Below are 56,663 nucleotides of genomic sequence, written 5' to 3'. Positions count from 1 at the left end.
GGCCACGAACACCACCTGCGGATGCAGGCCGAGCAGGCTTTCGATATTCACCGAAGTCAGGTCGCCCGGCATCGGCAAGGTTGCCAACGTCGGCGCCAGCCGCAGGTAGTTTGGCCCCAGCTGCTTTTTCCAACTGCTGAGCACGCCGACCACCTGCGGCATCGCATCAAGCTGCACCAGCAGGTTCAGCGTCTGATGTTGCAGCACCACGGCACGGGTGATGTGATCGGGCAGCGTGACCTGGCGGTTGAGCTGATCGGTAACCTGGCGATCCGCCAGGGCGGCGGTGGAAAACAACGCAAGCGCCAACAGCAGGCGCGGGAGAGAGTTAAACATGGCAGTGACCGGTTGACTATCGTTATATAGCTAATGATATAGCGATGAGCATGGCGAAACAATCAGCGAGATCAAGCCTCACGCCATGAGTACAGGAAGAAAAGTGAGGGGGAACGTTGACTAAAGCAGCGCTCCGCCGTAACGCCGGCGGAGCCTGAGAGCGCAAAGAATGCGTGAAAAACGCTTATTGGCCGATAGAGGTCAGCCCCTGACGAATGCCTTCGTCAGCCTGTTGGCACCACGCCTGCAGACCCTGTGGCGCTTCCTTTTCCAACGCAACCACTTTGCCGTCGTCGTTCAGCACATTGCCTTCACGGCCCATCGCTTCACGCTTGTCGCCATCGCGGGTGTCGACACCGCCGGGAATGGCGGCCACGTAGGCCACCATTTTCTTGGCGTTGTCGATGCTGTCCGCTTTCAGGAAACCTTTATCGACGCAGTAAGACATCAGCCCGCTGGTATTACGCGTAATGTCATAGACGTTTTTCAATGCGGCAGGGTCCATCCCTTCGGCGTTAGCGGTGTTGAACAGGCCCAGGGTCGCGGCAATCACGCCGGTCAGAATAGTTTTTTTCATTGTTAACTCGTTTTAATAATGAAGTATTTAAGTTTGAATTATTCACAAAAAGAATGTGAATACCGGTACGGTATAACGACGGCCTAGATTAACACAACCCTAACGCGTTAATAACTGTGATTAAGTTAACCTCTGATAAAATAAAAACGCATGATTGGGTAATAATCCCCGGCTCTGCGCTATTTCTCTCTCGTCAGGCATTATCGTTAAAAATACGAATAATAAATAATTTCATGAAGAGATTATTTTCAACGAAAGCGTTCGTCTCCGCGCCGCGCTTTGCGAAAACCACTGGCATGGCATAGCCTGTTAGAACGCCCCATGGCACAGTGAGAGAGGGCTCACATGCAACAGGCCATCCTGCCGCCGCAATGCGACAACCAGAGCATTCTCGATATCACGATGAATTTATATCTTTATCCGGCGGTGCTTATCGCGCATCGCCTGGGTATATTTGAGTTTATCGCTGAATATCCCCGCACGTTAACAGACATTTGTTTCACAGCGCATCTGGAGAGACGACCGGCTGAAGCCTTGATGACGGCATTGCAATCTTTAAAATTAATTATCCCCATCGGCGGAAAATTGACTCTCGCACCCGAAACCGAAAGCTTTCTGCTAAAAAAGAGCCCTCATTACTTTGGTTACTATTGGGATTTACTGTATGAAAACAGTGAAACCTTCTCGTTAAAAAATATGGAGTGCGCCATTCGGAAAAACACCTCACAGGCCTATGGCGAACCAGAAGTCTTCGCCACGCACGAGTTCGATGCGGAAAAAGCGCGCCAATTCACGCGCGCCATGCACAGCCTGAGCATCGGTTCCGCTTGCGTTTGGCCGACGCGGCTTCCTTTGGCAGCGCATCGCGTGGCGTTGGATATCGGCGGCGCTTCCGGCGCACACGCCATCGGCCTGGTAACTCATTGGCCCGAGCTGATGGGTATCGTGTTCGACCTGCAGGAAATAGGCCCACTGGCGGACGACTACGCCCGGCAATACGGTTTAAGCTCGCGTATCACCAGCTGCTGCGGCGACATGTGGCAAGATCCTTATCCCGCCGCCGATCTGCATGTGTATTCCAATGTTTTCCACGACTGGAGGCCGGATAAAAACCGTTTTCTGGCGCAGAAAAGCTACGACGCGCTGCCCGTCGGCGGGAGAATAGTGATACACGAGGCGCTATTCGACGACGACGGCGGCCCGCCAACTCTCGCCGGTTACAATCTTCTGATGCTCAGTTGGACGACGCAGGGCCGCCAATACTCCGGCAGGGAAATCAGCGACCTGCTGCGCGACGTCGGCTTCACTACGCCGCAGGTGATACCGTCGCTCGGCTACTACAGCATCGTAACGGCGCAAAAACCCCAGGCTTAGCGGTTCACCGAGCGCGCCATGCGGCTGTAGGTGTGGCGCACGCCGCGGATCGCCACGCTGTAGGCGAAGATGTTTTCCGGCAGCGCCAGCCCCAGATAGCCGGTATCGCCGATATGGTGCAGATCCGCCCCGGCCATTTTGCTCATCAGCGCGATCTGCCGCACGGTCTGCACGTCGGCGCCCTCTTGTGAGGTGCCGATCGCCGTCATCGCCAGCGCGCCCTGCCGCTGGGCAAAAGCGATCAACGCCGCGACTTTCTCCTGCGACATGCCGGGAATGGTGCCCGGCGCCGGCAACAACACGATGTCCGCGCCGTTCTCCACGAACAGCGCGATATCCTGCTCGCCGATCAGCTGGCTGCCGCTTTCGCGCACAATGCCGGCGCCGTGCATCTTGCCGGTCACCAGCACCATCTCGTCGCCCACTTCGTCGCGGATCGCTTTCAGCGCGGCGGCGATCGCCTGATTGCTGACGCCGTTGTTCGGGTTGCCGGTCAGCACCACCATGCGCGCGCCGAGCTGATACAGCTTGCGCGCATTCTCGGCGGTGGCGGCGCGGCCCGCCGTCATCTGCCAGAAATCGTTATGTTCGGTGGCGAAGGCCGGATCGACGGCCTCCAGATTCACCCCGATAACCCGCCCGGTCAGCCGCTGCAGCGTGCGCAGCGCCTCCTGCGGCGGCACGTCGGCGGGCAGGCCCGCGATGTGTGGCTGATCGACGTCGAACAGGTTCAACAGCAGCAGGTCGGCGCCCTGGCTGGCCGCCAGTTCGGCGTTGGTGACGTTATTGAGCAGCGGCTGAGTGACCGCAATGGTTTCGCTGACCAGAATGCGTCCTTCACTGGCGCGGATGGCATAGAGCAGATCGGCTTTGCCGATATCGGCCAGATCGCTGGCGCTGCAGTCCAGATAACGTTTCATGAGACAGGCTCCGATGACGTTGGCGGGAATGGATGGTGCCCCTCTCCCACCGCAGTGAAAGAGGGGGAAGACTTACTTCAGCGTAAAGCTTTGCGCCTGCACGTTGTCGGAATCCAGGCCAACGAACACGTTGAATTTACCTGGCTCCGCCTCCCACTTCAGGCTGGCGTTGTAGAACTTCAGGTCTTCTTCGCTAATCGGCAGCTCAACCTGTTGCGACTGACCGGCCTTCAGCGTCACTTTCTTGAAGTTGCGCAGCTCTTTCACCGGCCGGCTGACCGAGGCGGTCACGTCCTGCAGGTACAGCTGCACCACCGTGGCGCCGTCGTACTTGCCGGTATTCTTCAGCGTGACGCTGGCAGTTAGTTTGCCGTTGCGCGCCATCGTCGGGCTGGACAATTTCAGATCCGACAGGCTGAAGGTGGTGTAGCTCAGGCCGTAACCGAACGGATACAGCGGGCCGTTAGGCGAATCGAAGTAGCGCGAGGTGTACTTACCGGGGTTCTCCTTGCCGAACGGCCGGCCGGTGTTCAGGTGGTTGTAGTACATCGGGATCTGGCCGACCGAGCGCGGGAAGGTCATCGGCAGCTTGCCCGACGGGTTGTAGTCGCCGAACAGCACATCAGCCACCGCGTTGCCGCCTTCGGTACCGCTGTACCAGGTTTCCAGCATGGCGTCCGCCTGCTCGCTCTCCCAACTCAGCGCCAGCGGCCGGCCGTTCATCAGCACCAGCACCAGCGGCTTGCCGGTGGCTTTCAACGCGGCGATCAGATCGCGCTGGCTCTGCGGAATCGTAATGTCGGCGCGGCTGGAGGCCTCATGCGCCATGCCCTGCGATTCGCCCACCACCGCCACCACCACGTCGGCCTTGTTCGCCGCCTGCACCGCTTCGTCGATCATCTGCTGCGGCGAACGGGTGTCGAACGCCACCGCCGGTTCATACTCGTTGAGATAGTCGATGATGCCTTTATCCTGCGTGACGTTGGCGCCCTTGGCGTAAAGAATGCGCGCCTTGTCGCCCACCGCCCGCTCCAGCCCTTCGCGCAGGGTGACCGACTGCTTGACCACCCCGGCAGCCGACCAGCTGCCCATCACGTCGCGCTGGCTGTCGGCCATCGGCCCGACCAGCGCAATGGTCGCCTGCTTGCTCAACGGCAGCGTCTGCTTATCGTTCTTCAGCAGCACCATCGTCTTGCGCGCCACCACCCGCGCTTCGGCGCGGTGCAGGCGGCTTTCGGCGTTGGTGTCCTGCGGATCGGAACCCACCGGCCCCAGATGCACATACGGATCCTTGAACAGCCCCATGTCATACTTGGTGTTCAGCACGTCGCGGCAGGCGCGATCGATGTCGCTTTCAGGCACCAGCCCGTCTTTCACCAGACCCGGCAGGTATTTGTCGTAAAACTCGTCGCTCATGCTCATATCGACGCCGGAGGTGATCGCCAGGCGCACCGCGTCACGCGCGTCGGCGGCCACGCCGTGTTTAATCAGCTCTTTAATTGCGCCATGGTCGCTGATGGTGATGCCTTTAAAGCCCCACTGGTCGCGCAACAGATCTTTCAGCAGCCACGGGTTAGCGGTGGCCGGCACGCCGTTCACCGAGTTGAGCGACACCATCACCCCGCCGCTGCCGGCATCCACCGCCGCTTTGTAAGGCGGCAGATAGTCCTGATGCATGCGCAGCGGGCTCATGTCGACGGTGTTGTAATCGCGGCCGCCTTCGACGGCGCCGTACAACGCAAAGTGCTTGACGCTGGCCATCACCGAACCGGGCTTGGCCGGATCGCCGTTCTGGAAACCGTCGACCATCACTTTGGCGATTTTCGATACCAGCCAGGTGTCTTCGCCGAAGCCTTCGGAGACCCTGCCCCAGCGCGGATCGCGGGTGATATCGACCATCGGCGCGAAGGTCATGTTGAGGCCGTCGTCGCTGGCCTCCTGCGCCGCCACCCGGGCACTGAGCGCAATGGCCTCCAGATCGAAGCTGGCCGCCAGCCCCAGGCTGATCGGGAACACCGTGCGCTGGCCGTGCACTACGTCATAGGCGAAGAACAGCGGAATTTTCAGGCGGCTGAGCTGCATCGCCTGATCCTGCATCACCCGGATATCCGGCCGGGTGACGGTATTGAAGATGGCGCCGATCTGCCCGTTGCGGATGCCCTCGCGGATCGCTTCTTTCGGGTTATCCGGCCCGACGCTGATCAGCCGCAGCTGGCCGATCTTCTCTTCCAGCGTCATCTGCTTCATCAAATGGGACACGAAGGCGTCGCGCTGCTGGGCGTGGATGCCCTGCGCTATCGGCGTTTCCTGCGCAAAAGCCGGGCTGAGGGCCAGACCGGACAACATACTCACCACACAAAGCCATTTCATCTTGTTTTATCTCAGGCGTGTTTCCGCCGCCAACGCCGCGGAGTTTAATCGGAGTGAAGAAACAGTTTGCCACACTCTGTTTCATCGCCAAGGGAATTCGCATCGGTAATGTTTACAAAGCATTACAGGTTATCGGCAGGTAATTCTGTAACCGGGCGCGGCTGCCGGCGGCCTCAACCGTCAGAAAATCGATAAGCTGTGTCAACGCCGGCGGCGCCACCGTGCGTTCAGGATAGACCAAATAATAGGCCGCGCCGCTGCTGACGCAGAGCGGGAACGGCGTGACGATGCGTTGCGCCTGAATATCCTCCTCCAGCAGGCACAGATCGCCGATGGCGATGCCGAACCCCTGCAGCGCGGCGCTCATCGCCAGATCGAGGGTATCGAAATGCTGAGCCTTGCCGGACGGCAGCGCATCGGCGCCCGCCGCCTTCAGCCAGCGCAGCCAGTCGCGCCGATCGCGCGTCGGGTGCAGCAGGGTTTGGTCCGTCAAATCCGCCAGCCGGGGCGTCGGCGGCAGAAACGTCGGCGTGCAGACCGGCGTGAGAATTTCATCGAACAGCAGGTGCGCGGTCAGCTTTTTACCCGGCGGCCGGCCGAACACCACCGCGGCGTCAAACTGCTCGGTACTGAAATCCAGGCCGTGCGACACCGAGGCGGTCAGCTCGATGTGCATGTCCGGCCGTTCATTCTGCAGGCGAATGATACGCGGCAACACCCAGCGCATGGCGCAGGTCGGGCATTTGATGCGCAGCGCCCCTGGCGGGGCGGCGGCCCGCGTCAGGGCTTCATCCAACTGCCCCAGCGCCTGCTGCACCGGCGCCAGCAACTGCGCGCCCTGCGGCGTCAGCGCCAGACCGCGCGCCTGGCGGCTGAACAGCGGATAGCCCAGGCGCTGCTCCAGCCCGAGGATTTGCCGGCTGACCGCCCCCTGCGTCAGGTGCAGCTGCCGGGCGGCATGGGTAAAGTTGAGGCGTTGCGCCACCACCACAAAGGTTTTCAACACGTCGAGCGACGGCAGGGATATCGGCATAGCGTGCCTCGATTAGCCATGATCTGAATGCATGGCAAGTATGACAAACTTTCCCTTGTCCGCCTACGCCGGCTGATGCTTAATCGCTCAACACTTCCCTGTTTGCCTGGAGCCCATCATGCAGAGCGCCTGCTCTTCCCGCTCGAAGCTGCCGGACGTCGGCACCACCATTTTCACCGTCATTGGCCAACTCAGCGCCGAACATCAGGCCCTCAATCTGTCGCAGGGCGCGCCCAACTTCGCCGGTGATCCGCAACTTGTCGAGGCAACGGCGCAAGCCATGCGTGCAGGTCATAACCAATACGCGCCGATGAGCGGCGTGGCGGCGTTACGTGCTGCCCTGGCGGAAAAAGCTGAACGATTGTACGGCGCGCGCTATGACGCTGACGAAGAAATCACGGTGATCGCCAGCGCCAGCGAAGGGCTGTACTCGGCGATCAGCGCGCTGGTGCACCCCGGCGACGAGGTGATCTATTTCGAACCGGCGTTCGACAGCTATGCGCCGATCGTGCGCCTGCAGGGCGCCACGCCGGTGGCGATCAAGCTTTCGCTGCAGGACTTTCGCGTCGACTGGGACGAAGTGGCCGCCGCCATCAACGGCAAAACGCGCATGATCATCGTCAACACGCCGCACAACCCGACCGGCGCGGTGTTTGACGAGCACGACATCGAACGCCTGACCGCCCTGACCCGCGACACCGACATCGTGATCCTGTCCGACGAGGTCTACGAGCACGTGGTGTTCGACGGCGATATTCACCACAGCATGGCGCGCTACCCGCAGCTGGCGGAACGCAGCGTGATCGTGTCGTCGTTCGGTAAAACCTACCACGTCACCGGCTGGCGCGTCGGCTATTGCCTGGCGCCGGCGGCGTTGATGGACGAGATCCGCAAGGTGCACCAGTTCATGGTGTTCTCCGCCGATACGCCGATGCAGCACGCCTTTGCCGCCGCGCTCGCCAACCCGCAGAGCTACCTGGGGCTGGCAGCGTTTTACCAACAAAAACGCGATCTGCTGGCCAGCGCCCTGCAGGATTCGCGCTTTGAGCTGCTGCCCAGCCGCGGCAGCTTCTTCATGCTGGCCCGCTTTAGCGGTTTCAGTCACGAAAGCGACAATGATTTCGCCGTGCGCTTGATCCGCGAAGCGAAGGTGGCGACGATCCCGCTGTCGGCGTTCTACAGCGACGGTACCGATACCGGTCTAATCCGGCTGAGTTTTTCCAAAGATAACGAGACCCTGCTGGAAGGCGCGCGCCGCCTGAGCCAGGTGTAATTTTTTGTCCGACCATGGGAAAGGGGCACTGCCTATGAAAGCTCTGAAAACGCTGTTCGCCGCCGGATGCCTGCTGGCCGCCGGCGCTTCGTCGGCGGCGGAAAACAGTCTGCGCTTCGGCGTGGAAGCACTGTATCCGCCGTTCGAATCCAAATCCGCCAGCGGCAAACTGGAAGGATTCGACATTGAACTGGGCGACGCGGTGTGCGCCGCCGCGCAGTTGCAATGCAGCTGGGTGGAAACCTCGTTCGACAGCCTGATCCCGGCGCTGCAGGCACGCAAATTCGACGCCATCAACTCGGCGATGAACGTGACCGAACAGCGGCGCCAGGCGATCGCCTTTACCGACGCCATCTATCAGGTGCCGAACCGCCTGATCGCCAAAGCGGGCAGCGGCCTGCTGCCGGACGCCAAAACGCTGGCGGGCAAACACGTGGGCGTGCTGCAAGGATCGATTCAGGAGATCTACGCCAAAACCCATTGGGCGCCGGCGGGCGTGGACGTGGTGTCGTATCAGGATCAGAATCAGGTTTATCTCGATCTGGCGGCCGGTCGGCTCGATGCCACGCTGGTAATGGCACCGTCGGGGCAAAGCGGCTTCCTGTCGCAGCCGGATGGCAAGGGCTTCGCCTTCGTCGGCGCGGCGGTGCACGACGACAAGATCCTCGGTGAAGGCATCGCCTTCGGCCTGCGCAAAGGGGATGAGGCGCTGAAGAAAAAACTGGACGCCGCCATCGCCAAAGTGAAACAGCAAGGCACGGTGGCGGCGCTGTCGAAGAAGTATTTCGGCGATATCGACGTGACGGTGAAGTGATGGACGGGGGCGGCACCGCCGCCCCCAGCGCGTTTAGCGATCGAACACTGAGCTGTTCAGCGCGCGATCCTGCTGATGACGCTCCAGCGCCAATTCGATCAGACGCGTGATCAGCGCCTGATAGCTGACGCCGCTGGCGGCCCACAGCTTGGGATACATGCTGATGTTAGTGAAGCCCGGCAGCGTGTTGATTTCGTTGATTACCACCTGGTTGTCCGGCGTCAGGAACACATCAACCCGCGCCAACCCGAAGCACTCCAGCGCGCGGAACGCGTTCAGCGCCACTTCGCGAATGTGGTCGCTCACTTCCGGCGCGATCGCCGCCGGCACCACCACCTGAGCACCCTGCTCATTGATGTATTTGGTGTCGTAGGAGTAGAAGGCGTCGCTCAGCACGATCTCGCCGCACACGCTGGCCTGCGGGTCGTCGTTGCCCAGCACCGCACACTCGATCTCGCGGCCGACGATCGCCGACTCCACCAGCACCTTGTGATCGAAACTGAAGGCCAACGCTACCGCCGCATCGAACTCGGCGCGGTTTTCCACCTTGCTGACCCCGACCGACGAGCCCTGGTTGGCCGGCTTGACGAACAGCGGCAGGCCGAGGCGCTCGCTCAGTTGTTCAAACGTAAACCCGACGCGGTTGGCGCGCGTCAGGGTGACGAACGGCGCCACCGCCAGCCCGGCGTCGCGCAGCAGGCGTTTGGTCACGTCTTTATCCATGCTGACCGCCGAGCCGAGCACCCCGGCACCGACGAACGGCATATTGGCCATGCGCAGCAGCCCCTGCAGCGAGCCGTCCTCCCCCAGTGTGCCGTGCACGATCGGGAAGATGACGTCTAGCTGGCCCAGCGCGCCGGCGCTGCCCGCTTCGATCAGCTGCTGCTTTTCCTGGCCCGGGATCAGCGCCACGTTCTTGTTCGAGCGGTTCAGCGCGATCAGCGCCGGGTTTTCGGCGTTAAGCAGGTAGTTGGAGGCGTCATTGATGTGCCACTGCCCCTGTTTGTCGATCCCCAGCAGCGTGACATCGAACTTCTCTTTGTCGATTGCATCCACAATGTTTTTGGCCGACTGCAGCGACACCTCATGCTCCGCCGATTTACCGCCAAAAATCACCCCAACACGTAGTTTAGTCACGCCTTAAATCCTTCTGAAAAATCATGGCAAAAAGTCGTTCATCACAATAAACGCATTGCCTGGCGGCGGCAATCGTTGTTGCCAGAATCTTCTTACGCCACAGAATGCCACATCGCCACCATCCTAAACGTATACACTTCATATATTGTTCATTTATGGAGACGCCGATGGGCATCGTAAAAATTTCAGACGCGCTGCATGACGATCTGCGCCTCGCCAGCCTCACCATGACGCGCTCGATCAACGCGCAGGCCGAGTACTGGATCAAGATCGGCATGCTGGCGGAGTTCCATCCGGAGCTGACCTACCCGCAACTGGTAAAAAAAATGATGAAAGATAACGCGCTGACGCTGAAGGAGATTGTCGGGTGAAACAGATTGTGATTAAAACGCCGGAAGAGATTGCCAAAATGCGCCATTCCGGCGCCCTGCTGGCTAAAGTGTTCGCTATGCTCGATGAGGTGATTGTCGAAGGCATCTCCACCATGGAGATCAACGACCGCGCCGAGGCGTTTATCGTCGAAGAATTGAAGTCGCGCCCGGCCAGCAAGGGGCAGTATGATTTCCCCTATGTGCTCAACACCTCAGTCGACGACGTGGTGTGCCACGGGGTGCCGTCGGCCAGCAAAATCCTGCGTTCCGGCATGATCGTCAACGTGGACATCACGCTGGAAAACGGCGGCTACATCGCCGACTCCAGCAAGATGTACTGCATCGGCCAGGTGACGCCGCTGGCCAAACGGCTGGTGAACAACGTTTATGAATCGATGTGGCAAGGCATTCGCGCGGTAAAACCGGGCGCCACTCTGGGGGATATCGGCCACGCCATCCAGCGGCACGCCGAACAGGCCGGCTATAGCATCGTGCGGGAATATTGCGGCCACGGCATCGGCCGCGACATGCACGAAGAGCCGGCGGTGTTGCACTACGGCCAACCCGGCAGCGGTATGGTGCTGCAGGAAGGTATGGTGTTCACCATCGAGCCGATGATCAACCAGGGCGATCGCCGCATCAAGCAGAAGAAAGACGGTTGGACGGTGGTGACGCGCGACAAAAAATTGTCGGCGCAGTGGGAGCACACCGTGGCGGTCACCGCCGACGGCGTGGAGATCCTGACGCTGCGCGACGAAGAGCGTCAGGCCGGCTATACAGAACGCTACTAAGTCAATAAGCCATTAGCTTATGAACGCAGTATGCCAGCATAGCGAACCCGACTGCACTCACGCCCTTTCTTCTGCCGAGGTTTGTCCAGAAGAAAGGGATACGCCGAACGACGCGGCCTTTACACCTGAAGGCTGCGTTGTTGATTGGGTACAGCGATCAATATGATCGAGTTTGCGATGCTGGAAAACACCAACAGTATAATCAGCATATTTACTGCGCTCACGCCAAGCATTCCCATAATCCAGATGTAGCCTGCAGAAAACGCGATCTGGCAAATCGCCAGTACGGAGCTCGCCAAGCCGGCATTTTGTTTAAACGGCTTAAGCGCCTGGCTCATTAAGACCCCAAATCCCATAGCGAAACTCACGCCAATCATGGCGAATCCAACGAGATTTAAATAGGTGCTCAGGTAGAGCGCCTGCGTAAAGAAAAATACGCAGGCACAGGTTAAAAACAACATCTGAGACAGAAAAAGAACCGTTGTTTGGCCCAACCGAGAAAGCAAGTAAGGCATTAAAAATGAAGTGATCATGCTAAAGCTTGCAAGCACAGCCATCGATATAGAGTATTGCGCGGTAGAAAACCCCATTTGGGTTATTAAAATAATTGGCGAGGTATTCACATAGGTCAAGATCGCTGTGATTGACAGGCAGGTTATGAATAAACGGCTTATAAATAATGATGAGAGCAGACTTTCACCACTGAGGTCTGTTGTTTGATGTGCGTCTTTATTCTTATGGTAGGTTTCATCAAGCCAGACTAAACAGACAAAACATGATATTCCGGCGAAAATGGCCATACCGGTGAAGAGGCTTGGCCATTTGAAATTCATTAACAGTAAATACCCCAGCACTGGGGCGATAACGGGAACAATGCAGGTAATGCCGTTAATCACGGAGAGCACTTTTGAACGCTTATCATCGTCCAGAGCATCCCTCAGAATAGCAAAAGTGACGACATAACAGAAACCGGCACCGACGCCTTGCCAAAACCGAGCAAAAAGAAACTGATCGGCCGTGATAGTCAAGGCTGCGCCATATGAAGCACAGGAAAAAATAAGCGCACCCAATAACGCAATGGGTTTTCGACCAAACCGATCGGAGACTATCCCCGCGATAATCATGGTTGATGCCATACCCGCCAAATAAATTGAAAATGCGGTATGCAGGTCGACGGCAGAAGCATTCAGATCCCTGGCAATATCAGGTAAGCCTACAAGATATAAGTCCACACCCAAAGGATAAATTAAAATTAACATAAGACAGCATGTAAGACATTTACGCATACAGAGTTCCTGACATTTCCAGAGCATAAAAATATAAATAAAACTAATTAAGAAAGAGTCACTAAACCAGAAAAGCCCAATTAAAGGCTACGCACACCTTGTCGTATCACTCCCCTGACAGCGGTGTGTTTTTTATTTTTATGATAAAAATCATAGCCATATGATCACCTGAAGTTTTTTTGATTTGTGCAAGATCCATCGCGGTAGTGAGCATGGTTTTATTTACAAGATAAATCAAGGGCTTTTTAATTACATGCAGGTATTATTGATTTGTAAATTATATCCATTACCATGGTTAAGTATGAATATAAAAAATAACTTTACATTACGTTATGTATTTGTATAATTTTTTCGTGATTTGTAATTAAAAAAATCATTTTATTTACAATTTACCGTGCTCTTAAGCGAGATAGGGATATTGTTATGCCAGGATGGATGATGGCTTTGACTGTGTGAGGGGAATTATCTGCCTCATGGCTTTTACTGCAAACCATCTTTTTTATTTTCGTCATTGAATATATAACCGGCTATCAATCTCGCATGGCAATTCAAAGTACGCATATTCAATGCAGTACAGTTTTTATAATACAGAATTTATATGGTGTTAAATAATAGTGCATAAATATTTTTATTGTTAAGTCACCTCAAAGGAGATAATGTGTGAGGCATTTATCACGGAATGTCAAATTGTCATCGTTAGGGCTAACGCTTGATTTATCTAATTTTAATCTTAAAGATATAATCACAAAAAGTAAGTTCACGATTTACAATCAAGAAATCAGTCCGTATATAGTAAAAAGCATCGCAGAAGAAAATATTCGCAAGCAGCTAGCCAATGACTACAATGTTTACTCCGAATTGTCATGGTTTTCTGAAAGACAAAAATACGGATATTTATTAATGCGTAATTGTTTTTCGACCGAAGCACTTCCCCCTACCCCATGCAATGATGAAGCACCTGATACAAGTTTATGGATTGAACCCGCGTCAACGTTAATGGCCATGCTAGGTGTTACTGGACACACCGTTTCTTCTTACCTGAATGAAATGCAAGGCCGGTTGGCGCATATGGTTATGCCTGCAAAAAACAACGAAAAGTCTTGGGTTCGCTCCACAAAGTCGTTATCTCCACATACTGAGGTCGTCAATGGCCACTGGTCGGAAATGCTGCCTGACGATACCCAAAATCAGATTATTGCTCCTGAGGTGTTTGCACTGGCGTGTTTGAGAAACCCGATTCAAGCGGCAACAACAATTTGGTCATTGGATGACATTCTTAACAATTTAAGTTATGCGACCATAGAACAACTAATGCGCCCTGAATATATCGCCAATAGCCAATCCAGTTTTGACGTTGACTCAAAAATAGAGAATGTCAGTGTTATTGGTGATATCAACGGCAGACTGGTGATTAGATACAGCAATTCTAAACTTGTCGGGATCAACGATGCTGCTAATGAAGCATTGGAAAAACTAAGAAAGCACCTGTCTGATCCTCAATATATCAACAAAGTTGTTTTGCAGCCTGGGGACATCCTCATCATCAACAACAGAATCGCCCTGCATGGGAGAGATAACCTTTCCGGTTCGGCAAATTATGACGGGAATGATCGCTGGTTGATTAGAATGTATGGTTTTTCACATAATTCGTGGAAAAAACTCAAACACCTCCCGGAAAAACAACACGTTGTTTTGGCTTGATTGATAAGGATTAATTAGAATGTTTTCACCATTAGTGGGCAGTGACAGACTTTTAGATGCAAACGGGCACCCTATTCAATTTAGAAAGGGAAAAGGATACCGAATCGAAGATACTCGCGGCAATGAGTATCTGGATTTCGTTTTAGGCATAGGCCCCGTTATATTGGGACACAGCCATCCTGGTTTTAATAAAAAATTGAGTGATGCTCTCTGTTTGGGATTGTCTTTCCCTGGGTTCGGCGAGGTACACAGCCTGCTATCCGACCTGTTTGAAAGTGTCTATGTCGGCTCCAAAGTTATCTCCTTATTTAAAACCAGCTCTGAGGCCGTAACGGCATCGTTCCGCTGCGCAATGATGGAAACCGAGCGTAAAAAGATCCTGAGGTGCGGTTTCTTGGGATGGCATGACGCCCAGCTCTATATGTCGCCGAGCTGGCATGAAGCCTTGGGCAGCGCCAAAAGAAACGATTTACGTTATGTAAAAGGCATGCGCGGTGTCACTGGTGAAGAGGCCGTTTTCAACTGGATTAATGGCGACCTGTCTGAGTTGGATAAACTGCTTCAGGAACATGGAAACGACATTGCCATATTTGCACTGGACGTGTATCAACTGGCGTTCTTCCCCGAAGAGAAGATTAAGTCTGCAATAGAAATGTGCAAGACTTATGGCATAAAAATACTGTTGGATGAAACGAAAACAGCGGGAAGAACCAACCCTGGCGGTTACTTGGCGAACCATCCAGATTTCGATCCTGATTATGTGGTATTAGGTAAGGCGATAGGAAATGGCTTGCCTCTTGCTGTTCTGATCGGGAAACCTGACAGCATTGCCATCTACCGCGAAGCGCGTATTGGTGGAACACACACCAAAGAAATACTTTCCCCCCATGCGGCCCTTGCCGTGGCGGAAATCATGAAAGAGTGCGATGGCTATAATCTGATTTCACAAGCCGGTGGAGCCATCGTGACGACGTTGAATTCCGCCTTTAAAGAAGCCGGAACCGATAATCTATTGATCGCTAAACCACTTTTCAATAACGCCCTTTTTGATCTGGTGTTTAGTCAAGAGCTGGTCAATGACGTTATGTTGAGGGGCCGCTTGAAGAGTGAGCTTATGCGGAATGGTTTGCTGATTATGGAGGGGCACAACTCCTTTGTCAGTCTGGCTCATAGTAACCTGAATCATGACGAGCTATTTTCACTGGCCCATAAAGCGGCAAAAAACTGGCTAGCCGCCATGTAGTTAACGCCTTAGTCGCTAAGCATCGGCTATTTCCCCCTGTTTAAGACATCTATTATGATGCATTTTAATGTTTTATTGGTGACATCATTTTAATTCAAAGTGAGCTTGACGCTATGAAAAATGAAATTTACAGTTTATTGAAAAACTACCAAACCGACTATGAGAAAGAGCAAGAGCACAAGCTGAATATGTTGAGTATTCTGCAAAGCCGAGATGATGTATTATTTGAAACCTCTAAACTTGGGCATTTTACGGCATCCGCCTGGGTATTAAATCATGATAAGACTAAAGTATTGCTGACACTGCATGCAAAGTTAAATCGATGGTTCCAACTGGGTGGGCACATCGAGCGCAGCGATAAAACATTTTTAGACGCCTGCCTAAGAGAGGCGCAGGAAGAAAGCGGTATCCAGAACATAGCGGCTGACGGGGCCTTTGTGATTGATATCGACATACATTCAATACCTGAAAACCCTAAAACCGCAGCCCATCTTCATTATGATATCACCCTGTGTTTGATCGCAGATAAACACGCCGAAACCGCGCTTTCCAAAGAATCGACGAAATTGGAATGGATACCCATTAGTGAAGTCAAATCCATCACCGACGATCCTGCCGTGGTACGCATGGCAGAAAAAACCATGCTGTTATCTTAGCCAATCGGTATATTTTGGGGCGTCAGGCCCCTTTTTCGCCTTTCGTGGTATTTCTCAAGTGCCTTTTCGAGGGCACTTTTACGGGCCGCGTTACCACTAACTAATTGATATGGAATGGAATAGTGAACAAATTGGAATTCAGCGGTTTATTACAAAAAGTTAAAGAGATCGCCTTGTCCTCCTTCTCAATAATTGAAGGCAAAAAAAATGAAGTGACGTTTTTTGAAAAGAAGGATTTCAGCATTGTCAGTGAGGCCGATTTTGAAACTGAGGCGTATATAAGGGAGAGACTACAGGCATTAACCCCTGATATCCCCGTTTATGGCGAGGAGTTAGGCTGTGAGATTGCCAATGACTGTCAGTTATATTGGCTGATAGATCCCATAGACGGCACGACCTGGTATAAGTTAGGCATCCCGGTATATGGCTCTCTCATTGCTTTAGTCAAAGAAGGAGAGCCGGTGATTGGCACCATAGGTTTACCTGCAATCAATACCTTAGTGTATGCCGGTAAAAATGAAGGGTGCTTTATCCATACGGGTGACAATAGTGTCAGGAGATTGTTCACTGATGCGGATCGGGCCGAAGCGATACGGGTAGAACAAGCGACAATAACGGCATCAGGCATCCATGGCACCTCGACATGGCTTGAGAACGGCGACACCCCCTGGAATCTCATTGCTGTGCTAGAAAGTGCGAAACTGTTTAAGTTCTCAGGGGATTGTATCCAGCATGTATCCGTATTCAATGGTTCGTCGGATGCGGCGATTGATACGATAATGAAACCTTGGGACAGTGCGGCCATCATTATTTGTGCCAGAGAAGCCGGCTTCACCGTTATGGATCTCAATGGCAACCAGCAAGGAATATTAACAAGCGGTAATTTGTTAACGGCCAAAAATGCACATTTGGCCAAAGATCTCATTAATCTGTTACAGGCTTGAGCAGCAGGTTCCCCGCAGAACCCCGATTTTGCGCACGCCCTGCGGGGATCCCACCCAGGAACGATATCGCCGCTCTCCTACGCCAAACTAACGTTGCTGATAAGCAATCTGACCGCCGACCAAAAGTAAAAACGCTTCCCCTGAAGCGCCGCCATTGACATATTATTGCCATACGCCACTTCGGCGCCGTAGCTAAAACAGCGGAGATGACAGGGAGACAGGCAGCATGCAGTCAGGCAATCAGGCATTTCTCAACCAGCTTAAAGACATCGTCGGCGGCCCGCAGCTGTTGACCGGCGATCGCAACACCGAACGGTATCGCAAGGGCTTCCGCTCCGGCGAAGGCCAGGCGCTGGCGGTGGTGTTTCCCACCAGCCTGCTGCAGCTGTGGCGCATTCTGCAGGCCAGCGTGGCCGCCGACAAAATCGTCATCATGCAGGCCGCCAACACCGGCCTGACCGAAGGTTCAACCCCCAGCGGCAACGACTATGATCGCGATATCGTCATCGTCAGCACCCTGCGCCTCGATCATATTCAGGTGCTGGATAACGGTAAGCAGGTGGTTGGTTTTCCCGGCAGCACCCTGCATCACCTCGAAAAATTGCTCAAGCCTTACGGCCGCGAGCCGCATTCGGTGATCGGCTCCTCCTGTATCGGCGCGTCGGTGATCGGCGGCGTGTGCAACAACTCCGGCGGCTCGCTGGTGAAACGCGGCCCGGCCTATACCGAAATGGCGCTGTACGCTCAGCTGGGTGAAGACGGCCAGCTGCGCCTGGTGAACCATCTGGGCATTCGCCTCGGCGACACGCCTGAAGAGATCCTCACCCGGCTGGAAAAAGGCGATTACCGCCCGGAGGACGTCGAATTCGGCGAGCTGCGCGCCTCGGATAACGAGTACGCCAGCCGGGTGCGCGACGTCGACGCCGACACCCCTTCCCGCTTCAACGCCGATAAACGCCGTCTGTACGAGGCCTCCGGCTGCGCCGGCAAGCTGGCGGTGTTCGCGGTGCGGCTCGACACCTTCGAGAAGGAAGGCAAAGAGCAGGTGTTCTATATCGGCACCAACGACACCGCGGTGCTGACCGAACTGCGCCGCCACATGCTGAGCCGGTTCGACAACCTGCCGGTAGCCGGTGAATACATGCACCGCGATATCTTCGACATCGCCGAGGTCTACGGCAAAGACACCTTTATGATGATCGACAAGCTCGGCACCGATCAGATGCCGCGCTTCTTCACCCTGAAAGGCCGCATGGACGCCAGCCTCAACAAGCTGCCGCTGCTGCCGCACAACCTGACCGATCGGCTGATGCAGGGCCTGAGCCATCTGGCGCCGAGCCACCTGCCGAAACGCATGAAAGAATACCGCGAACGTTTCGAGCATCACCTGCTGCTGAAGATGGCCGGCCCCGGCGTAGACGAAGCGCAGCGCTACCTGACCGAGTACTTCACCCAGGCCGAGGGCGCTTTCTTCGCCTGCACGCCTGACGAGGGCAAAAAGGCCTTCCTGCACCGCTTCGCCGCCGCCGGCGCCGCCGTGCGCTACCATGCGGTACACGCCGACAAGGTGGAGGATATTCTGGCGCTGGACATCGCCCTGCGCCGTAACGACACCGACTGGTTCGAAACGTTGCCGCCGGAGATCGATAGCCAACTGGTGCACAAGCTGTATTACGGCCACTTTATGTGCCACGTGTTCCACCAGGATTACGTGGTGAAAAAAGGCGTCGACAGCCACGCGCTGAAAGAAAAGATGCTCGAAATCCTCAACCGGCGCGGCGCCGAATATCCGGCGGAGCATAACGTCGGCCATCTCTACCACGCCAAACCGGATCTGCAGGCGTTCTACCGCACCGCCGATCCGACCAACAGCTTCAACCCCGGCATCGGCAAAACCAGCAAACGCAAGGGCTGGGCCGAAGGCCCCCGCTAAACGGCGTACCCCGGCCTGCCGCCGCACCCGGCGCGGGCCTTCGATAAACAACGTTACCTGCGCAGGGTGGCGCTCACCGCTCTGCACGCAGCAGCGAGGAGACGATGAACGCGCCCCCCAGCCCCGCCGTAATGATGCCGATGGGCAGTTCCTGATTGGGGATCAGGGTGCGGCTGAGCATGTCGCCGCCGGTCAGCAGCATCGCCCCCAGCAGGCCGCACATCGGCACGGACAAACGGTGGCGCACGCCCACCAGGCGCCGGGCCAGATAAGGCACCATCAGCCCGACAAAACCGATCACCCCCGTCAGCGATACGAGGAACGCCGTAGACAGCGCGCAGCACAGAAAGGTCTCGGTGCGCAGGCGCGCCACGTTGACCCCCATCGAGTGGGCGGTTTGCTCGCCCGCCAGAAGCGAGTCCAGCGCCCGCCAACGCAGCGCCGTAAACCCGGCCAGCAGCACGAAACTCACCAGCGGAATGACCAGGTTATCCCAACGCGCCAGCCCCAATCCGCCGAGCGACCAGAACAACACCGAGCCGGCCGCTCGCTGATCGCCGGAAAACACCAGGTAGCTGGTGAGCGCGCTGAACAAAAACGAGACCGCCAGGCCGCAGACGATGAGCTGATCGGCGCGCCTGACCCGGCTGACGCGAAACAGGATCATCACCGCCATCGCGGACAGAATGCCGCCGACGAAAGCGGACAGCGGCAATGTCAGCGCGCCCAGCGCATCGCCGAAGCGCGTGATGACCAGCACCGCCCCGGCGGAGGCGCCGGAGGAGAGCCCAAACAGAAAAGGATCGGCCAGTTCGTTGCGGGTGGTGGTCTGCAGCAGTGCACCGGTCATCGCCAGCCCGGCGCCGGTCAGCGCCGCCAACAGAGCCCTGGGCACGCGCAACTGCACGACGATGGTGTCCAACATGCCGGAGAGGGGCGCAGATGAAAACCCCAATGCCGCCATCGTTTGCCGCCATGACAGTACGACGCTGCCCAGCTGCAGGCTCCAGATCATTAACCCGCACAATGCCAACGACGCCAATGCCGCGAGCAGCATAAACCGCCCGGTCGGCGAGTTCATTCGCTAGCCGGCGCGTACAGCGCCCGCGCCAGCTTTTCAACCGCGCCGATGTTGGCCGGCCCCGGGGTCAGCTCCGCATACTGCAGTTTCAGATAACGATGATGCTGTACCGCGGGCGTCAATTTCATCAACGGATGAGACTCGAGGAAACGCCGCAGCGCATCGGCGCCTGACCCGGTCTGATAATCCAGCAGAATGATGAAGTCGGGCTCTGCCGCCGCCACCGCCTCCCAGGACGCCGTCGTCCAGCTCGCCGGCAAACCGCCCATCACGTTGCGGCCCCCCGCCGCCTCGATGATCGCCGTCGGCATGGCGTATCTGCCGCTGGTGAAAGGTTTCTCCTCTCCCGAGTCATAGACGAACACCTTGAGCGGCGCCTGCCCCGCCGGCCTGGCGGGAAGCGCAGCTAACCGGCGCTGCCAGCCCTCAACCAACGCGGCGGCCTCTCGCTGCTTGCCGAAAATCTTGCCGAGCTTCAGCTCGTCGTCATACAGCAGGTTCATATCGACCTTCTGCGGCCGGCCACCGGCCTGTACGCAGCTCTCGCTCAGCACCAGCGTTTTGATGCCGAACGGGGCGAGCTTCTCCGGCGTGACGTCGCCGCCGATCTTCATGCCGTAATTCCAGCCGGCGAAGAAGAAATCCGGCTGCGCCGCCAGCAACGTTTCCAAAGCGGGATATTTCGGTGCCAGTTCGGGAATCGCGCCCATCGCGGCCTTGAAGCCAGGCGTCAGTTTGTACCAACCGGTGATGCCGGTCAGCCCGACGATCCGATCCTGCAGGTGGAGCGCAAAGGCCATCTCAGCCATGTTGATATCGTTGATAACGGCGCGCTGCGGTGCCTGGTTAAAGGTGACCGGCGTACCGCAGCTGTCTACGGTGACGGGAAAACTTTCGGCCGCCGCCGACCTGGCGGCCAGCAGCATAAGCAGGATGAATACGCGTGTGTTCATGTTTCTCTCTGGTTTATCAAGCGCAATGGGGAACGTCAAAAATACGCAGCGTTTTCCCGCTGACGGGATGCGCTACATTGAAACTTTGCATGCCGAACACCGGCAAAATCACCGGCGTTTGCAACACCGCCTCGGGCGAACCGCAGGCCACCTGGCGGCTTTCGTTGAGCACCAGGATCCGATCGGCAAACGCCTCCGCCACGGGCAGATCGTGCAGAACCGCAATCACGGCGATATCTTTATTTTTTACTAACGACAGCAGCGCCGAGCGCCCGGGCGGATCGAGGTGATTGGTCGGTTCATCCAGCAGCAACAGGTCGGGAGACTGCGCCAACGCCCGGGCCAGCGCAGCGCGCTGACGCTGGCCGCCCGAGAGCCGCCCCAGCGGGTGGCGCCTGAGCGGCCCCAGCCCGGTTTCTTCGATGGCCTGGTCAACGATGCGCTTCGCCGCCGCCGGTTGCTCACCAAATGGCAAACGCCCTAAGGCGACATAATCCTCAAGCGACAGCCTTAGATCCGGCAGATCGTTTTGCGCCAGAAAGGCGATGCTTTTGGCGCGCTCCGCCGCCGACCAGTTTGACAAGGCGCGCCCGCGCCAGTAAATGTCGCCGCTGTCTGGCCGCGTTTCGCCGATCAGGGTGCGTAACAGGCTCGACTTGCCGCTGCCGTTAGGGCCGATCACCGCCAGCTTCTCACCGGCGCGGAGCGCGAAATGAATGTTGTCGAGTATCAATGCCCCGCCGTGGCCGGTCAGGCTCACCCCATCAACGTGGAGGATGTCGTGAATTGGGTTCATCATGCATTATTTGTTATATTATAACATATCATTATTTCTATCACGATTGCCCGCCCTCTGCAAAAGCGAATCGCAACGTCTCTTGCCATACGCACTCAGCGCGCAAGCCGGAACAGGGTATCCACTCCGCTGCGGCTTGCTTTTGCGTCAAAATTGCGCCGTTAAAGCAACATAACATATCCTTTAATTAATGATAATGATTTTCATTATCATTAACGTGCCTGCGATTTACGATTGCGTCCCACGGCGAACTTGGTTATGTTTGAAACGGTTAATTTCATTCCCGATGTGCAGGAACCTAAATGACTCACTTTGCGCACAGCACAGATCCCACCAACGCGACCGCCCCGGCCGTCGTTTTGCTGTGTGCTTCCTCCGCTCCACCCGCCGTTTCCTCTGTCGTTTCAGCGGTTGCCGCTTACCCGCCACGCATTGTGGTCGTGCGCTAAGCCAAACCGACTTTTTACCTCCGGCTTATGTTGATCTGTTGCGTTCAGGCGTAGACCGCCGCGCGCGCCGGAGCCTGTAATTTTCACGACAGGTGAAATTGATATGCGATTACCTTCTCTCTGGGCCAATGCCGGCCTGGCTACGCTGTTCGTCCTGCTTTGGAGCAGCGGCGCTATTTTCTCCCGTTGGGGGTTGGAACACGCTTCCGCCTTCGCTTTTCTGTTCTTCCGCTGCGCCATCGCACTGGCGGTGCTGTTGGCTATCGGCCTGTGGCGGCGCCAGTGCCTGCCCGCCCCCGGCACCCGTCGACGCGTCGCGCTGATCGGCGTGCTGATGATCGGCGGCTATCAGATCTGTTATCTGCTGGCGCTGGAACAGGGCATTACGCCCGGGGTGCTGGCGACGCTGCTCGGCGTACAGCCGATCCTCACCCAGTTCATCACCGAACGGCGTTGCGCCGGGCTGCGCGCCTGCGGGTTGGTGCTGGCGTTGGCCGGGCTGACGCTGGTGGTGTACCAAAGCCTGATGGTGGCCAACTTCTCGCCGAGCGGCATGCTGTTCGCCTTTATCGCTCTGGGCTGCATGACCGCCGGCACCCTGCTGCAAAAAGGCATGGCCCAGCCGCCGCTGGCGGTCTTGCCGCTGCAGTACGCTATCGGGCTGTTGATGTGTGCGTTGGCGCTGCCGTTTGAGCCGCTGCGGGTCGACTGGCGGCCTGAGTTCGTGCTGCCGCTGCTGTGGATGGCGGTGGTGATCTCGGTGCTGGCGACTTTCCTGCTGTATCGCCTGATCCAGCGCGGCAACCTGGTGCAGGTCACCAGCCTGTTCTATCTGATCCCGGCGGTCACCGCCCTGCTGGATTACCTGCTGCTCGGCCACGCGTTAGCCGCGCTGAGCCTGCTGGGCATGGCGGGCATCGTGCTCGGCGTGATGCTGGTTTTCCGCTGCGCATAAAAGCAAAAGCCCCCGCGCCGTTCCACCGGCGCGGGGGCGACAACAACTACCGTTAACTCAGAACAACCAGGAACCGTACCCCCACAGCAGCACCGTCACCCCAAGCAGCAGCTCGAGCAGCAGAATGCCGATAGCGAAGGTCGAGCTGGAGAAGATGAACCCTTCCTTACTGTCGATATTCAGGAAGTGCGGGATCCCCAGATTCAGCAGATAGCCCGAATAGCACAGGCCGATAATGCCGACAAACAGACACAGCCAGACGACCGGATAAAGCGCCACCACCCCGCTGAGGAACATCGGGGTCGCCACGTAGCCGGCGAACACCATGCAGCGGTGCAGACTTGGGCGCGATTCATAACGCCGCGCCATCCAGTGAATGACTTTCCCCATGGCCGCTACGCCCGCCAGCATCAGCAGGTAGAAAGCCACGGCGGTATAAAACGCGGTAAACATGTCGAGCCTGATGGCATGTCCCTCGCCGGAGAGCCAGCCCAACTGGGTGGTGCCGATAAAGGCGCAGACCACCGGGATTGCTGCCAAGAGCAACACGTGATGGGTGTATAGGTGCGAGACACTTTCATTCTCGCTTTTGATCTGTTCGAACTCGGCGCTGGGATGCGCCAGAAGTCCCCAAACATGACTGACCATGAGACACCTCCTATCTCGCCGTAGGCCGCGATCGGCGAACGAATTTCACACCTCCGACGGACAGCTACCCGTGCGAGGATTGCGGCCACGGGGCTCTCTCCCCTGTACTAATTATAGTCTTTCGGCGAAAAAACGTGCGGAAAGCGCAACGCCGCGGCGCTTTGTCTTATACTCCCCCCATCAAATCCAGACTGTGAGGAAGGTTATGCCATCCGTTATCACCACCCGCCAGGCGGGGATCGTCGACGTCGACGCCGGGCGCAACGTCACCGTTGTCGAGCCCTGCAATCTGTACGGCTGCCGGCTCGGCGACGATGTCTTCGTCGGCCCGTTCGTCGAGATCCAGCGCCACGTCAGCATTGGCGCGCGTAGTAAAATTCAGTCGCACAGCTTTATCTGCGAATACGTCACGCTCGGCGAAGAGTGCTTTGTCGGCCACGGCGTCACCTTCGCCAACGATCTGTTCAAAGACGGTGCGCCCAATGCCGATCCAGCCAGCTGGGGGCGCACGCGCATCGGCGATCGGGTGTCCATCGGCTCCGGCGCCACGGTCTTGGCGGTGGAGATCTGCAGTGGCGCGGTGATCGGCGCCGGGGCGGTCGTGACCCGCGATATCACCCGCAAGGGGATCTATGCCGGCAACCCGGCGCGCCTGCTGCGGGAGCTGCCGTCATGAACCCGGCCATCCGCATCACGGCCATTGAGGCGTTGCCCGCCGATTATTTGGCCTGCGGCGATTTCAGCTTTACCGTCGCCAGCTACGCCCTGCCGCAGTTCGACAGCCCGGTCGACAGCTGGCCAACCCGCCCGGTCGCGCCGTTTCGCAAACAGTATCCGCTGGCGCCGCTCGCCAACGACGACAGCGTCACCTTCCTGGCGTATCGCCAGAACGAAGCCGTTGGCCATATCACGCTGAGCAAAAACTGGAACGGTTACACCCTGATCGATGAGATCGCCGTCAGCGCTCACGCGCGCCGTCAGGGCATCGCCGGGGCGCTGCTGGACTGCGCCAAACAGTGGGCACGGCTGCAGGAAACCTCAGGTATGATGCTCGAAACGCAGAACAACAATCTGGCGGCCTGCCGCTGCTACCAGCATTACGGGTTTATCCTCGGCGGCATCGATCGTTTACTGTATCGCGCCGAGCCGGAGATCGCCGATCACGAGATCGCACTGTTCTGGTATTTGCCGTTCAATAACGAAATCGGTTACTGATTTATCGGGCCTCATTGAGGTTATGTTTACTTTTTAACCCCTACCATCGGATGAGAACTGTTATCACTTACTATGATAACCCAGCGACACCCATGGAGGGCCGTATGAACAAGAACAAGGTTGTTTTACTGATGTTAGCTATCGCCATGAGCGGATGCGCCGAGCGCCCCACCCCGGCAACGCCGCCGCCCGACGTCACCGTTGCGCCGCCGAGCGTGCAGCCGGAGATGGACGCCAGCACCCGCAGCAAGCTGCGTGAGATCCTCGCGCTGCGCGCCGGTTGGCCCGCCGCTCAGCCACATGGCCGCACCGTCGATTTGATTTCGCGCGAGTTTCTCGGCACCCCCTATCTCGCCAATCGCCTGATCGGCTCGCAGAACACGCCCGAGCAGCTGGTGATCGACTTCCGCGGGCTGGATTGCTTCACCTACATCGATTATGTGGAAGCGCTCAGCACCGCCCGCAGCGAGGGCGAGTTCGTACAGCGGCTGATAGATATCCGCTACGTCGACGGCAAAATCGCCTTCCCGCAGCGCAAGCACTTCTTCACCGACTGGGCGCAGCGGCCGCACAAGGTGGCCGAAGACATCACCGCGCAGCTCAGCCCGCACGCCGTCACCCTCGTGAAAAACCTCAACCAGAAGGCGGACGGCAGCAGCTACCTGCCCGGTTTGCCCAACGTACAGCGCAGCGTGACCTATATCCCCAGCGACAACGTCGACGACAAGGTGCTGGCCCAGCTGCGCACCGGCGATTATATCGGCATTTACACCAACCTGGACGGGCTGGATGTCACCCACACCGGCATCTACGTGATGACCGACAACGGCCCGGTGCTGCGCAACGCCTCCTCGCGCAAGGCCAACATGCAGGTGGTCGATTCGCCCTTTATGGATTACGTGATGGCTACGCCGGGCATCGTGGTGCTGCGTTCGCTCAGCCGATAATCCCCCCGTCGCATAACGGCTATAAGCTATAGCCGTTTATGCTGAACGAGCGTTTGACTTCATCGGCAGTTCAGGCTTAGCTGTAAGAACAAAAAACAACTGATTTTATTGTTCTTTTCAGGGAGACTTCGATGACCTTACGCTGGCGTATCACCCCTCTGGCGGCGGCCTTCGCCGCCGTATTGGCGCTTCAGGGCTGCGATCAAAAAACCGACCAAAACCATATCAAAGTCGGCGTCATCAACGGCGCGGAACAGGACGTGGCGGAGGTCGCCAGACAGGTGGCGAAAGAAAAATACGGGCTGGAGGTCGAGCTGGTGGGCTTTAGCGGTTCGCTGCTGCCGAACGACGCCACCGACAAAGGCGAACTGGACGCCAACGTGTTCCAGCACCGCCCGTTCCTCGAACAGCAAAACAAAGATCACGGCTATAAGCTGGTAGCGGTCGGTAACACCTTCGTCTTCCCGATGGCCGGCTACTCCAAAAAGATAAAATCGCTCAAAGAGCTGCCGGACGGCGCAGTGATCGCTATTCCGCTCGATCCGACCAACCTGGGGCGCGCCCTGCTGCTGCTGGAAAAAACCGGCCTGATTACCCTGAAACAAGGCAAGGGGCTGCTGCCCACCGCCCTGGACATCAGCGCCAACCCGCATCATTACCAGATCATGGAGCTGGAAGGCGCGCAACTGCCGCACGTGCTGGACGATCCGAAGGTCACCGTCGCCGTTATCAGCACCACCTACATCAATCAAACCGGCCTGACGCCGACCAAAGACGGCATTTTCATCGAGGATAAAAACTCACCGTACACCAACATCATCGTCACCCGCGAAGACAATAAGGACGCGCCGAACGTGCAGAACTTCATCAAGGCCTATGAGTCGGACGAAGTGGCCAAGGCCGCCGAGAAAATCTTCAACGGCGGCGCGGTGAAAGGCTGGTAAATTCGGCCACCATCAAGGCGGATTCTGCGTACGAATCCGCAATTTTTCACTTTCATTTGCCGTTTCCTTACGCCACACCTTTCTCTCAACGCAAAACGCCCGCATGCTCATTCCTCCATAACACGGATTGTTCGCAACAAAGGAGTGTATCGATGCCGATCAAATTTTCCCCCAAGGTCGGGGAAATTCTTGAGTGCAACTATGGCAACTACCCACTATCACTCTGCCAACCGCATGAAGCCGGCTTTTATGATGGCCACATTCCGCCAGAAATGGTGAAGAACCGTTTAGTTGTTGTGTTAAATGGCAAAATTAACGGCAATGCCTGCATTATCGTACCGCTGTCGACCACCAGAGATTCGAATAAGATCCAACAAGGGTTGCACATAGAGATCACACGAGAACTCATCGAAGATATGAGATTCTTTCATCCGCAAACGCGTTGGGCAAAGGGCGATCTGGTGCAGCAAGTCAGCCGTCAACGGCTGAGCAGAGCCCGTAAAGAGAGAGGTTTTCTTACCCAGTGTCTGTCACGCGAGCTTGTTGCTGACATCCAACGCGCCGTCATTAAGTCGATCAATGCCCGCAATATGCTGTTCTGACCAGTACGCTGTTGTTGACAAAACAGACAAATCAGGTGAAATTGTCGCCGTAGCCGATAAAGGCCCTTATGCTATACCCTCCCTTTCAGGGACCTGCGAAGCCCAGCCACCAAGCTGGGCTTTTGCCTATCAAGCGCCCACTGATTTCTTATCTTTCCGCTCTTGCCCCCTCAGCCTTTCTACCCTGACCGATGCGCGGCGAACGTTCCCATAGGGTTGTCTTATCTCACCATAACAAAACCCGATTTACCCCGACGGCGGGCGGCGCGCATAATGCCGTTTATCCGCTGATTTTCAAGGTAAACAGACCCGCCATGACGCTCTTAGCCCCCGCACTCAGCCTCCTCGACGCCACGCCGGACGACATGGCCGCCGTGCTGCGTATTTACACCCACCACGTGCTGACAGGCGCGGCTTCGTTTGAAGAACAGCCGCCGACGTTGGCAGAAATGCAGCTGCGGCTGAGCAAGGTGCAGGAAGCCGGCCTGCCCTGGCTGGTGGCGAAAAGCGAAGGCCGTATTGTGGGCTACTGCTATGCCACGCCGTATCGCCCCCGGCCGGCTTACCGCTTTACCGTAGAAGACTCGGTATACATCGCCGAGGGGCAACAGGGTAAAGGCGTCGGCAAAACACTTCTGAGCGCGCTGATCGCCCGCTGCGAGCAAGGCCCCTGGCGCCAGATGCTGGCGATCGTCGGCGACTCCGCCGCCAACCGCGGCTCGCTGGCGCTGCACCAGTCGCTCGGCTTCACCAGCGTCGGGACGTTAAAAGCGGTAGGGTTCAAGCTGGGGGAGTGGCGCGACACCCACATCATGCAGCGCGCGCTGGGCGCGGGTGATAAACAGCATCCTTGAATGCATGGCGACGCGCGATGGGGAGATAGCGTCTATAGTGAAGAATGATTTCATTGAGTTAGCGCCAACCGCGCGCCACATTTAACGGGTAAGGGAGAATCAAATGAAAATTATTCTGTGGATTGTCGCCATCATCTTTATCGTGGGTTTGTTGACGATTACCGGCGTTCTCAAACTGATTTTTTAAAACGCCTCGCCCCTCCCGGGGCGAGACTTTTCATCATGCCTTGAAACGCGCGCGCGTTGCGCCCAGCGCCGACACCACCGCCAGCACTACGCCGCCGGCCACCAGACCGAACGCCACGTTCAACAGCGCCGGAACCACACCCTGCAGAATATGGCCAAACGTCGGCACCACGGTGGTGTACGAGGCCCAGTCTTCGAACAGATGATGTACCGGCGGCAAACCGTGGGTCAGGATGCCGCCGCCGACCATAAACATGGCGACGGTGCCGACGATCGACAGCGTTTTCATCAAATAAGGCGCGGCGCGCACGATGCCGCCGCCGAGGGAGCGCGCCAACGCGCTGCCTTTGCGGCTCAGATACAACCCCAGATCGTCCAGCCTGACGATGCCGGCGACGATGCCATACACGCCGAGCGTCATCACGACGGCGATGCCGCACAAGACGATCACCTGCTGGCTGAAGGTGGCGCCGGCGACGGTGCCCAGCGTGATGGCGATAATCTCGGCGGAGAGCACAAAGTCGGTACGTATCGCCCCTTTCACCTTGCGCTTCTCATAAGCTGCAGCGTCCTCATTGGCGCCGGGCCCGTCGGATTTATCTTCCTGCGCCGGCTTGCCGGGGCTCAGGCTGTGGAACACCTTTTCGAACCCTTCGTAGCATAGGTAGGCGCCGCCCACCATCAGCAACGGCGTAATCGCCCAGGGCGCGAAGGCGCTGATCAAGAGTGCCAACGGCACCAGGATCGCCTTGTTGATCAGCGACCCTTTGGCAACGCTCCACACCACCGGCAGCTCGCGATCGGCTTTAACGCCGGTCACCTGCTGCGCGTTGAGCGCCAGATCGTCCCCCAGCACACCGGCGGTTTTTTTGGCCGCCATCTTGGTCATTAAAGAGACATCGTCCAGCAACGAAGCGATGTCGTCGATAAGGGTAAGTAAGCTACTTCCTGCCAAAATGATTCATCCTTTTCACATTCACTATCCGTTTAGCATAGCGGTAAAGCGTGATGAAAGGATATGGGAGGATATCGGAAAACGCCGGGCGGGCGCTTGCCGCCCGGCGCCGGCGTTACAGCGCTACGCTGCCCAGAATGAAGGTGACGGTAATGACCGACAGCAGCGTCGTCCAGGTGATGATGGAAGCCATCGCTTCATGGTCGCCCCCCATTTGCCGCGCCAGAATATAGGCGTTGCCGGCGCAAGGCACAGCGGAATAGAGAATGGCGATGCTGGCGGGCACGCCGGTGGCGCCAAAATAGTGCACCAGCGCGATGGTAATCAGCGGCATGGCCACCAATTTCAGCACGGTCGCATAAGAGATGGAAACCAATTTGCGGATATGCATGCTGACGATCAACCCTGCACCGACCGACATCAGGCTCAGCGGCGTGGCGGCGTTGGAGAGATAAACGAACAGCTGTTTTAGCGCACCGGTGATATGCAGGTTGCACAGATTCATCAACACCCCGAACAACGCGCCGATGATCAGCGGGTTCTTCGTCAGCGCCAGCAGCGCGCCGCTCAGGCTTTTCTTACTGCCGGTGCCGTAGTGGTTCATCACCAACACGCTCATGATGTTGGTCAGAATGATCATGTACGCCACGAAGAAGCCGGACAGCGCCACCCCCTCACTGCCGAACAGCGATTGCGACAGCGCGATGAATACATAAGAGTTATACCTGACTCCCCCCTGAAAAATGGAGGTAAACAGATCCGCCGATGTATTGAAAAACAGCTTGCCAACGAAAATAATCAACGCAATGGCCAATGTGGAAATAATGGTCGCCACAACGGGATAGAAGCTGTCCGCGCCGCTAAAGTCCGCTTCGCTGATATCCAATATCAACAGCGCCGGAAAAAACAGGTAATAAACGAATTTGTCAGAAAAGCCCCAAAAAACGGCGACATCTTTAACATAAAGCTTTGACAAATAGCCCAGCACAATTAACAAAAAAATCGGCAATATAGAAAGAAAAACGTTCAGCATGAATAATAACCTTAAATCGAGAAAATACGTTCTTCAACCTGATTGAGGTTGCGGTGATTCCACAAGCTTGCCGAAATGAAGACCCGTTGCACCCAGCGCAACGGCGTATCTTTTTCATCGAAGGAAGGCGTAAACTTATCGCGCGAATGCAATGCAAAGCGATTGTCGATGTAAACCAAATCGCCCGGGCAAATATCGATGCCGATGGCGTTTTCTTTCACCAGACCATAGAAACGTTCCAGCGCGGCTTCCGCCCGTGGCGTGCTGGCCGCAATCATGCCGGGATAGAAGACCGCGCTCACATCTGGCAACACGTGGTTTTGCGAGATCAGCGGCACCAGCGCGGTTTCTTCACGCCCGGCCTGAGTGGATTGGCGCCAGCGGTACGGCAGCTTGATGCTGTACAGCGGGCTGGCCAGCGTTTCGACGTCCTCGCGGCTCAGTTGAGCGATCGCCAGACGCGAGTCGGAGATGCGCGTCATCGGGCTGTGCGGATCGCGGCGCACGCCGGCCAACAGCAGGCCCATCGGCGAAACGTTAAACTGCTCCAGGTGTTTCAGGGCCGCATTTTCAATATGGAAGTCCAGTTCAACATCGAATCCCAGACCGGTATATTCTTTTTTAGCTTCGCGTTTAGGGATCAGATTATTGATCAGTTCTTTCCCTTCGAAATACATCGAATAAGGTTCGCCGATGAGCGAAGAGATACCGACCAACAGGTTTTCGCTGATATTACCGGATTTAGCCGAAGGCGTATATTGGTTCGGACAAGGGGAAAAGAACACTTCTTTATCCACCGGCACATTTTTTAAAATAAGATAAGGCCGTGGTTTGATCGACGCTTTTTGCTGGCTTAATGCGGCGCTTAATCTGTGGGGCAAATGGGTGATCATGGTCGAGCGTATGGCGTGAATATAAGCATCGCCGCCGGCGGGATCGTAAGCAATTCTATCTAATGCCGAAAATAACTCGTTTCGTTCCTGATCCGTCAATTGAAAGACGTTTTGGTAATCCATCCTGAGCATTCCTTGACAATAAGAATATCATTAGCAAGCCTAATGAAAGCGGCGGGATGTTAACATTTTGCATTCAAAATCATAAAGATTTATTAACCAGTTTCGTGATCTCAATCACTACTCCTCCGTCCAGTTAATGACGGAGAAGAAGTGTGTAATAAACAAGCAGTTAAATAGGTGCGTCGCAATCGGAGGCGATCGTGAACGCACGCGAAATATGTTGAAGGACCGGGCGATGGGCATCAAATACGCACGATAAATGCGTACTGCCCTCAAGCAAACCAAATGCCACATACACGCTGCCATGCTGTTCGACAAAGCGCTGCATCGATTGCGCATTGAACAACTCGTCCTGGGCTGCCGCCAGCAGCAAAGTCGGTAATCGCAACGCCGCCAATTGCTTTGCCGGGGCGCGCGGCGTCAACGCGTTAGCCATATTGACACTGTATTGGCAGACAAAATCGGGGGAGGTGGCCAGCACGGCCGGGGGAAAATTCAGGCTGACCGCCCGAGATTGCCCGAACCATCGCCCACCGCTGAGCGCATTGGCCACAAAGGGCCATTGGCGCACCTGAGCAAAACGGGCCGCCGCCGTCAGATCGCGGGCTATCCCGGAAAATGGCCCCAGCTCCGGCGCCAGCATGATCAGGCTATCCGCCTGCTGCTCGCAAGGATAACGGGTCAAGTAGTTGAGCAACATCCCGGCGCCGCTGGAATGACCAAGCAGGTGCCTGCGCGCCAACGGAAAACGCAGGCGCATTTCCGCCAGGATGACATCGACATCGCGCCAAATACGCTCAGGCCGCTCAACCGTTCCCCGCTCTCCGGCGGAATCGCCATGTCCGCGAATATCGACCAGGCACACCGCGAGCGTTGGCTCGGCCGCCAACTGGCGCGCCAGGACGTCATACCCGGCAGCGCTGTTAACCCCGCCGCCGTGATACACCACCATCACGTCTTCACTCGCGGCAGTTTGCCGATACAGGCGATAGCTCAATCCCTCAACGCGACCGGACGACATCTCCACGTGCCCGCCCGGCCACTCGCCGTAAGACTTCGCTTGCTCAACATAGCGGTCAAAATCAATCAAAGCGCACCTTTCCATGAATGTTGTCGGTATTGCCCACGGCAGAATTCCCTGCCACCACGGGGGTAAGCATATGAAACAACTGCAGGCACTACCATGCCTTTTGCACGCCCCTGGCGTCAGGGCAGATCGCCCGCCGGCACATTGAGCTGCCAGGAGAGGCCGAAACGATCGTTCAGCCAACCGAAACGGGCACTGAAGCCGTAATCATCGAGCGGCATCAGCACCTTGCCGCCTTCCGCCAGGCGGTGAAAGGCCTGTTCAAGCGCCTCTTCGTTAGGCAAGTTGATGAACAGCGACACCGCCGGGGTGAAGCTGAAGTCATGGCTGATCGGGCTGTCGATGAACACCAGGTTCTGCCGGTCGAAATCGATGGTGGCATGCTTGATCAACCGCCGGCCGTCCGGCGTCGGGTCGTAATGCTGCACCTGCATGAGCCGAAAACGCTCGAACACCTGGCTGTAGAGGTCGATCGCCTGTTGCGCCTCTCCCTGGAACATGACAAAAGTCGACACCTGACTCATAACATCCCCTCCGACAAACGTTGTGGTATTAATGGAGGATAGCGGATTACCGCTAAAGCGGCGGAAAGGAGCAACCATGAGCATCATTCATCGTCTGGCGCAGCCGGACGATCTCAACGGCCTGTTGGCCCTGTATCGCGAGCTGCGTCCGCAGGACGCGCCGCTGCGCACCGACAATGCGCGCCGTGCCCTGCAGCGCCTGCTGGACGATCCGGCGATCCGTCTGGTGGTGGCGGCAAAGGAAGAACAACCGATCGCCACCTGCATGATGGCGCTGATCCCAGGGCTGGCGCACCAGGCACAGCCGTTCGGCGTCATCGAACACGTGGTGACGGCGGAGCCCTATCGCGGCCACGGCGTGGCGCTCGCCATGATTGAATACGCGCTGCAGCTGGCCTGGCGCAAGGGCTGTTACAAGGTGATGCTGCTGTCGGGGCAGCAACGCACCGGCGCGCACCAGCTTTATCTCAAAGCCGGGTTCGACGGCGATCGCGAGCGGGGATTTGTCATCAGGCGGCCCGAGGGCCGATAGCGGCCTGCCGCCAACGGGCAGGCCGCCAGGCGGGTCATTCGGTGGCGTTTTTCGCCAGGCTGGCGTCTTTTTGGCGGCGATAGTCGCGGGCGGCGGCCGGGATCGGCGTCACCTTGCCGGTCTCAATCCAGCTGCGCAGCCGGTTGGCGTCGGCGAAGTGGGTATATTTGCCGAAGGCGTCCAGCACCACCAGCGACACAGAACGGTTGCCGATCACGGTGCGCATCGCCAGGCAGTGTCCCGCCTGATTGGTGAAACCGGTCTTGGTCAGCTGAATATTCCATTTCGGGTTGTACACCAAGTGGTTGGTGTTGCGGAACGGCAGCGTGTAGTTGGGATCCTTGAAGCTGGCCATGCGCTCGGTGGTGGTGCTGAGCTGGCCGATCAACGGATATTGCTTGGTGGCGATCAGCAGCTTGGTCAGATCGCGCGCCGTCGACACGTTGTGGATAGAGAGCCCGGTCGGTTCGACGTAATGGGTATTGGTCATGCCGAGCGCCCTGGCCTTGGCGTTCATCGCTTTGATAAAGGCGTTGTAGCCGCCCGGATAGTGGTGCGCCAGGCTGGCGGCGGCGCGGTTTTCCGACGACATCAGCGCCAGCAGCAGCATATCCTTGCGGCTGATTTCGCTGTTCAGCCGCACCCGCGAATAGACCCCTTTCATCTCCGGCGTCTGGTGGATATCCACCGACAACATCTCGTCGAGCGGCAGGTGTGCGTCCAGCGTGACCATGGCGGTCATCAGCTTGGTAATCGAGGCGATCGGCACCACTTCATCCGGGTTGCGCGCATACATCACTTTATGGGTTTGCATATCGACGACCATCGCGCTGCCGGAAGCCAGCTCCGGCTGGGTGGCGTGCAGAGCGGCGGCGTTGTCGCTGGCCAGCGCGCGCGGCGCAAAGCCTGCGCCCGCCTGCAAAGCGAGCAGGGTCAGAACCAAAACACGTATTTTCACAGGCATTACTCTGAAATGGGGGCTTGAACTCAGCGAATTATATGTGAGGGTGCGGCGCTTGGCACTGGGATTGTAGGGCGGATTTGTGACAAATTCTGTCGGCCGAAAAACGGCACAGCCCGCGGGCGCTCTGGGATGAGCGCCCGCGTAGAAAAAGTTACAGCGCCGGCTGCCACGCCGATTGCGGCAGCAGGTACAGCCCCGGCGTTTGCCGCGCCCCTGCACCGACGATATGGCCGATGCCGGCCGCCATGACCGCCAACGTCACGTCGAAGGCGTTGAGGCTATCGCCATAGCCGGCGGTCAGGTTGAACATCGAGCCATTGGCCAGCAAATAGACCGTCTTCTCATTGAGTTGGTAAGCATTTACATAAGGCATCGGCTCGTGGTGCGGCAGGCTTTTCAGGAAGCCGACGTCGATCTCTTCCGCCACGTGGCCGACGTTGAGGATAAACACGCCGTCCTGCGCCTGTTGCAGATGCTGCGCCGAGAGCACGTTTTTCGCGCCGGTCGCCGTGGCGATAACGTCCGCCTGAGCGACCGCGCTCGCCAGATCCACCACCTGCCAGCCGTCATAACGCGCCTGCAGCGCGCGCGCCGGGTCGATTTCCGCCACCATCACCTGGCCGCCGTAAGCCCTGGCCGCCGCCGCCGTTCCCTGCCCGACCAGGCCGTAGCCGATCACCAGCACGCGCTTTTCGTGCAGCGTCAAATGGGTGGTCTGGAAGAAGGTGTGCCAGGCGGTCAGCCCAACCATGTGCCGGTTATGCAACCCCTCTTTCACCGGCAGATCGTCCCAGTTGAAGATCGGGTAACGCGGCGCCACGCCGTTTAACCGGCTGATGCCCGATCCGGTGGCTTCCAGCCCGGCGACGATCTGCGGGCCGTTCGGCGATTGGTGCAGACGGGTGGTCAGATCCGCCCCCATTTCGCACAGGTGGGTCGGCTGCCAGTCCAGCGCGCGATCGAAAGATTCCGACCACTCGCTGGCGTTCATGTCGCGCCAGGCATAGGCCTGCGCCCCCCGCCGTTCCAGCCAGGCCACCACGTCGTTCTGCACCGTGGTGGGATTGCAGGTAGTCAGGAAGATCGCCGCGCCCTTATCCAGCAGGCCGGCCACCAGCGGCGCCATTTTCAGATCCAGGTGCATATTGCACGCCAACCGCACCCCGTGCAGGTCCGGCAGTGCCGCCACCGCCGCCCGGGTGCGCGGCATATGGCGCATCGCCCAGTTCAATTCACTGTCAAAATCCTGATACATCCGTTGCTCCTCTGGTGTGCCCCGCCGCCAGGCGTGGCAAAAAAGTTATACCGCGCGGCCGAGCCGGCGGATCGCCTGCGGCGACAGGCCAAATACGCGGATAAACGCCCGCCTCATGCGTTCCGGATCGCTGAACCCCACCGAACGGGCGATCGCTTCCAGCGGCTCGGCGCTCTCTTCGATGCGCACCCTGGCCGCCTCGACCCGCAGCTGCTCGATCACCTTGGCCGGCGTCTGCCCGGTTTCAGCACGGAACAACCGGCCGAACTGCCGCTCGCTCAGGCAGGCGGCGTCGGCCAGATCCGCCACCGACAGCGGCAGATGCAAGTGCTCGCGCGCGTACGACAGCGCGGCGCGCATGCGATCCGACGGCGGATTCAACGCCAGCAACAGAGAATATTGCGACTGCCCGCCGGGGCGACGGTGGTACACCACCAGCTGCCGCGCCACGCCCGCCGCTATCGTAGCGCCGAGATCGTCCTCGATCAGCGCCAGCGCCAGATCGATACCGGCGCTGATGCCCGCCGAAGTCCAGATATCGCCGTCACGGATGAAAATGCGGTTGCTGTCGACGCGAATGCGCGGGTAGTTCTGCTGCAAGCGCGCCGCGTGATACCAGTGGGTGGTGGCGCGTTTGCCGTCCAGCAAACCGCAGGCCGCCAGAATAAACGCCCCGGTGCACACGCTGGCGATGCGCCGCGCTCGCCGGCTGTGGGCCGTCAGAAACGCCGCCAACGCCGGTGACTGCGCCGCCATCACATTGCCGCTGCCGCCGGCCACCACCAGCGTATCAAAACGCTCGTCGCCGCACGGCTGCGTGGCGATCGCCACCCCGGCCGAGCTGGCGACCATGCCGCCCTGCGGCGAGATCGCCACACAGCGGTAAGCCGGCGGGTCAGTGAACTGGTTGACGTTATCGAACGCCGCCAGCGGCCCGGCAAAATCCAGCAGGTTAAAACCGGGAAAAACCACAAAACCGATCGTTTTCATGATGGCGCTTTTTGAGGGTTATCTGTCATATCAGCCAAAAACAGGGCGGCTATTATGACCCAGGTCCAACGATAAAAATGAGGCGAATATCATGTCTGAACCATTAGTGATTGTATTTCCCATCTATCAAGGCGTCACTCAGCTCGACTTTACCGGCCCGCTGCAGTTTTTGCGCCACATGCCGGGCGCGGAAATCATCGTCGCCTCGGTAGACGGCGCGGATGTCGAGTCTGAAGGCTTGCACTTCACCCAACTGCGCCCGCTGCCGGAGATCGCGCGCTGCGACGTGCTGTGCGTGCCGGGCGGCAGCGGCTGCACGCAGGCGCTGCAGGATCAGGCGTTCATGCAGCAGATCCGTCGCCTGGGCGCCGATGCCCGCTACCTGACCTCGGTATGCACCGGTTCGCTGATCCTGGCCGCCGCCGGTCTGCTGCAAGGCAAACGCGCCGCCTGCCACTGGTCGATGCGCGACAGCCTGAAGCTGTTCGGTGCCGTGCCGAGCGCAGCGCGCGTGGAACGCGACGGCCACGTGATCAGCGGCGGCGGCGTCACCGCCGGTATCGACTTCGCGCTGGCGCTGATCGCCGAACTGCACGGCGAAGACACCGCCCAGATGATCCAGCTCTATCTGGAATACGCCCCGGCACCACCGTTCGCGGGCGGCACGCCGGAGCTGGCCCCGCCGCATATTTACGCCAGAGTGCAGGCGCAGATGGCGGAAAGCCTGCAGCGGCGCAGAGCATTGGTGGCCCAGATCGCCCAAGGCTAGCGATCGGGCGTATACTTGCCCTTATGCGTCAGTCACATAAGGAGTAAGGAATGACCGATTTGGCCCACTACATTACGGACTACGGCTACTGGGCGTTGTTTATCGGCTGCCTGGCTGAGGGGGAGACCATCACGCTGCTGGGCGGCATCGCCGCCCACGAAGGGCTGCTGCACTGGCCGTGGGTGATTGCGGTGGTGGCGCTCGGCGGCACGCTGGGGGATCAGCTGCTGTTCTTCACCGGCCGCCGGTTCGAAGGCCGGGTGATCTCACGCCTTAAAGGGCAGGAAAAGCGCATCGCGCGCGCCAGAAAGCTGATCGCCTGCCACCCGATGCTGTTCGTTATCGGGGTGCGCTTTATGTACGGTTTCCGCATCATCGGCCCGGTGCTGATCGGCGCCAGCCGCCTGCCGCCCTCGCGCTTCGTGCCGCTTAACATCCTCGGCGCCATTCTCTGGGCGACGATCTTCGTCATGCTCGGCTATTTTGGCGGCCAGGCGATCGAAAGCTTCGTTACCGGCTTCGACAAAAAACTCTCCAGCCTGCTGTTTGTCGCGCTGGCGATCGCCGCCATTCTGCTGGTGCGCTTCTGGTGGCGCAAACGTCACGCGGAGTGAGCAAGCGCACCCGGCGTCAGCTTTTCTGCGGCGCCGTGCGCATCAGCGCCACCAGCTCGCGCGCCGCCTTGTCCAGCGGGCGGTTCTTCTGCCAGATCAAATGCATCGGCAAGCGCAGCTCGTTCTTGGTATTTTTGAATTTCAGCCGCACCAGCCGGCCCTGCGCCAGCAGCGGCTCGGCCAGCGACAGCGGGAAATTCCCCCACCCCAGCCCCGCTTCCACCATATTCAGCGCCATCGGCAGGCTATCGGTGCGCCAGTAAGCCTCCGCCACCTGCGGACGCAGATCGCCGATCGGCAGGTCACGGCTGGCCACCATGATCTGTCGCACGTTGACCAGATCCTCGAGAAACAGCTCGCCCGCAGCGCCGTCCAGCGCCGGATGCTGCGGCGACAACATCGCCACCAGCGATTCCGCGCCGACGAAGTGGAACTGTTCCGCGCTGTTGACGTTCAGCCCGCCGAACGCCAGGCAAACGCCGATGCGCCCCTGGTGCAACATGTGCAACACGTCGTCCTGCGGCGCGCTGAGCACTTCGATGTTCAGCAGCGGATAACGCTGCGACAGCGTTTTCACCGCCGCCAGCAGCCCGGCACCGTTGATATCCGACGCCACGCCGATCGAAAGCGTGCTCTCCAGCCCCTGGGACAGTTCGATGGCGTGCACCTGCAGCTGCTTGAGCTGCCCGGCGATCAGTCGGGCATGCGGCGCCAGGGCCAGGGCCAGCGCGGTCGGCGTCGGTTCGCGGTGAGAACGGTCGAACAAGGCAAAACCGAGCTCCGCCTCCATGTTGGCGATGCCCATGCTGACGGCGGAAGGCACGCGCCGCAGCGCGCGGGCGGCGGCGGAAAACGAACCGCGATCGAGCACCGCCAGAAACAGCTCGATGTTGTCGCTGGAAAAATTCATCGTTCAATCTATCAGTAAAACTGATAGCTCCTGACTTTTTCTATCAATGTGATTGACGTTATCTTAGCCGCCGTCGCCGCAGAGGCAACTAAAAACAGATCGGGAGAAAACAATGCAGGGCGTCAAACGCAAACTGGTGTATGTCACCGCTTATGAAATCATCGGCATGACGATCTCGGCGCTGGGGCTGGCGCTGCTGTCGGGCCACGCGCCGACCAGCACCGGACCGCTGGCGGTGGTGATCACCACTATCGCCGTCAGCTGGAACTTCATTTACAACTACTTATTCGAGTGGTGGGAGAGCCGCCAGGCATCGCGCGCCCGCACCCTCAAGCGCCGCATTTTGCACGCGGTCGGGTTTCAGCTGACGCTGGTGGTGTATCTGATCCCGCTGATCGCCTGGTGGATGGGCATCACGCTGTGGCAAGCGCTGCTGCTGGATATGGCGCTGATCGTCATCATTCCTTGCTACACCTTCCTGTTTAACTGGGCGTTCGACAAGCTATTCGGCCTGCCGGCTTCGGCTTTGCCGGCCGGTGAATCCGCCTGAGAATAACCCTCGTCCTATTCGCCTGCGCACGCCCATCGCTGCGCAGGCGCCACCGCTTTATTTTCCCCCCCCCTTCTCCTCCGAGCCAAATAACCGCCAAATCCCTTTAATTTGCGAGGTAATTATTATTCTGTGATTTCAATCACTTTTATCGTTCGATATTTCCGTGTTGATAATGAGACTCATCTTACTGAATAATATGCGCTTTTGTTTTCAGTTTAAAAAACAAACACACTTGATCACTATTTGCACACAGGTTTTTTTGCCACATTTAACGGGAAACGGTAGCATGCCACGCCGTTATTTAACGGCGGCTGTATACACAATAAACAGCGGAATGATGCCACGACCTCATTCTCATTACGATTGCTGATGGCAATCGATTGCTCTGCAGCTCAGGGCGGAGTTAATCACAGACAGGTAAACAGGACGGATAATGCACTCACAAAACAAGTCGGCGGATGACAAACACGCCGCCAGAAGACGCTGGCTGGACTCCCATGAATCCGGTTACCACAAAAGCATGGGTAAGCGGCAGATCCAAATGATCGCCATCGGCGGTTCGATCGGCACCGGGTTGTTCCTCGGTACCGGCGGCCGTCTCGAGCTGGCCGGGCCGGCGCTGGCTCTAGTCTATCTGGTCTGCGGGATCTTCTCTTTCTTCATTCTGCGCGCGTTGGGCGAACTGGTGCTGCATCGGCCTTCCAGCGGCAGCTTCGTTTCTTACGCCCGCGAGTTTCTCGGCGAAAAAGCCTCTTACGTCGCCGGCTGGATGTACTTCCTCAACTGGGCGATGACCGGCATTGTCGACATCACCGCGGTGGCGCTGTACATGCACTACTGGGGCACCTTCGCCGACGTGCCGCAATGGCTGTTCGCCCTCGGCGCGCTCGGCATCGTCGCCACCATGAACATGATCGGCGTGAAATGGTTCGCCGAAATGGAGTTCTGGTTCGCGCTGATCAAAGTGGCCGCCATCGCGCTGTTCCTGATTGTGGGTGTGGTGTTCCTCGGTACCGGCACTCCGGTGGCGGGCAATACCACCGGTCTGCATCTGATCACCGAAAACGGCGGCATGTTCCCGCACGGCCTGCTGCCCGCGCTGGTGCTAGTGCAAGGGGTGATCTTCGCCTTCGCCGGCATTGAGCTGATCGGCACTGCCGCCGGCGAGTGTAAGGATCCGGCCAAAATGATGCCCAAAGCGATCAACAGCGTGATCTGGCGCATCGGTCTGTTCTACGTCGGCTCCGTGGTACTGCTGGTGCTGCTGCTGCCGTGGAATGCCTATCAGGCCGGCCAAAGCCCGTTCGTCACTTTCTTCAGCAAGCTGGGCGTGCCTTATATCGGCACCGTGATGAACATCGTGGTATTGACCGCCGCGCTCTCCAGCCTCAACTCCGGCCTCTACTCCACCGGCCGCATCCTGCGCTCGCTGGCGATGGGCGGCTCCGCGCCGAAGCTGATGGCCAAGATGAGCAGCCAACAGGTGCCTTACGCCGGCATTCTGGTCACCTGCGGCATCTACGTGATCGGCGTGGTGCTCAACTATCTGGTGCCGTCGCGGGTATTCGAGATCGTGCTGAACATCGCTTCGCTGGGCATTATCGCCTCCTGGGCGTTTATCATCGTTTGCCAGATGCGCCTGCGCAAAGCCATCCGCGAAGGCCGCGCTCAGCCTGTCTCGTTCAGAATGCCGGGCGCGCCGTTCACCTCCTGGCTGACGCTGGCGTTCCTGCTGACCGTGGTGGTGATGATGGCGTTCGACTACCCGAACGGCACCTGGACCATCGCCACCATTCCGGTGTTGGCGGTGCTGCTGACGCTGGGCTGGTTCGGCCTGCGCAAACGGGCGCAGGAAGTGAAACTGGAACAGCAGGCTCACGAAGAACAGAGCCAACGCTAAATCGACAAGCCGCCCTCCGGGGCGGTTTTTTTATCCGTTATAACCGGCCGTAAAACGTCATTCGAGCGCTTTCCGACAGCATCACGCCCGGCTGCGCATTGTAGGCCAGCACCACCAGCATGCGCGTAGCGTCGCCTTCGGTCGGCGTCACCCGGTGCAGGGCATTGCGCCCGCGAAACAGCACCAGATCCCCCTCCTCGATCGCCAGCCGCTTGGCTGCTCGTTCCCCGTCCAGCACCTGCGCAACCCCGGCATAGTTCATCTCGCCGCGGTCGGCGTCGCGCAGCTTCTCCACATATTCGAAACGCCCGCCCGCCGCCGGTTTCTGGATCAGCAGCGTGATGGCGAACGATGAGTTATCGAAGTGCCAACCCAACTCCTGGCCGGCGCACGCGTAATGCAGGTTGATCGACGACAGCCGATCGGCGTAGGGATAGAGCTGCGCCTCATCCAGCACCGCACAAAGGAACTCGCGAAACGCCGGGGCGTCGTACAGCGCGCGCAGCGGCGACTGCGGCGGAATATCCTCGTCGGTAATGCAGCCCTTGGACGACACCACCAGCCGGTTGCGCGCGTGATCGGCCGGCAGCGCGTCGTCCTGCGGCCGCAGATACACGTTGTGCTTGCTGGTGGCGTAAAACGCCGCGTGGTGCTGTTCGGCGCCTTCCAGCCGCACCGTCGCCAGCGCGGCGTCGCGCAAAAATCCCGGCAGCACCAGCGCGCCTGCGCTCTCCAGCGTTTGCCTGCAGCGGGCGCGAAACACGGCGTCGCCAATGGGATGGGCGGACAGATCGATAATATCGGCAAGTTGCGGCATGACGTTCCCCTCGAGTGCGATAGCCGGATGCCTCTCACTGTAGCGAATGGCGCATTGCCGCCATAACAAAAATACGTTATGGATAAGTTAACCAATTCTTAGCGATAACCCTGCCCATGCACTCACCGTCTCGCGCTCGCCTGCCCAAACTGAGCGCCATTCTGGCGTTCGAAACCGCCGCCCGCACCGGCAGCCTGGCCCGCGCGGCGGATGCGCTGGCATTGACCGCCGCCGCCGTCAGCCAGCAGATCCGCCAGCTCGAACAGCATCTGGGCATCACGCTGTTCATCCGCGCCAAAAGCGGCGTCACGCTGACCGAACAGGGCGCAGACTACCTGGCGTACGTTCAGGAAGCGTTTGAAACGCTGCGCGTGGCGCAGCAGCACGTCGAACGCCAGCGCGGCAAGCAGGCGCTGACGGTGTTCGCCCTGCCGGCGTTGGCCTCCAAGTGGCTGAACCCGGCGCTGGACGCCTGGCTGGCGCAATACCCCGACGGCGATCTGCGGCTGCACGCCACCCATGCGGCGGTCGATTTCGCCCATTCGGCGGCGGACTTCGCCCTGTGCTTCGGCGATCAGGATTACCCGCTGCTGGAAAAGGCGCGGCTGTTTCAGGATCGGGTACAACCGGTGTGCAGCCCGGCGCTGCGCGATCGCGGCGACTGGACGCAGCAGCCGCTTCTCCACGTTGACTGGGGCAAGGAGAGCCAGTTTCTGCCGGGATGGCACGAGTGGTTCACCGCCGCCGATCGCATGCCGCCGCCGCGGCGCGGGCTGACCTATAACCTGACTTCACTGGCCATCGACGCCGCCGTGCAAGGGCGCGGGGTGCTGCTCGGCCAGCGGCGGCTGATCGCCCGCGAACTGGCGGAGGGCCGGCTGGTCACGTTGGCCGAACCGGCGCTGCCGCTCAGCAAACCCTACTACGTGGTTTACCCGGCGCGCACGCTGGAAAAGCCCGGCGCGGCGGCGTTTCTGGCCTGGCTGCAAACCCTCGCTCGCCCCGACAATGCCTGAGCCGGCAGCCTAATGTCTGTTGGCGTCAGGCACAACCCTGAACGCTTAATGCCCCCGTTTTAGCCTGTTAATTTATACCTGTCGACCGGGATCGCGAACCGATTCGCCCTGCGGTCGCACTGCCATTTCCCTATGCCGTCGCCTCTGCAATCGCCACATTGCACCGGCCTCTTATTGTCCAAAACGAGGGTTATTCCATGATTTCATTAAATGATTACGCCAACCTGCGCAGCTATGCCGGCAGCGAAACCGCAGTTATGCTCGAAAACCGCTACCACCACGGCGTATTTGCCCGAGACGATGCGGATGTCACCAGCCAGGACAATGGCGTCACCCTGCTCGTCGACGCGCAGAACCGCCGCTGGAAGCGCATCATCAATGACGGTGACTACAGCATCGATTGGTGGCACCTGCCGGGTGACGAACTGGATTACTCTCTGACCATCACCCGCGCGTGCAACTTCTTGCAGGTCAAAGGCGAAGAGTGGTGGCAACTGCCGATCCCGACCACCCCGGCGGGGATCACTCTGGTTGGCCCCGGCGGTGTGCGGCCCTGTAAAACCACCGCCAACCTGAAGCTGTGGAAAAACGCCGTTGATTTTAAAGGCACCATTCTGGATTTCAGCGGCGCCGCCAACATCGAGTGCGTGCGCGTGCAATACTCTCTGGGGGCGCCGGCGATTTATAATCTGCGCATCGTCGGGGCGCCCGGCGCGGCGGCCAACCTACGCGGCCTGTGCGTCTACAGCGATGCCTCAAACATGCACGGCCTGCCGGCCTGCCAACTGCTGGTGCAAAATGTCTGGTTGACCAACCTGTATAAAGGTATTGTCTTTGGCAATAACGCCTATATTCAGAGCTGGCACAGCATCATGGTGCGCGGCTGTTTCTGGCCGATTTGGTCTGAAACCACCGCTAACGCCGGCGAAAAAATCGTCTTCTACAAATGCCTGTTCGGCGACAGCAGAAACTATTATCAGGGGGTGCATGCCCTGGCCTTCCGCGATTGTTCGTTCGACTACAGCGGCTTTAGCAATGAAACCGAACAGTTGGCCAATACCGACTATGGTTTGTTCGACCTTAAAGGCGGCACGCTGGACTTCAAAAATTGCCACTTCGAGTGGGGCAACGCCAATTGCCGCAACTACCGGCCGGTCTTTACCAGCAACAACGGCGGTACGGTAAAAATCAAAGACAGCCAATGGCACAGCGTGATGACCAACAACACCGATGCCGGCAGCAGCGTGCCCTACCAATACGTCGAGTATTTCTACTTCGACAAATCCAGCGACCTGAGCGGAAAATGCTATATCGACGGTTTCGATCTGGTGAACGCAGACATCAAGAAAGGCTGGTCCAACAACCACATCGAGATGAAAAAGATCGTCGCACCCGGTTACGTCAACATGTGGCGCCTGCTCTATCTGGGCGATGGCGTCAACCATCTGCCGGAGCCGAGCTGGAAAGAAAGCGCCGCGCTGGCGTTGAATAACGTCTACGCCTTCGGTGGCGCACGTCTCTCGCAAACGGCGACCGCCGATCTGGCGGTAACGCTGCAAAATGGCGTGCTCACCGCCACCACCAAAACGGCGACGACGGCGGACAAACGCGTCGAGATCTACTTCCCGATCGCGAAAAACGATCTGGTGCTGTGGCGCGCCACGTTGGCCAACCTGAAAGGCCAGAACAGCCTTGATGTCACCATCAGCACCTACCAAGGCAAGTATGCCCTGAGCGGCGATGCCGGCGTCACCCCCCTGCTGGAAAAAGCCTGTCAGTGGCCCCGCACCGGCACGGTCACCCCAACCGCATCGGCAACGATGACCTCGGACCGCATTACCGCGCTCGACGTTGCCGAGTATTTGCCGCTGCCTGAGGGCTACGTCAATTACGCCCGCATCGCCATCGTGCTGAAAAACTTTACCGGCAGCGCCGCTCAGCCCACCTCGGTGGACATCACCCAACTGCTGTGTCAAAAGATCGATATTGTCTCACGCAACCCACATAAATCCTGGTAACCACACAGGCCCCGCAAGGGGTCTGTTTGCCATTAACACGCGGTATAACCGCCGTCGATACTGTAGAACGCGCCGGTGGTGAAACTGCTGTGGTCCGAAAGCAGAAAGGCCACCGTTTTCGCCACCTCTTCCCGCGTCGCCATTCTCCCCATCGGGTGCGAAGCGGCCATCTGCGCCCGCGCCGACGCTGGCAGTGCCCCCATCGCCGGCGTATCCACATAGCCCGGCCCGACGGCGTTGACGCGTACGCCGCGCGTGGCGAATTCCAGCGCCGCCGAGCGCGTCAAGCCCAGCACGCCATGTTTCGCGGCAGTATAGGGCGCGATCCCGGCAATGCCCACCACCCCGTTGGCGGAAGAGAGGTTCACCACCGCCCCGCCGCCGCCGGCGACGATCGCCGGCAGGCCGTACTTCATGCCGAAAAATGTGCCGCTCAGGCAGGTGGCGATCACCTCATGCCAATCGTCGACCGCGTACCGATCGATACCCACCTCGTGCGGGCCGGTGATCCCGGCGTTGTTGACCAGCAGATGCAGCGCGCCGTAGCGCCGCACCGTCTCTTCAATGCCCTGCTGCACCGACGGCGCATCGCGCACGTCCATCCGCAACGTCATCACCCGTCGACCGTCGGGATCGAGCCGCGCGGCGGCGGCGGCGAGAGGCGCGGCGTGGCGGCCGGTCATCACCACCGTGGCTCCGCGCCGAAACAGCTCGGCGGCGATCGCTTCGCCGATGCCGGTGGAAGCGCCGGTCACCAGCGCCACACGATGTTTGAAATCTTGCATAGCCGTTCTCCTGCAATGTTGAACTCCGGGGAACAGGCTAGCGCCGACCAGTGACAGTTTGCGGCAGCAGCGACAGCGCAGCACGGAATGCGCTCACAAATACCGCAAAGCCCGCTATTTTATGCCTACTTTTTCTCATGCGAGACACCCTGTGGATACCCAACGCTACCTGCAGCATATCGGTTTTACCGGCGTCGCCCGCCCTGACCTCCCCACGTTGCAACAGCTGCACCATCGTCACATGCTGAGCGTCCCGTTCGAGAACCTGAGCATTATCTATCATCAGGGCATTCAGCTGGCGCCGGAGGCGCTGTTCAGCAAGGTGGTCGAACGTAACCGCGGCGGCTTCTGTTATGAACTGAATACGCTGTTCGCCCTGCTGCTGCGGGAGATCGGTTTCAAGGTGAGCTTCATCTCCGGCGAGATCCGCGCCCGCGACGGCCATTTCGGCCCGCGCTACGACCATCTGGCGCTGCGGGTGGATCTGGCGGACCAGGCCTGGCTGGTGGACGTCGGTTTCGGCGATTCCTTCCTGACGCCGCTGAAGATCGTCGTCGCCGAGCCGCAACCGCAGGCCAGCGGCACCTTCCACCTGGAGCGGGAAGGCGAGTATTACCTGCTGGAGCGCCGCAACGGCGACCAGCGTTCGCATGCCAAAACGCTGTATCGCTTTACCGTTCAGCCGCGCGAATTGCATGAGTTCGACGAGATGTGCCACTTCCACAGCACCTCGCCGCAATCGCACTTCACCCAACGCCTGGTATGTTCACGGCCGACGGACCACGGCCGGGTCACCCTCAGCGACATGAAGCTGATCGTGACCGAAGATCACCAGCGCCACGAAACGACGTTGCATTCTGAAGAGGAACGCCGCGCCGCGCTGTGGCAGCATTTCGCCATCGATGTGGATCGTTAACGGCGCCGGCGGCGCCCTTTTATTACGATTCTGTTACATCGATTGCATAACCGCGCTTGGCTGATTGCCAGCCCCGCGGCGGCAGGCATCATAGGGTCATGATTCGGCAGCAGAGTGCGAAAAATGATCCGTGTGATACTGGTGGATGACCATGTGGTGGTGCGCTCCGGCTTTGCCCAGTTGCTCAGCCTCGAGGACGATCTCGACGTGGTGGGGCAATACAGCAGCGCGGCGGCGGCCTGGCCGGCATTGCTGCGCGAAGACGTCAGCGTCGCGGTGATGGACATCGCCATGCCGGATGAAAACGGCCTGAGCCTGTTGAAGCGCCTGCGGGCGCACAAGCCGCAGTTCCGCGCGATCATCCTCAGCATCTATGACTCTCCCACCTTCGTGCAGAGCGCGCTGGATGCCGGTGCCAGCGGCTATCTGACCAAACGCTGCGGGCCGGAAGAACTGGTGCAGGCGGTACGCTCCGTCGATATGGGTGGCCATTACCTGTGCGCCGACGCGCTGCGGGCGCTGCGCGGCGGCGAGCAACCGAACACGGCGCTGGAAGCCTTGACCCCGCGCGAGCGCGAGGTCTTCGATCTGTTGGTCAGGGGCGACAGCGTCAAAGAGATCGCTTTCAAGCTCGATCTCAGCCACAAAACGGTGCACGTGCATCGCGCCAACGTCCTGGGCAAGCTGCAGTGCAGCAGCACCATCGAGCTGGTGCATTTCGCCCTCGATCATCAGCTGCTGGCGGGGCATTGATGTCGCCCCGCTTCCGCCCCTGGGTTATCTCGCTGTTTATCCTGTTGGCCTGGGGCAGCGGCTGGCTGATGCTGTGGACGCTCGGTTTCTATCTGACCCACAACGGCAATCAGGCGGTGCTGTTTTTGCCGCACGGCGTCTATCTCGCGCTGCTGATCCTGCTGGCGCGTCGCTATTGGCCCGCCCTGATAGCGCCACCGATGCTGCTGCTGTTCTGGCTGCACGGCGAACGCCTGCTGAGCGGCTACGGTCTGCTGGCCGCGCCGTTTATCACCCTGATCCCGGCGGCGCTCGCGCAACGAGTCTGGCGCCGTTTTCCGCTCTACTGGCAGCGGCTGACGCTGCTGCTGGCTGCGGTGACCGCTGCCTCGCTGCTCAATACCGCCCTGCTTACGCCATTAGTGCCAAGCCCGGCGATGCTGCTCGGCCTGGCGTCGTTTACCGGCGGCGTCTTGCTGACCCCGTTCGTCTACCTGATCTTTGAATTTCTGCGCCAGCAGCACCGTTACCATCTGCTGGGGCTGGACACCACCAACCCGCCGCTACGCGCGTCCTTAATCATCTGGTGCAGCCTGTTTTTCGTTATCGGCATCGGCACGCAGATGGTGCTGTCGCCGGAAATCGAACGCCTGCTGCTGATCGTGGTGTTTCTGCCGAATGTGGTGATGGCGTGGAAGTTCGGCTGGCAGGGCGGCGTATTGTCCGGCCTGCTCGGCAGCATGATGATCACCCTCGCCCGGCAGGTCGGCGGAGGGTTCGGCAATCTGGTCGAGCTGGAGATCTTTCTGGCAACGCAGGCGCTGCTCGGCATCGGCCTGGGCATCGCCATCAGCCGCCAGCAGCACCTGGCGCAAAACCTGCACCACTATCGCCGCCGCCTGGAAGAGGAGCTGGCGGCGCGGCGGGCGCTGACCGAAAAACTGATCCACGCCGAAGAAGACACGCGGAAAAATCTGGCGCGCGAGCTGCACGATGAAATCGGCCAGAACATCACCGCGATTCAAATCCAGTCGCAGCTGGTCAAACGGGCGCGCGATGCGGTGCAAACCCAGGCCGCCGCGAACCAGATAGCCGATCTCGCCCGGCGCATTCATCACTCCACGCGCCAGCTGCTGCGCCAGCTGCGCCCGCCCGCGCTGGACGAGCTGGCGTTCAAAGAGGCACTGCACCACCTGCTGAACGAATTCGCCTTTGCCGAACGGGGCATCCGTTGCCGTTTCGACTACCGGCTGACCGACACGCCCGCCGGCGAGACGGTGCGTTTCACCCTCTACCGGCTGCTGCAAGAGCTGCTCAACAACGTGTGTAAACACGCCAAGGCCAGCGAGGTCGTCATCGTCCTGTATCAACAAGGTGCGCTTTTGCACCTCGAGGTGCGGGACAACGGCGTCGGCATCCGTGCAAACCCGATGCCCGGCTTCGGCATTCAGGGGATGCGCGAACGGGTCAGCGCACTCGGCGGCGAACTGACGTTGGAAACGCAGCGCGGCACGCGGGTAATTGTTAACCTGCCCACAAATTTGCCACAAAGCGCCGGCTAACTAGGAAAAAGTCTTAGCCACTCCAGACTTTCTCTCATCCCCTTTCCCTTTCACCTTCTTATAGTCAGCACCAGGGAGGCGGCTATGCAGGCATCTGAGATCGATCACCGTTACCACACGCTGCGCCCGCGACTGCTGCTGTACATGGTCATCGGGTATGCCGCCTTTTACCTGACGCGCAAAAGCGTGAATTACGTGCTGCCGGCGCTGCAAACGGATTTGGGGCTGGACAAAGGGGACATCGGCCTGCTCGGCTCGCTGTTTTACCTGAGCTACGGCCTGTCGAAATTCGCCGCCGGACTGTGGCACGACGGCCACGGGCAGCGCAGATTTATGGGGATCGGCCTGTTCGCTACCGGCCTGCTGAACCTGGTGTTCGCCTTCGGCGAATCGCTGCCGCTGCTGCTGGTGGTCTGGGCGCTGAACGGCTTCTTTCAGGGCTGGGGCTGGCCGCCCTGCGCGCGGCTGTTGACCCACTGGTATTCGCGCAACGAGCGCGGCTTCTGGTGGGGCTGCTGGAATATGTCGATCAACCTCGGCGGCGCGTTAGTGCCGCTGATCAGTGCCTTCGCCGCCCAACGCTGGGGCTGGCAGGCGGCGATGCTGATCCCGGGGGCCGTCAGCATGGTGTTGGGCATCTGGCTCACGCGGCGGCTGAAAGGCACGCCGCAGGAAGAAGGCCTGCCGTCGGTCGGCCAATGGCGTCACGATCCGCTGGAGCTGCGTCAGGAACAGCAAAGCCCGCCGATGGGACTGTGGCGGATGTTACGCACCACGATGCTGAAGAACCCGATGATCTGGCTGCTGGGCGTCTCTTACGTGCTGGTCTACCTGATCCGCATCGCCTTGAACGACTGGGGCAATCTCTGGCTGACGGAAAGCCACGGCGTCAACCTGCTCAGCGCCAACGCGACGGTGATGCTGTTCGAGGCAGGCGGTCTGCTCGGCGCGCTGTTCGCCGGCTGGGGCTCGGATTTGCTGTTCGGCGGGCAGCGCGCGCCGATGATTTTGCTGTTCACGCTCGGGCTGATGGTTTCCGTCGCCGCGCTGTGGCTGGCGCCGGTGCACCACTACGCGCTGCTGGCGGGCTGTTTCTTTACGGTGGGCTTTTTTGTCTTCGGCCCACAGATGCTGATTGGCCTCGCCGCCGTGGAATGCGGGCACAAAGGCGCGGCCGGCTCCATCACCGGTTTTCTCGGCCTGTTCGCCTATCTGGGGGCCGCACTGGCGGGCTGGCCGCTGTCGCAGGTCATCGAAGGCTACGGCTGGTCAGGCATGTTCAGTTTGCTGTCGATCGCCGCCGTTCTTATGGGTTTATTGCTGATGCCGCTGTTGATGGCGAGCGTTACCACCTCTACCGAGAGAAGGATAAAACAATGAAAAAAACGTGGGTCACTACCCTGATAGCTTCCGGCATCGCGCTGGCGACGTTGAGCGGCGCCGCGCACGCCAAGGGCCGCCTGGTAGTCTACTGCAGCGCCACCAATGAAATGTGCGAAGCGGAAACCAAAGCCTTCGGCGAGAAATATGACGTGAAAACCTCGTTCATCCGCAACGGCTCCGGCAGCACGCTGGCGAAAGTGGACGCCGAGAAGAAAAACCCGCAGGCGGACGTCTGGTATGGCGGCACGCTCGATCCGCAATCCCAGGCCGGTGAAATGGGGCTGCTGCAGCCGTACAAATCGCCGAACCTCGAACAGGTGATGACGCAATTCCGCGACCCGGCGAAGCTGAAAGGCAACTACTCTTCGGCGGTCTACGTCGGCATCCTCGGCTTCGGCGTCAATACCCAGCGCCTGAAAGAGAAAAACCTGCCGGTGCCCAAGTGCTGGAAAGACCTGACCAAACCGGAATACAAAGGCGAGATTCAAATCGCCGATCCGCAAAGCTCCGGCACCGCCTACACCGCGCTGGCGACCTTTGCCCAGCTGTGGGGAGACGATCAGGCCTTCGATTACCTGAAGCAGCTGAACGCCAACGTCTCGCAGTACACCAAGTCCGGCATTGCCCCGGCGCGCAACGCCGCCCGCGGCGAAACGGCGATCGGCATCGGTTTCCTGCATGACTATTCGCTCGAAAAAGAACAGGGCGCGCCGCTTGAGCTGATCTCGCCTTGTGAAGGCACCGGCTACGAAATCGGCGGCGTCAGCATCCTCAAAGGCGCGCGCAACCTCGACAACGCCAAGCTGTTCGTGGATTGGGTGCTGTCGAAAGAGGCGCAGGAGCTGGCGTGGAAGAAAGGCAAGTCCTATCAGATCCTGACCAACACTACCGCCGATACCTCGCCGAACTCGCTGAAGCTCGACGATCTGAAGCTGATCAACTACGACATGGACAAGTATGGCTCGACCGAGGTCCGCAAGGCGCTGATCAACAAGTGGGTCAGCGAAGTCAAGATGGGTAAATAAGCCCACATTCTACGCCTGTTGCCGGGTAAGCCTCATACCTTACCCGGCCTGAACATCCGGGAAACTTATGTCACATACACACGCACTCCATCTCGTGAATAAACGAGATGCGATATCCCTTTGGGTCTTGCTTGGCTGGCTGGCGTTCGCCCTGCTGCCGAGCTGGAGCCTGGATTACGGCCTGCTGGAGTCCACCGGCGAAGAGATCCTCACGGCCTACGGCTGGTCAAATCGCAATATCAGCTGGCTTTGGTGCCTGTTGCCAAGCCTGTTGCTGCTGCGTCCCCACGCCGCGGCGGGCGGTGAACGGCGGCGGCGCCACGCGTTCGACGCCGGCTGGGCGCTGCTGTGCATGGCCTTTATCGTCGTCAGCGCCACGCTGGCGGGACGCGGTTTAGGCTACGCCACCCTGGTGCAGTTTATCGCGCTGGGCGCCATCATGACGCTGGCGCTGACCCGCCTCGAATGGCTGGGCGGCGACCGTTTCGTTATCGGCGCGCTGGTCACCATCGTGGCGCTGATCGGCGTCTTCATCGTTTGGCCGAGCATCGCGATTTTCATTCCGATGTTCACCGACCAGGCGGGCGCCTTCGCGCCGCTGGCGTTTATGAACGTGCTGTCGCAGGCGCATATCGTTCAGGTGATCCTCAACTCCATCGCCCTGTCGATCGCGGTCGGCGCCGGCTGTACCTTCTTCGGCCTGGTGCTGGCGATTTACACCACCCGCATCGCCAGGCGCAGCGCCATTATCGGCCGCATCTTCTCCATCTTGCCCATCGTCACGCCACCGTTCGTCGTCGGCCTGGGCGTGACGTTGATGATGGGACGCTCCGGCTACGTCACCGAGTGGATGGTGGCCTGGTTCGGCCTGACCAACACCAACTGGCTGTACGGCTTTACCGGCATCTGGCTGGCGCAGGTGCTGGCGTTCACGCCGATGGCGTTCATGATCCTCGACGGCGCGATCAAGACCATTCATCCTTCGCTGGAAGAGGCCTCCTACACCCTGCGCGCCAGCCGTTGGCAAACTTTTAACGGCGTGTTCGTGCCGCTGCTGAAACCGGCGCTGGCCAACGCGTTTCTGATCGTGGTGGTGCAATCGCTGGCCGACTTCAGCAACCCGCTGGTGCTCGGCGGCAACTTCGACGTGCTGGCGACGCAAATCTATTTCTACATCACCGGCTCGCAGCTCGACTATCAGGCCGCCAGCACCCTCGGCGCCTTCCTGCTGCTGTTCTCGCTGCTGGTGTTCTGCATTCAGTACCTGTGGATCGGCAAGCGTTCCTACGTCACCGTGTCCGGCAAATCCTATCGCGGCGACGTGCAGCCGCTGCCGGTCACGCTGGTCTGGAGCGTGATGGCGTTGCTGGCAGTGTGGGTAGCCTTTAACGCCCTGCTCTACGGCAGCATTTTCTACGGCAGTTTCACCGTCAACTGGGGCGTGGATTACACGCTGACGCTGGATAACTTCATCAAGCTGTTCGGTCAGGGCATGAGCGACGGCGCGTGGCCTTCGCTGCTCGATACGCTGCTGTACGCCGGGATCGCCGCGCCGATCACCGCCGCGTTCGGCCTGCTGATCGCCTGGATCGTGGTGCGCCAGCAGTTCAGGGGCAAAAAGACCATCGAGTTCACCACCATGCTGTGCTTTGCGGTGCCGGGCACCGTGGCGGGCGTCTCTTACATTCTCGCCTTCAACAGCGCGCCGGTGTACCTCACCGGAACGGCCGCCATCGTGATTATCTCGATGGTGATGCGCAACGTGCCAGTGGGGATTCGCGCCGGGATCGCCGGACTGGGCCAGATAGACAAATCGCTGGACGAAGCCTCGCTCAGCCTGCGCGCCGGCTCGCTGCGCACCATCACGCACATCCTGCTGCCGCTGCTGCGCCCGGCTATCCTGTCGGCGCTGATCTACAGCTTCGTGCGCGCCATCACCACCGTCAGCGCCATCGTCTTCCTGGTGACGCCCGATACCCGCGTGGCCACCGCCTACATCCTCAACCGCGTGGAAGACGGCGAATACGGGGTAGCGATCGCCTACGGTTCAATTCTGATCGTGGTGATGCTGGCGATTATTTTCCTCTTTGACTGGCTGATCGGCGAGGCTCGCATCTCCCGTTCAAAAGCCAAAAACCAGGCGTAATGGAGCGCACTATGAGTCAGAAAAATTTCGTTGAACTGCGCAACGTCTCCAAACGGTTCGGCAGCAACACGGTTATCGATAACATCACGCTCACCATCCCGCGGGGGCAAATGGTGACGCTGCTCGGCCCTTCAGGCTGCGGCAAGACTACCATTTTGCGCCTGGTCGCCGGGCTGGAGAAACCGAGCGACGGGCAGATCTTCATTGATGGCGAAGACGTCACCCATCGTTCCATCCAGCAGCGCGATATCTGCATGGTGTTCCAGTCTTACGCCCTGTTCCCGCATATGTCGCTGGGGGAAAACGTCGGCTATGGGCTGAAGATGCTCGGCATTCCGCGCGCCGAAGTGAAAGCGCGCGTGCAGGAAGCGCTGGCGATGGTGGATCTGGCGGGGTTCGACGATCGCTACGTCGATCAGATCTCCGGCGGCCAACAACAGCGTGTGGCGCTGGCGCGTGCGCTGATCCTCAAGCCGAAAGTGCTGCTGTTCGATGAGCCATTAAGCAACCTCGACGCCAACCTGCGCCGCAGCATGCGCGAAAAGATCCGCGAGTTGCAAAAGCAGTTTGATATCACGTCGCTGTACGTCACCCACGATCAGAGCGAGGCCTTTGCGGTCTCAGACACCGTGCTGGTGATGAACAAGGGGCATATCATGCAGATCGGTTCGCCGCAGGATCTCTATCGGCAGCCCGCGTCGCGCTTTATGGCGAGCTTCATGGGGGACGCCAACCTGTTCCCGGCCAGCTTCGGCGCCGATCATGTCGATATCAGCGGCTATCGCCTGCCGCGCCCCGCGCACTTTGCCGCCGAGGGCGCCGGCACGGTGGGCGTGCGGCCGGAAGCGATCACGCTGAGCGAGCACGGCGAGGAAAGCCAGCGCTGCGTGATCCAGCATGTCGCCTACATGGGGCCGCAGTATGAAGTCACGGTGGCGTGGCATGGGCAGCAGATTTTGCTGCAGGTTAACGCCACTCGCCTGCAGCCCAACGTCGGCGAACAGTATTATCTGGAAATACACCCCTACGGCATGTTTATGCTGGCGGACGCGGCATAATAAGCATCACTCTTAAGCGTTAGAATAACGGTCATTCCGCATGGAATGGCCGTAAATAACCGCCAAAAAGACCGTACTTATCTATTTTTACAATTCCATCCAAGTTCTTGTTCAGCCAAGAAATAAATACATCCTAATCCATTAAAAAATAACCACCAGGGCCACCAAGGGTGATATTTTTATTTAGATGGGGTAAGCTTAATCCCGCAGTCGAAATTATTTAACGGCCAACTCAAGGAGAAATTCATGAGCAACAATGCAAACGCACAGGCGCAGCTGGATAATTTACGTAACGTCGCTTCCCAGCTGAAGGAAATGCGCCACTATGCGCAGTCGAATACCGAGACGCTCTCCGCACATTGGCTGGCCTTCGATCAGGGGGAATGCAAAAATAAGGCATTCGCCGAAGCCATCAACGACCTGTTGAATAAACAGGGTGCCTGCCTGGAAGGGCTGGAAAAAACCATTCAGGATATCGAGATAGAATTAAACCGCCTCGATAAAGCCGCCTGATAATGCCGATTTTAAATAAACCCGCCGCGTGCGGGTTTATTTTTAGCTGCGACAGATGACTCGCGCAATATCCCCTGACGTCGTCAGCGCACGTATTTCGCTGAACAGTTCGGTGGCTTCGTCATATTCTTTACGCAAATACCCCAACCACTGTTTAATGCGCGCCACGTGGTAGAGACCGGTGTCACCCTGCTTTTCCAGATGGACGTATTTTTGCAGCAGTTCCACCACCTGCGGCCAGGGCATGCGCGGTTCGTTATACTTCACCACCCGGCTCAGGTTCGGCACGTTGAGCGCGCCGCGCCCCAGCATGATGGCGTCGCAGCCGGTCGCCTGCAGGCAATCCTGCGCGCTCTGGTAATCCCAGATCTCGCCGTTGGCGACAACCGGGATGCTCAGCCGCTGACGGATCTCGCCGATCGCCGCCCAGTTGATGCGATCCGCCTTGTAGCCATCCTCTTTGGTGCGGCCGTGCACCGTCAGCTCGCTGGCGCCCGCCTGCTGCACCGCATCGGCGATTTCAAAACTGCGGTTCGAAGAGTCCCAGCCCAGACGCACCTTCACCGTGACCGGCAGATGGGCCGGCACCGCCGCGCGCATCGCTTTGGCGCCCTGGTAGATCAGTTCCGGATCTTTGAGCAGCGTCGCCCCGCCGCCGCTGCCGTTCACCAGCTTGGACGGGCAGCCGCAGTTGAGATCGACGCCGTAAGAGCCCAGTTCCACTGCACGCGCGGCGTTCTCCGCCAGCCACTGCGGGTACTGCCCCAGCAGCTGTACGCGCACCTGTGTGCCCGACGGCGTGCGGCTGGCGTGACGCAGCTCCGGGCACAGCCGGTAGAATGACTTGGCCGGCAGCAGCTGATCGACCACGCGCAAAAATTCGGTGATGCACAGATCGTAGTCGTTCACTTCAGTGAGTAACTCACGCACCAAAGAATCGAGAACGCCCTCCATCGGAGCCAATAATACGCGCATGACCAATCCCAGCTAAAAAAGACCCGCAATGATACGGGTGAATGCCCGCGCCAGACAAGCCTCAGCGGGCATTAAAAATGCCGTCAGCCCAGCCGGCGGATCGGTTGGCCGGCGAGGAACGCCGCGATATCCTCGACCGCCTCGGTGAAGTAGGCGCGGTAGTTGTCGTCCGCCACGTAACCCACATGCGGCGTCGCCAGCACGTTGGGCAGCTGGCGAAACACGT

The 56,663-nt window shown here is 58.7% G+C and carries 56 protein-coding genes (2 of these 56 cut by a window edge); 32 read left to right on the top strand and 24 right to left on the bottom strand.

The genetic code is table 11. The features are described 5' to 3' along the window. Nucleotides 1-336: the beginning of an ABC transporter substrate-binding protein gene (locus GKN89_RS07950; RefSeq protein ID WP_154746738.1), read on the bottom strand. It extends 714 nt beyond the left edge of the window; only the first 336 of its 1,050 coding nucleotides appear in the window; its start codon is at nucleotides 334-336; its stop codon lies beyond the left edge, outside the window. Nucleotides 337-520: 184 nt separating this feature from the next. Next, nucleotides 521-913: a hypothetical protein gene (locus GKN89_RS07945; RefSeq protein WP_019453929.1), complete on the bottom strand. Its 393-nt coding sequence runs from the start codon at nucleotides 911-913 to the stop codon at nucleotides 521-523. A gap of 345 nt (nucleotides 914-1,258) precedes the next feature. Between GKN89_RS07945 and GKN89_RS07940 the strand changes: the two genes are divergently transcribed. Continuing rightward, nucleotides 1,259-2,287, top strand: coding sequence for a methyltransferase (locus tag GKN89_RS07940; RefSeq protein ID WP_019453930.1), 1,029 nt, complete (start codon nucleotides 1,259-1,261; stop codon nucleotides 2,285-2,287). Here the strand turns inward: GKN89_RS07940 and GKN89_RS07935 are convergent. From GKN89_RS07935 to GKN89_RS07925, 3 genes are all read right to left on the bottom strand, one after another. After that, the gene (locus GKN89_RS07935) at nucleotides 2,284-3,207 is read right to left on the bottom strand and encodes a PEP phosphonomutase (RefSeq protein ID WP_019453931.1); all 924 of its coding nucleotides are present in this window, start codon (nucleotides 3,205-3,207) and stop codon (nucleotides 2,284-2,286) included. The two genes, GKN89_RS07940 and GKN89_RS07935, sit on opposite strands and share 4 nt — an antisense overlap. A gap of 72 nt (nucleotides 3,208-3,279) precedes the next feature. Continuing rightward, a complete protein-coding gene (bglX, locus tag GKN89_RS07930; protein WP_154746737.1) occupies nucleotides 3,280-5,577 on the bottom strand; it encodes a beta-glucosidase BglX in 2,298 nt (765 codons plus the stop codon). Between the two features lie 112 nt (nucleotides 5,578-5,689). Beyond that, entirely contained in the window at nucleotides 5,690-6,610 is a 921-nt protein-coding gene (locus GKN89_RS07925) for a LysR substrate-binding domain-containing protein (protein ID WP_074054796.1), read from the bottom strand. 118 nt (nucleotides 6,611-6,728) lie between these two features. Here GKN89_RS07925 and GKN89_RS07920 point away from each other — a divergent pair, with 118 nt between their 5' ends. Continuing rightward, the gene (locus GKN89_RS07920; RefSeq protein WP_074054797.1) at nucleotides 6,729-7,883 is read left to right on the top strand and encodes a pyridoxal phosphate-dependent aminotransferase; all 1,155 of its coding nucleotides are present in this window, start codon (nucleotides 6,729-6,731) and stop codon (nucleotides 7,881-7,883) included. Between the two features lie 34 nt (nucleotides 7,884-7,917). After that, the gene (locus GKN89_RS07915) at nucleotides 7,918-8,697 is read left to right on the top strand and encodes an ABC transporter substrate-binding protein (protein ID WP_019453935.1); all 780 of its coding nucleotides are present in this window, start codon (nucleotides 7,918-7,920) and stop codon (nucleotides 8,695-8,697) included. Between the two features lie 33 nt (nucleotides 8,698-8,730). Here the strand turns inward: GKN89_RS07915 and ddlA are convergent, their stop codons facing one another. Continuing rightward, nucleotides 8,731-9,834 (bottom strand): D-alanine--D-alanine ligase, encoded by a 1,104-nt coding sequence (gene ddlA / locus GKN89_RS07910; RefSeq protein ID WP_370520179.1) that lies wholly within the window; start codon nucleotides 9,832-9,834, stop codon nucleotides 8,731-8,733. A 167-nt stretch (nucleotides 9,835-10,001) separates the two neighbouring features. Between ddlA and GKN89_RS07905 the strand changes: the two genes are divergently transcribed. Continuing rightward, entirely contained in the window at nucleotides 10,002-10,205 is a 204-nt protein-coding gene (locus GKN89_RS07905) for a ParD-like family protein (RefSeq protein ID WP_006324220.1), read from the top strand. Beyond that, the gene (map, locus tag GKN89_RS07900) at nucleotides 10,202-10,996 is read left to right on the top strand and encodes a type I methionyl aminopeptidase (protein WP_198635649.1); all 795 of its coding nucleotides are present in this window, start codon (nucleotides 10,202-10,204) and stop codon (nucleotides 10,994-10,996) included. Before GKN89_RS07905 ends, map begins: the two co-directional genes overlap by 4 nt. A 119-nt stretch (nucleotides 10,997-11,115) precedes the next feature. Here the strand turns inward: map and GKN89_RS07895 are convergent, their stop codons facing one another. Beyond that, on the bottom strand, nucleotides 11,116-12,282 hold the full coding sequence (locus GKN89_RS07895; RefSeq protein ID WP_154746736.1) for an MdtL family multidrug efflux MFS transporter: 1,167 nt from the start codon (nucleotides 12,280-12,282) through the stop codon (nucleotides 11,116-11,118). 687 nt (nucleotides 12,283-12,969) lie between these two features. Between GKN89_RS07895 and GKN89_RS07890 the strand changes: the two genes are divergently transcribed. The 5 genes from GKN89_RS07890 (at nucleotide 12,970) to dld (ending at nucleotide 18,759) form a co-directional block, all read left to right on the top strand. Then, nucleotides 12,970-13,983 (top strand): TauD/TfdA family dioxygenase, encoded by a 1,014-nt coding sequence (locus GKN89_RS07890; protein ID WP_154746735.1) that lies wholly within the window; start codon nucleotides 12,970-12,972, stop codon nucleotides 13,981-13,983. Between the two features lie 19 nt (nucleotides 13,984-14,002). After that, nucleotides 14,003-15,226: an aminotransferase class III-fold pyridoxal phosphate-dependent enzyme gene (locus tag GKN89_RS07885; RefSeq protein WP_154746734.1), complete on the top strand. Its 1,224-nt coding sequence runs from the start codon at nucleotides 14,003-14,005 to the stop codon at nucleotides 15,224-15,226. A 113-nt stretch (nucleotides 15,227-15,339) separates the two neighbouring features. Beyond that, nucleotides 15,340-15,882, top strand: coding sequence for an NUDIX hydrolase (locus tag GKN89_RS07880; RefSeq protein WP_154746733.1), 543 nt, complete (start codon nucleotides 15,340-15,342; stop codon nucleotides 15,880-15,882). Nucleotides 15,883-16,004: 122 nt separating this feature from the next. Next, on the top strand, nucleotides 16,005-16,826 hold the full coding sequence (locus tag GKN89_RS07875) for an inositol monophosphatase family protein (protein WP_195934001.1): 822 nt from the start codon (nucleotides 16,005-16,007) through the stop codon (nucleotides 16,824-16,826). A 226-nt stretch (nucleotides 16,827-17,052) separates the two neighbouring features. Continuing rightward, nucleotides 17,053-18,759: a D-lactate dehydrogenase gene (gene dld / locus GKN89_RS07870; RefSeq protein ID WP_154746731.1), complete on the top strand. Its 1,707-nt coding sequence runs from the start codon at nucleotides 17,053-17,055 to the stop codon at nucleotides 18,757-18,759. Nucleotides 18,760-18,832: 73 nt separating this feature from the next. Here dld and GKN89_RS07865 read toward each other — a convergent pair whose 3' ends face one another. From GKN89_RS07865 to GKN89_RS07855, 3 genes are read right to left on the bottom strand one after another with little or no spacing between them, the layout of a single operon-like run. After that, entirely contained in the window at nucleotides 18,833-19,840 is a 1,008-nt protein-coding gene (locus GKN89_RS07865; protein ID WP_154746730.1) for an iron ABC transporter permease, read from the bottom strand. Then, nucleotides 19,837-20,793: an ABC transporter substrate-binding protein gene (locus tag GKN89_RS07860; RefSeq protein ID WP_154746729.1), complete on the bottom strand. Its 957-nt coding sequence runs from the start codon at nucleotides 20,791-20,793 to the stop codon at nucleotides 19,837-19,839. The genes GKN89_RS07865 and GKN89_RS07860 overlap by 4 nt, the downstream gene beginning before the upstream one ends. 16 nt (nucleotides 20,794-20,809) lie before the next feature. Beyond that, complete coding sequence (locus tag GKN89_RS07855) at nucleotides 20,810-21,526, bottom strand: ABC transporter ATP-binding protein (protein WP_154747040.1); 717 nt, start codon at nucleotides 21,524-21,526, stop codon at nucleotides 20,810-20,812. 615 nt (nucleotides 21,527-22,141) lie between these two features. Here GKN89_RS07855 and GKN89_RS07850 point away from each other — a divergent pair. After that, nucleotides 22,142-22,993 (top strand): DMT family transporter, encoded by an 852-nt coding sequence (locus tag GKN89_RS07850; RefSeq protein ID WP_019453943.1) that lies wholly within the window; start codon nucleotides 22,142-22,144, stop codon nucleotides 22,991-22,993. A 57-nt stretch (nucleotides 22,994-23,050) separates the two neighbouring features. Here GKN89_RS07850 and GKN89_RS07845 read toward each other — a convergent pair whose 3' ends face one another. After that, a complete protein-coding gene (locus GKN89_RS07845; protein ID WP_019453944.1) occupies nucleotides 23,051-23,641 on the bottom strand; it encodes a Yip1 family protein in 591 nt (196 codons plus the stop codon). Between the two features lie 205 nt (nucleotides 23,642-23,846). Here GKN89_RS07845 and GKN89_RS07840 point away from each other — a divergent pair, with 205 nt between their 5' ends. The 6 genes from GKN89_RS07840 (at nucleotide 23,847) to GKN89_RS07815 (ending at nucleotide 28,203) form a co-directional block, all read left to right on the top strand. Beyond that, nucleotides 23,847-24,317: an acyltransferase gene (locus GKN89_RS07840; RefSeq protein WP_019453945.1), complete on the top strand. Its 471-nt coding sequence runs from the start codon at nucleotides 23,847-23,849 to the stop codon at nucleotides 24,315-24,317. Beyond that, nucleotides 24,314-24,856 (top strand): GNAT family N-acetyltransferase, encoded by a 543-nt coding sequence (locus GKN89_RS07835; protein WP_019453946.1) that lies wholly within the window; start codon nucleotides 24,314-24,316, stop codon nucleotides 24,854-24,856. Before GKN89_RS07840 ends, GKN89_RS07835 begins: the two co-directional genes overlap by 4 nt. 104 nt (nucleotides 24,857-24,960) lie before the next feature. Next, on the top strand, nucleotides 24,961-25,803 hold the full coding sequence (locus tag GKN89_RS07830) for a DUF1460 domain-containing protein (protein WP_063918953.1): 843 nt from the start codon (nucleotides 24,961-24,963) through the stop codon (nucleotides 25,801-25,803). Nucleotides 25,804-25,934: 131 nt separating this feature from the next. After that, a complete protein-coding gene (locus GKN89_RS07825; RefSeq protein ID WP_019453948.1) occupies nucleotides 25,935-26,747 on the top strand; it encodes a MetQ/NlpA family lipoprotein in 813 nt (270 codons plus the stop codon). A 152-nt stretch (nucleotides 26,748-26,899) separates the two neighbouring features. Further along, the gene (locus GKN89_RS07820; RefSeq protein ID WP_019453949.1) at nucleotides 26,900-27,349 is read left to right on the top strand and encodes a type II toxin-antitoxin system PemK/MazF family toxin; all 450 of its coding nucleotides are present in this window, start codon (nucleotides 26,900-26,902) and stop codon (nucleotides 27,347-27,349) included. Between the two features lie 314 nt (nucleotides 27,350-27,663). Further along, nucleotides 27,664-28,203, top strand: coding sequence for a GNAT family N-acetyltransferase (locus tag GKN89_RS07815; protein WP_154746728.1), 540 nt, complete (start codon nucleotides 27,664-27,666; stop codon nucleotides 28,201-28,203). A gap of 220 nt (nucleotides 28,204-28,423) precedes the next feature. On the opposite strand, the gene GKN89_RS07810 is transcribed toward GKN89_RS07815, so the two are convergent. From GKN89_RS07810 to GKN89_RS07790, 5 genes are all read right to left on the bottom strand, one after another. Further along, nucleotides 28,424-29,344 carry a DUF808 domain-containing protein gene (locus GKN89_RS07810; protein WP_154746727.1) on the bottom strand — a complete coding sequence of 307 codons (921 nt, stop codon included), beginning with the start codon at nucleotides 29,342-29,344 and terminating at the stop codon, nucleotides 28,424-28,426. Nucleotides 29,345-29,459: 115 nt separating this feature from the next. After that, the gene (locus tag GKN89_RS07805; protein ID WP_019453952.1) at nucleotides 29,460-30,377 is read right to left on the bottom strand and encodes an AEC family transporter; all 918 of its coding nucleotides are present in this window, start codon (nucleotides 30,375-30,377) and stop codon (nucleotides 29,460-29,462) included. Nucleotides 30,378-30,388: 11 nt separating this feature from the next. Then, entirely contained in the window at nucleotides 30,389-31,393 is a 1,005-nt protein-coding gene (locus GKN89_RS07800) for a TauD/TfdA family dioxygenase (RefSeq protein WP_019453953.1), read from the bottom strand. A gap of 169 nt (nucleotides 31,394-31,562) precedes the next feature. Further along, complete coding sequence (locus GKN89_RS07795) at nucleotides 31,563-32,483, bottom strand: alpha/beta fold hydrolase (RefSeq protein ID WP_025160018.1); 921 nt, start codon at nucleotides 32,481-32,483, stop codon at nucleotides 31,563-31,565. Between the two features lie 116 nt (nucleotides 32,484-32,599). Further along, entirely contained in the window at nucleotides 32,600-33,004 is a 405-nt protein-coding gene (locus GKN89_RS07790; RefSeq protein ID WP_019453955.1) for a VOC family protein, read from the bottom strand. Between the two features lie 76 nt (nucleotides 33,005-33,080). Here GKN89_RS07790 and GKN89_RS07785 point away from each other — a divergent pair, with 76 nt between their 5' ends. Further along, on the top strand, nucleotides 33,081-33,536 hold the full coding sequence (locus tag GKN89_RS07785) for a GNAT family N-acetyltransferase (protein ID WP_230328956.1): 456 nt from the start codon (nucleotides 33,081-33,083) through the stop codon (nucleotides 33,534-33,536). 34 nt (nucleotides 33,537-33,570) lie between these two features. Here GKN89_RS07785 and pbpG read toward each other — a convergent pair whose 3' ends face one another. From pbpG to GKN89_RS07770, 3 genes are all read right to left on the bottom strand, one after another. Then, a complete protein-coding gene (gene pbpG, locus GKN89_RS07780) occupies nucleotides 33,571-34,500 on the bottom strand; it encodes a D-alanyl-D-alanine endopeptidase (protein ID WP_025160019.1) in 930 nt (309 codons plus the stop codon). Nucleotides 34,501-34,651: 151 nt separating this feature from the next. After that, nucleotides 34,652-35,755 carry an adenosylhomocysteinase gene (locus tag GKN89_RS07775; RefSeq protein WP_154746725.1) on the bottom strand — a complete coding sequence of 368 codons (1,104 nt, stop codon included), beginning with the start codon at nucleotides 35,753-35,755 and terminating at the stop codon, nucleotides 34,652-34,654. A gap of 45 nt (nucleotides 35,756-35,800) precedes the next feature. Further along, nucleotides 35,801-36,745 (bottom strand): GlxA family transcriptional regulator, encoded by a 945-nt coding sequence (locus GKN89_RS07770; RefSeq protein ID WP_063918948.1) that lies wholly within the window; start codon nucleotides 36,743-36,745, stop codon nucleotides 35,801-35,803. Nucleotides 36,746-36,836: 91 nt separating this feature from the next. Here GKN89_RS07770 and GKN89_RS07765 point away from each other — a divergent pair, with 91 nt between their 5' ends. Next, on the top strand, nucleotides 36,837-37,514 hold the full coding sequence (locus GKN89_RS07765; protein WP_019453960.1) for a DJ-1/PfpI family protein: 678 nt from the start codon (nucleotides 36,837-36,839) through the stop codon (nucleotides 37,512-37,514). 50 nt (nucleotides 37,515-37,564) lie between these two features. Then, nucleotides 37,565-38,128 (top strand): DedA family protein, encoded by a 564-nt coding sequence (locus GKN89_RS07760; protein WP_154746724.1) that lies wholly within the window; start codon nucleotides 37,565-37,567, stop codon nucleotides 38,126-38,128. A 16-nt stretch (nucleotides 38,129-38,144) separates the two neighbouring features. On the opposite strand, the gene GKN89_RS07755 is transcribed toward GKN89_RS07760, so the two are convergent. After that, nucleotides 38,145-39,038 carry a LysR family transcriptional regulator gene (locus GKN89_RS07755; RefSeq protein WP_154746723.1) on the bottom strand — a complete coding sequence of 298 codons (894 nt, stop codon included), beginning with the start codon at nucleotides 39,036-39,038 and terminating at the stop codon, nucleotides 38,145-38,147. 112 nt (nucleotides 39,039-39,150) lie between these two features. On the opposite strand from GKN89_RS07755, the gene GKN89_RS07750 reads away from it, so the two are divergent. Beyond that, a complete protein-coding gene (locus GKN89_RS07750) occupies nucleotides 39,151-39,588 on the top strand; it encodes a PACE efflux transporter (protein WP_019453963.1) in 438 nt (145 codons plus the stop codon). Nucleotides 39,589-40,024: 436 nt separating this feature from the next. After that, nucleotides 40,025-41,491: an L-asparagine permease gene (ansP, locus tag GKN89_RS07745; protein ID WP_019453964.1), complete on the top strand. Its 1,467-nt coding sequence runs from the start codon at nucleotides 40,025-40,027 to the stop codon at nucleotides 41,489-41,491. Between the two features lie 37 nt (nucleotides 41,492-41,528). On the opposite strand, the gene GKN89_RS07740 is transcribed toward ansP, so the two are convergent. Continuing rightward, complete coding sequence (locus tag GKN89_RS07740) at nucleotides 41,529-42,308, bottom strand: 2OG-Fe(II) oxygenase (RefSeq protein ID WP_154746722.1); 780 nt, start codon at nucleotides 42,306-42,308, stop codon at nucleotides 41,529-41,531. Nucleotides 42,309-42,424: 116 nt separating this feature from the next. Between GKN89_RS07740 and GKN89_RS07735 the strand changes: the two genes are divergently transcribed. Next, nucleotides 42,425-43,324, top strand: a complete 900-nt coding sequence (locus GKN89_RS07735; protein WP_154746721.1) for a LysR substrate-binding domain-containing protein — start codon at nucleotides 42,425-42,427, stop codon at nucleotides 43,322-43,324. Between the two features lie 197 nt (nucleotides 43,325-43,521). Continuing rightward, nucleotides 43,522-45,342: a hypothetical protein gene (locus GKN89_RS07730; protein ID WP_154746720.1), complete on the top strand. Its 1,821-nt coding sequence runs from the start codon at nucleotides 43,522-43,524 to the stop codon at nucleotides 45,340-45,342. Between the two features lie 32 nt (nucleotides 45,343-45,374). On the opposite strand, the gene GKN89_RS07725 is transcribed toward GKN89_RS07730, so the two are convergent. Then, nucleotides 45,375-46,127, bottom strand: coding sequence for an SDR family NAD(P)-dependent oxidoreductase (locus GKN89_RS07725; RefSeq protein WP_019453967.1), 753 nt, complete (start codon nucleotides 46,125-46,127; stop codon nucleotides 45,375-45,377). Nucleotides 46,128-46,278: 151 nt separating this feature from the next. On the opposite strand from GKN89_RS07725, the gene GKN89_RS07720 reads away from it, so the two are divergent. From GKN89_RS07720 to GKN89_RS07685, 8 genes are all read left to right on the top strand, one after another. Continuing rightward, entirely contained in the window at nucleotides 46,279-47,043 is a 765-nt protein-coding gene (locus tag GKN89_RS07720) for an arylamine N-acetyltransferase (protein ID WP_370520178.1), read from the top strand. Between the two features lie 123 nt (nucleotides 47,044-47,166). Beyond that, nucleotides 47,167-47,796 (top strand): response regulator transcription factor, encoded by a 630-nt coding sequence (locus tag GKN89_RS07715; protein WP_154746718.1) that lies wholly within the window; start codon nucleotides 47,167-47,169, stop codon nucleotides 47,794-47,796. Then, complete coding sequence (locus GKN89_RS07710) at nucleotides 47,796-49,337, top strand: MASE1 domain-containing protein (protein ID WP_154746717.1); 1,542 nt, start codon at nucleotides 47,796-47,798, stop codon at nucleotides 49,335-49,337. Before GKN89_RS07715 ends, GKN89_RS07710 begins: the two co-directional genes overlap by 1 nt. Nucleotides 49,338-49,421: 84 nt before the next feature. Then, nucleotides 49,422-50,717, top strand: coding sequence for an MFS transporter family glucose-6-phosphate receptor UhpC (gene uhpC / locus GKN89_RS07705; RefSeq protein WP_154746716.1), 1,296 nt, complete (start codon nucleotides 49,422-49,424; stop codon nucleotides 50,715-50,717). Then, nucleotides 50,714-51,745 carry an ABC transporter substrate-binding protein gene (locus GKN89_RS07700; RefSeq protein WP_016928667.1) on the top strand — a complete coding sequence of 344 codons (1,032 nt, stop codon included), beginning with the start codon at nucleotides 50,714-50,716 and terminating at the stop codon, nucleotides 51,743-51,745. Before uhpC ends, GKN89_RS07700 begins: the two co-directional genes overlap by 4 nt. A gap of 67 nt (nucleotides 51,746-51,812) precedes the next feature. Next, nucleotides 51,813-53,891 carry an iron ABC transporter permease gene (locus GKN89_RS07695; RefSeq protein WP_154746715.1) on the top strand — a complete coding sequence of 693 codons (2,079 nt, stop codon included), beginning with the start codon at nucleotides 51,813-51,815 and terminating at the stop codon, nucleotides 53,889-53,891. An 11-nt stretch (nucleotides 53,892-53,902) separates the two neighbouring features. Then, entirely contained in the window at nucleotides 53,903-54,949 is a 1,047-nt protein-coding gene (gene fbpC, locus GKN89_RS07690; RefSeq protein WP_154746714.1) for a ferric ABC transporter ATP-binding protein, read from the top strand. A 246-nt stretch (nucleotides 54,950-55,195) separates the two neighbouring features. Continuing rightward, complete coding sequence (locus tag GKN89_RS07685; protein WP_049201133.1) at nucleotides 55,196-55,462, top strand: hypothetical protein; 267 nt, start codon at nucleotides 55,196-55,198, stop codon at nucleotides 55,460-55,462. 42 nt (nucleotides 55,463-55,504) lie between these two features. On the opposite strand, the gene dusC is transcribed toward GKN89_RS07685, so the two are convergent. Both dusC and GKN89_RS07675 read right to left on the bottom strand, forming a co-directional pair. Beyond that, nucleotides 55,505-56,437 (bottom strand): tRNA dihydrouridine(16) synthase DusC, encoded by a 933-nt coding sequence (gene dusC / locus GKN89_RS07680; protein WP_025160021.1) that lies wholly within the window; start codon nucleotides 56,435-56,437, stop codon nucleotides 55,505-55,507. An 83-nt stretch (nucleotides 56,438-56,520) separates the two neighbouring features. Then, nucleotides 56,521-56,663 carry the final stretch of a D-2-hydroxyacid dehydrogenase family protein gene (locus GKN89_RS07675; protein WP_154746713.1) on the bottom strand. It continues 817 nt past the right edge of the window, so the window shows 143 of its 960 coding nt (coding positions 818-960); its start codon lies off the right edge, out of view; the stop codon is at nucleotides 56,521-56,523.

The organism is Serratia sp. YC16 (assembly GCF_009707615.1).
GTDB lineage: Bacteria > Pseudomonadota > Gammaproteobacteria > Enterobacterales > Enterobacteriaceae > Serratia > Serratia surfactantfaciens.
The sequence above is the reverse complement of the archived record's forward strand: the minus strand, read 5'-3'. Positions and strand labels throughout refer to the sequence as shown.

Coding starts and splice junctions, on each gene's coding strand:
- GKN89_RS07945 (WP_019453929.1), bottom strand. CDS start 913: ATGAAAAAAACTATTCTGACCGGCGTGATTGCCGCGACCCTGGGCCTG.
- GKN89_RS07940 (WP_019453930.1), top strand. CDS start 1,259: ATGCAACAGGCCATCCTGCCGCCGCAATGCGACAACCAGAGCATTCTC.
- GKN89_RS07935 (WP_019453931.1), bottom strand. CDS start 3,207: ATGAAACGTTATCTGGACTGCAGCGCCAGCGATCTGGCCGATATCGGC.
- bglX (WP_154746737.1), bottom strand. CDS start 5,577: ATGAAATGGCTTTGTGTGGTGAGTATGTTGTCCGGTCTGGCCCTCAGC.
- GKN89_RS07925 (WP_074054796.1), bottom strand. CDS start 6,610: ATGCCGATATCCCTGCCGTCGCTCGACGTGTTGAAAACCTTTGTGGTG.
- GKN89_RS07920 (WP_074054797.1), top strand. CDS start 6,729: ATGCAGAGCGCCTGCTCTTCCCGCTCGAAGCTGCCGGACGTCGGCACC.
- GKN89_RS07915 (WP_019453935.1), top strand. CDS start 7,918: ATGAAAGCTCTGAAAACGCTGTTCGCCGCCGGATGCCTGCTGGCCGCC.
- GKN89_RS07905 (WP_006324220.1), top strand. CDS start 10,002: ATGGGCATCGTAAAAATTTCAGACGCGCTGCATGACGATCTGCGCCTC.
- GKN89_RS07895 (WP_154746736.1), bottom strand. CDS start 12,282: ATGCGTAAATGTCTTACATGCTGTCTTATGTTAATTTTAATTTATCCT.
- GKN89_RS07885 (WP_154746734.1), top strand. CDS start 14,003: ATGTTTTCACCATTAGTGGGCAGTGACAGACTTTTAGATGCAAACGGG.
- GKN89_RS07880 (WP_154746733.1), top strand. CDS start 15,340: ATGAAAAATGAAATTTACAGTTTATTGAAAAACTACCAAACCGACTAT.
- dld (WP_154746731.1), top strand. CDS start 17,053: ATGCAGTCAGGCAATCAGGCATTTCTCAACCAGCTTAAAGACATCGTC.
- GKN89_RS07865 (WP_154746730.1), bottom strand. CDS start 19,840: ATGAACTCGCCGACCGGGCGGTTTATGCTGCTCGCGGCATTGGCGTCG.
- GKN89_RS07860 (WP_154746729.1), bottom strand. CDS start 20,793: ATGAACACACGCGTATTCATCCTGCTTATGCTGCTGGCCGCCAGGTCG.
- GKN89_RS07850 (WP_019453943.1), top strand. CDS start 22,142: ATGCGATTACCTTCTCTCTGGGCCAATGCCGGCCTGGCTACGCTGTTC.
- GKN89_RS07845 (WP_019453944.1), bottom strand. CDS start 23,641: ATGGTCAGTCATGTTTGGGGACTTCTGGCGCATCCCAGCGCCGAGTTC.
- GKN89_RS07840 (WP_019453945.1), top strand. CDS start 23,847: ATGCCATCCGTTATCACCACCCGCCAGGCGGGGATCGTCGACGTCGAC.
- GKN89_RS07835 (WP_019453946.1), top strand. CDS start 24,314: ATGAACCCGGCCATCCGCATCACGGCCATTGAGGCGTTGCCCGCCGAT.
- GKN89_RS07830 (WP_063918953.1), top strand. CDS start 24,961: ATGAACAAGAACAAGGTTGTTTTACTGATGTTAGCTATCGCCATGAGC.
- GKN89_RS07825 (WP_019453948.1), top strand. CDS start 25,935: ATGACCTTACGCTGGCGTATCACCCCTCTGGCGGCGGCCTTCGCCGCC.
- GKN89_RS07820 (WP_019453949.1), top strand. CDS start 26,900: ATGCCGATCAAATTTTCCCCCAAGGTCGGGGAAATTCTTGAGTGCAAC.
- GKN89_RS07815 (WP_154746728.1), top strand. CDS start 27,664: ATGACGCTCTTAGCCCCCGCACTCAGCCTCCTCGACGCCACGCCGGAC.
- GKN89_RS07805 (WP_019453952.1), bottom strand. CDS start 30,377: ATGCTGAACGTTTTTCTTTCTATATTGCCGATTTTTTTGTTAATTGTG.
- GKN89_RS07800 (WP_019453953.1), bottom strand. CDS start 31,393: ATGGATTACCAAAACGTCTTTCAATTGACGGATCAGGAACGAAACGAG.
- GKN89_RS07790 (WP_019453955.1), bottom strand. CDS start 33,004: ATGAGTCAGGTGTCGACTTTTGTCATGTTCCAGGGAGAGGCGCAACAG.
- GKN89_RS07785 (WP_230328956.1), top strand. CDS start 33,081: ATGAGCATCATTCATCGTCTGGCGCAGCCGGACGATCTCAACGGCCTG.
- pbpG (WP_025160019.1), bottom strand. CDS start 34,500: ATGCCTGTGAAAATACGTGTTTTGGTTCTGACCCTGCTCGCTTTGCAG.
- GKN89_RS07775 (WP_154746725.1), bottom strand. CDS start 35,755: ATGTATCAGGATTTTGACAGTGAATTGAACTGGGCGATGCGCCATATG.
- GKN89_RS07770 (WP_063918948.1), bottom strand. CDS start 36,745: ATGAAAACGATCGGTTTTGTGGTTTTTCCCGGTTTTAACCTGCTGGAT.
- GKN89_RS07765 (WP_019453960.1), top strand. CDS start 36,837: ATGTCTGAACCATTAGTGATTGTATTTCCCATCTATCAAGGCGTCACT.
- GKN89_RS07760 (WP_154746724.1), top strand. CDS start 37,565: ATGACCGATTTGGCCCACTACATTACGGACTACGGCTACTGGGCGTTG.
- GKN89_RS07755 (WP_154746723.1), bottom strand. CDS start 39,038: ATGAATTTTTCCAGCGACAACATCGAGCTGTTTCTGGCGGTGCTCGAT.
- GKN89_RS07750 (WP_019453963.1), top strand. CDS start 39,151: ATGCAGGGCGTCAAACGCAAACTGGTGTATGTCACCGCTTATGAAATC.
- ansP (WP_019453964.1), top strand. CDS start 40,025: ATGCACTCACAAAACAAGTCGGCGGATGACAAACACGCCGCCAGAAGA.
- GKN89_RS07740 (WP_154746722.1), bottom strand. CDS start 42,308: ATGCCGCAACTTGCCGATATTATCGATCTGTCCGCCCATCCCATTGGC.
- GKN89_RS07735 (WP_154746721.1), top strand. CDS start 42,425: ATGCACTCACCGTCTCGCGCTCGCCTGCCCAAACTGAGCGCCATTCTG.
- GKN89_RS07730 (WP_154746720.1), top strand. CDS start 43,522: ATGATTTCATTAAATGATTACGCCAACCTGCGCAGCTATGCCGGCAGC.
- GKN89_RS07725 (WP_019453967.1), bottom strand. CDS start 46,127: ATGCAAGATTTCAAACATCGTGTGGCGCTGGTGACCGGCGCTTCCACC.
- GKN89_RS07715 (WP_154746718.1), top strand. CDS start 47,167: ATGATCCGTGTGATACTGGTGGATGACCATGTGGTGGTGCGCTCCGGC.
- GKN89_RS07710 (WP_154746717.1), top strand. CDS start 47,796: ATGTCGCCCCGCTTCCGCCCCTGGGTTATCTCGCTGTTTATCCTGTTG.
- uhpC (WP_154746716.1), top strand. CDS start 49,422: ATGCAGGCATCTGAGATCGATCACCGTTACCACACGCTGCGCCCGCGA.
- GKN89_RS07700 (WP_016928667.1), top strand. CDS start 50,714: ATGAAAAAAACGTGGGTCACTACCCTGATAGCTTCCGGCATCGCGCTG.
- GKN89_RS07695 (WP_154746715.1), top strand. CDS start 51,813: ATGTCACATACACACGCACTCCATCTCGTGAATAAACGAGATGCGATA.
- fbpC (WP_154746714.1), top strand. CDS start 53,903: ATGAGTCAGAAAAATTTCGTTGAACTGCGCAACGTCTCCAAACGGTTC.
- GKN89_RS07685 (WP_049201133.1), top strand. CDS start 55,196: ATGAGCAACAATGCAAACGCACAGGCGCAGCTGGATAATTTACGTAAC.
- dusC (WP_025160021.1), bottom strand. CDS start 56,437: ATGCGCGTATTATTGGCTCCGATGGAGGGCGTTCTCGATTCTTTGGTG.